Annotated in this window: 49 protein-coding genes (1 of these 49 running past the window's edge); 35 read left to right on the top strand and 14 right to left on the bottom strand. The window is 69.0% G+C overall.

What is annotated here, in order from left to right:
• The 7 genes from IBL26_RS04430 to IBL26_RS04460 form a co-directional block, all read left to right on the top strand.
• Positions 1-544 (top strand): Na+/H+ antiporter subunit E (locus IBL26_RS04430; protein ID WP_187783254.1); only part of this gene is annotated, 544 nt, incomplete at its 5' end.
• Positions 537-800, top strand: a complete 264-nt coding sequence (locus tag IBL26_RS04435) for a monovalent cation/H+ antiporter complex subunit F (RefSeq protein WP_187783255.1) — start codon at positions 537-539, stop codon at positions 798-800. The genes IBL26_RS04430 and IBL26_RS04435, both read left to right, overlap by 8 nt.
• Positions 797-1,090 carry a monovalent cation/H(+) antiporter subunit G gene (locus tag IBL26_RS04440; RefSeq protein ID WP_187783256.1) on the top strand — a complete coding sequence of 98 codons (294 nt, stop codon included), beginning with the start codon at positions 797-799 and terminating at the stop codon, positions 1,088-1,090. Before IBL26_RS04435 ends, IBL26_RS04440 begins: the two co-directional genes overlap by 4 nt.
• Positions 1,087-2,025: a hydrogenase subunit MbhD domain-containing protein gene (locus tag IBL26_RS04445; protein WP_187783257.1), complete on the top strand. Its 939-nt coding sequence runs from the start codon at positions 1,087-1,089 to the stop codon at positions 2,023-2,025. Before IBL26_RS04440 ends, IBL26_RS04445 begins: the two co-directional genes overlap by 4 nt.
• On the top strand, positions 2,022-2,336 hold the full coding sequence (locus IBL26_RS04450; RefSeq protein ID WP_187783258.1) for an NADH-quinone oxidoreductase subunit K: 315 nt from the start codon (positions 2,022-2,024) through the stop codon (positions 2,334-2,336). Before IBL26_RS04445 ends, IBL26_RS04450 begins: the two co-directional genes overlap by 4 nt.
• Positions 2,333-3,808 carry a complex I subunit 5 family protein gene (locus IBL26_RS04455; RefSeq protein ID WP_206684138.1) on the top strand — a complete coding sequence of 492 codons (1,476 nt, stop codon included), beginning with the start codon at positions 2,333-2,335 and terminating at the stop codon, positions 3,806-3,808. The genes IBL26_RS04450 and IBL26_RS04455 overlap by 4 nt, the downstream gene beginning before the upstream one ends.
• Positions 3,805-5,433, top strand: coding sequence for a complex I subunit 5 family protein (locus IBL26_RS04460; RefSeq protein WP_187783259.1), 1,629 nt, complete (start codon positions 3,805-3,807; stop codon positions 5,431-5,433). Before IBL26_RS04455 ends, IBL26_RS04460 begins: the two co-directional genes overlap by 4 nt.
• Positions 5,434-5,453: 20 nt before the next feature.
• Here IBL26_RS04460 and IBL26_RS04465 read toward each other — a convergent pair whose 3' ends face one another.
• A complete protein-coding gene (locus tag IBL26_RS04465) occupies positions 5,454-6,671 on the bottom strand; it encodes a patatin-like phospholipase family protein (RefSeq protein ID WP_187783260.1) in 1,218 nt (405 codons plus the stop codon).
• Positions 6,672-6,875: 204 nt separating this feature from the next.
• On the opposite strand from IBL26_RS04465, the gene IBL26_RS04470 reads away from it, so the two are divergent.
• Positions 6,876-7,964: a patatin-like phospholipase family protein gene (locus IBL26_RS04470; protein ID WP_187783261.1), complete on the top strand. Its 1,089-nt coding sequence runs from the start codon at positions 6,876-6,878 to the stop codon at positions 7,962-7,964.
• Positions 7,965-7,968: 4 nt separating this feature from the next.
• Complete coding sequence (locus tag IBL26_RS04475; protein ID WP_187783262.1) at positions 7,969-9,423, top strand: GntP family permease; 1,455 nt, start codon at positions 7,969-7,971, stop codon at positions 9,421-9,423.
• 63 nt (positions 9,424-9,486) lie between these two features.
• Here IBL26_RS04475 and IBL26_RS04480 read toward each other — a convergent pair whose 3' ends face one another.
• The gene (locus tag IBL26_RS04480) at positions 9,487-9,831 is read right to left on the bottom strand and encodes a hypothetical protein (protein WP_187783263.1); all 345 of its coding nucleotides are present in this window, start codon (positions 9,829-9,831) and stop codon (positions 9,487-9,489) included.
• A 367-nt stretch (positions 9,832-10,198) separates the two neighbouring features.
• On the opposite strand from IBL26_RS04480, the gene IBL26_RS04485 reads away from it, so the two are divergent.
• Together IBL26_RS04485 and IBL26_RS04490 are read left to right on the top strand one after the other, a co-directional pair.
• The gene (locus tag IBL26_RS04485; RefSeq protein WP_187783264.1) at positions 10,199-10,603 is read left to right on the top strand and encodes a Rap1a/Tai family immunity protein; all 405 of its coding nucleotides are present in this window, start codon (positions 10,199-10,201) and stop codon (positions 10,601-10,603) included.
• Between the two features lie 16 nt (positions 10,604-10,619).
• On the top strand, positions 10,620-10,889 hold the full coding sequence (locus IBL26_RS04490) for a glycine zipper domain-containing protein (RefSeq protein WP_187783265.1): 270 nt from the start codon (positions 10,620-10,622) through the stop codon (positions 10,887-10,889).
• 51 nt (positions 10,890-10,940) lie between these two features.
• Here IBL26_RS04490 and IBL26_RS04495 read toward each other — a convergent pair whose 3' ends face one another.
• The gene (locus tag IBL26_RS04495; RefSeq protein WP_187783266.1) at positions 10,941-12,461 is read right to left on the bottom strand and encodes an AbgT family transporter; all 1,521 of its coding nucleotides are present in this window, start codon (positions 12,459-12,461) and stop codon (positions 10,941-10,943) included.
• Positions 12,462-12,766: 305 nt separating this feature from the next.
• Between IBL26_RS04495 and IBL26_RS04500 the strand changes: the two genes are divergently transcribed.
• On the top strand, positions 12,767-13,810 hold the full coding sequence (locus IBL26_RS04500; protein WP_187783267.1) for an AI-2E family transporter: 1,044 nt from the start codon (positions 12,767-12,769) through the stop codon (positions 13,808-13,810).
• Positions 13,800-15,251: an alpha/beta hydrolase gene (locus tag IBL26_RS04505; protein ID WP_187783268.1), complete on the top strand. Its 1,452-nt coding sequence runs from the start codon at positions 13,800-13,802 to the stop codon at positions 15,249-15,251. The genes IBL26_RS04500 and IBL26_RS04505 overlap by 11 nt, the downstream gene beginning before the upstream one ends.
• Positions 15,252-15,716: 465 nt before the next feature.
• On the opposite strand, the gene IBL26_RS04510 is transcribed toward IBL26_RS04505, so the two are convergent.
• Positions 15,717-17,321 (bottom strand): ABC transporter substrate-binding protein, encoded by a 1,605-nt coding sequence (locus IBL26_RS04510; protein WP_187783269.1) that lies wholly within the window; start codon positions 17,319-17,321, stop codon positions 15,717-15,719.
• Positions 17,322-17,813: 492 nt separating this feature from the next.
• Here IBL26_RS04510 and IBL26_RS04515 point away from each other — a divergent pair, with 492 nt between their 5' ends.
• The 3 genes from IBL26_RS04515 (at position 17,814) to IBL26_RS04525 (ending at position 22,160) form a co-directional block, all read left to right on the top strand.
• Entirely contained in the window at positions 17,814-19,430 is a 1,617-nt protein-coding gene (locus IBL26_RS04515) for an ABC transporter substrate-binding protein (protein WP_187783270.1), read from the top strand.
• Positions 19,431-19,504: 74 nt separating this feature from the next.
• Complete coding sequence (locus IBL26_RS04520) at positions 19,505-20,407, top strand: LysR substrate-binding domain-containing protein (protein WP_187783271.1); 903 nt, start codon at positions 19,505-19,507, stop codon at positions 20,405-20,407.
• A gap of 205 nt (positions 20,408-20,612) precedes the next feature.
• Entirely contained in the window at positions 20,613-22,160 is a 1,548-nt protein-coding gene (locus IBL26_RS04525) for an MFS transporter (protein ID WP_187783272.1), read from the top strand.
• Here the strand turns inward: IBL26_RS04525 and IBL26_RS04530 are convergent.
• The 3 genes from IBL26_RS04530 to IBL26_RS04540 are packed head-to-tail and all read right to left on the bottom strand — an operon-like array spanning position 22,118 to position 24,892.
• Complete coding sequence (locus IBL26_RS04530) at positions 22,118-22,441, bottom strand: AtuA-related protein (RefSeq protein ID WP_187783273.1); 324 nt, start codon at positions 22,439-22,441, stop codon at positions 22,118-22,120. The two genes, IBL26_RS04525 and IBL26_RS04530, sit on opposite strands and share 43 nt — an antisense overlap.
• Positions 22,438-23,850, bottom strand: coding sequence for an acyclic terpene utilization AtuA family protein (locus IBL26_RS04535; RefSeq protein WP_187783274.1), 1,413 nt, complete (start codon positions 23,848-23,850; stop codon positions 22,438-22,440). The genes IBL26_RS04530 and IBL26_RS04535 overlap by 4 nt, the downstream gene beginning before the upstream one ends.
• Positions 23,851-23,896: 46 nt before the next feature.
• Positions 23,897-24,892: a Bug family tripartite tricarboxylate transporter substrate binding protein gene (locus IBL26_RS04540; RefSeq protein WP_187783275.1), complete on the bottom strand. Its 996-nt coding sequence runs from the start codon at positions 24,890-24,892 to the stop codon at positions 23,897-23,899.
• Positions 24,893-25,019: 127 nt separating this feature from the next.
• Between IBL26_RS04540 and IBL26_RS04545 the strand changes: the two genes are divergently transcribed.
• A complete protein-coding gene (locus IBL26_RS04545; protein WP_187783276.1) occupies positions 25,020-25,925 on the top strand; it encodes a LysR family transcriptional regulator in 906 nt (301 codons plus the stop codon).
• A 236-nt stretch (positions 25,926-26,161) separates the two neighbouring features.
• On the opposite strand, the gene IBL26_RS04550 is transcribed toward IBL26_RS04545, so the two are convergent.
• Positions 26,162-27,130 (bottom strand): tripartite tricarboxylate transporter substrate-binding protein, encoded by a 969-nt coding sequence (locus IBL26_RS04550; protein WP_187783277.1) that lies wholly within the window; start codon positions 27,128-27,130, stop codon positions 26,162-26,164.
• A gap of 93 nt (positions 27,131-27,223) precedes the next feature.
• Entirely contained in the window at positions 27,224-28,297 is a 1,074-nt protein-coding gene (locus IBL26_RS04555) for a tartrate dehydrogenase (protein WP_187783278.1), read from the bottom strand.
• Positions 28,298-28,436: 139 nt separating this feature from the next.
• Between IBL26_RS04555 and IBL26_RS04560 the strand changes: the two genes are divergently transcribed.
• Positions 28,437-29,357, top strand: coding sequence for a LysR family transcriptional regulator (locus IBL26_RS04560; protein WP_194443499.1), 921 nt, complete (start codon positions 28,437-28,439; stop codon positions 29,355-29,357).
• 44 nt (positions 29,358-29,401) lie between these two features.
• Here IBL26_RS04560 and IBL26_RS04565 read toward each other — a convergent pair whose 3' ends face one another.
• Entirely contained in the window at positions 29,402-31,234 is a 1,833-nt protein-coding gene (locus IBL26_RS04565) for an SLC13 family permease (protein ID WP_187783280.1), read from the bottom strand.
• 230 nt (positions 31,235-31,464) lie between these two features.
• On the opposite strand from IBL26_RS04565, the gene IBL26_RS04570 reads away from it, so the two are divergent.
• The 15 genes from IBL26_RS04570 (at position 31,465) to mnhG (ending at position 47,970) form a co-directional block, all read left to right on the top strand.
• Positions 31,465-32,229 carry a glucose 1-dehydrogenase gene (locus IBL26_RS04570; RefSeq protein WP_187783281.1) on the top strand — a complete coding sequence of 255 codons (765 nt, stop codon included), beginning with the start codon at positions 31,465-31,467 and terminating at the stop codon, positions 32,227-32,229.
• A 118-nt stretch (positions 32,230-32,347) separates the two neighbouring features.
• The gene (locus IBL26_RS04575; protein ID WP_187783282.1) at positions 32,348-33,109 is read left to right on the top strand and encodes a bestrophin-like domain; all 762 of its coding nucleotides are present in this window, start codon (positions 32,348-32,350) and stop codon (positions 33,107-33,109) included.
• A gap of 279 nt (positions 33,110-33,388) precedes the next feature.
• The gene (locus IBL26_RS04580) at positions 33,389-34,453 is read left to right on the top strand and encodes an alcohol dehydrogenase (protein ID WP_187783283.1); all 1,065 of its coding nucleotides are present in this window, start codon (positions 33,389-33,391) and stop codon (positions 34,451-34,453) included.
• 202 nt (positions 34,454-34,655) lie between these two features.
• Positions 34,656-36,266, top strand: a complete 1,611-nt coding sequence (locus tag IBL26_RS04585) for an ABC transporter substrate-binding protein (protein ID WP_187783284.1) — start codon at positions 34,656-34,658, stop codon at positions 36,264-36,266.
• A 147-nt stretch (positions 36,267-36,413) separates the two neighbouring features.
• Entirely contained in the window at positions 36,414-37,487 is a 1,074-nt protein-coding gene (gene rfbB / locus IBL26_RS04590; protein WP_187783285.1) for a dTDP-glucose 4,6-dehydratase, read from the top strand.
• Positions 37,484-38,371, top strand: coding sequence for a glucose-1-phosphate thymidylyltransferase RfbA (rfbA, locus tag IBL26_RS04595; RefSeq protein ID WP_187783286.1), 888 nt, complete (start codon positions 37,484-37,486; stop codon positions 38,369-38,371). Before rfbB ends, rfbA begins: the two co-directional genes overlap by 4 nt.
• A gap of 334 nt (positions 38,372-38,705) precedes the next feature.
• Positions 38,706-39,911, top strand: a complete 1,206-nt coding sequence (locus IBL26_RS04600; protein WP_187783287.1) for an MFS transporter — start codon at positions 38,706-38,708, stop codon at positions 39,909-39,911.
• Positions 39,912-39,982: 71 nt separating this feature from the next.
• Positions 39,983-41,026, top strand: coding sequence for an LLM class flavin-dependent oxidoreductase (locus tag IBL26_RS04605; RefSeq protein WP_187783288.1), 1,044 nt, complete (start codon positions 39,983-39,985; stop codon positions 41,024-41,026).
• A 347-nt stretch (positions 41,027-41,373) separates the two neighbouring features.
• Positions 41,374-41,856, top strand: coding sequence for a PTS sugar transporter subunit IIA (locus IBL26_RS04610; protein WP_187783289.1), 483 nt, complete (start codon positions 41,374-41,376; stop codon positions 41,854-41,856).
• Positions 41,857-42,017: 161 nt separating this feature from the next.
• A complete protein-coding gene (locus tag IBL26_RS04615; RefSeq protein ID WP_187783290.1) occupies positions 42,018-44,894 on the top strand; it encodes a monovalent cation/H+ antiporter subunit A in 2,877 nt (958 codons plus the stop codon).
• Positions 44,894-45,238, top strand: a complete 345-nt coding sequence (locus tag IBL26_RS04620; RefSeq protein ID WP_187783291.1) for a Na+/H+ antiporter subunit C — start codon at positions 44,894-44,896, stop codon at positions 45,236-45,238. Before IBL26_RS04615 ends, IBL26_RS04620 begins: the two co-directional genes overlap by 1 nt.
• 8 nt (positions 45,239-45,246) lie before the next feature.
• Positions 45,247-46,851 (top strand): monovalent cation/H+ antiporter subunit D, encoded by a 1,605-nt coding sequence (locus IBL26_RS04625; RefSeq protein WP_187783292.1) that lies wholly within the window; start codon positions 45,247-45,249, stop codon positions 46,849-46,851.
• On the top strand, positions 46,848-47,333 hold the full coding sequence (locus IBL26_RS04630; RefSeq protein WP_187783293.1) for a Na+/H+ antiporter subunit E: 486 nt from the start codon (positions 46,848-46,850) through the stop codon (positions 47,331-47,333). The genes IBL26_RS04625 and IBL26_RS04630 overlap by 4 nt, the downstream gene beginning before the upstream one ends.
• Positions 47,330-47,611, top strand: coding sequence for a K+/H+ antiporter subunit F (locus tag IBL26_RS04635; protein ID WP_187783294.1), 282 nt, complete (start codon positions 47,330-47,332; stop codon positions 47,609-47,611). Before IBL26_RS04630 ends, IBL26_RS04635 begins: the two co-directional genes overlap by 4 nt.
• The gene (gene mnhG / locus IBL26_RS04640) at positions 47,608-47,970 is read left to right on the top strand and encodes a monovalent cation/H(+) antiporter subunit G (RefSeq protein ID WP_187783295.1); all 363 of its coding nucleotides are present in this window, start codon (positions 47,608-47,610) and stop codon (positions 47,968-47,970) included. Before IBL26_RS04635 ends, mnhG begins: the two co-directional genes overlap by 4 nt.
• Positions 47,971-48,232: 262 nt before the next feature.
• Here the strand turns inward: mnhG and IBL26_RS04645 are convergent, their stop codons facing one another.
• On the bottom strand, positions 48,233-49,261 hold the full coding sequence (locus IBL26_RS04645; protein WP_187783296.1) for an amino acid ABC transporter substrate-binding protein: 1,029 nt from the start codon (positions 49,259-49,261) through the stop codon (positions 48,233-48,235).
• 228 nt (positions 49,262-49,489) lie between these two features.
• On the opposite strand from IBL26_RS04645, the gene IBL26_RS04650 reads away from it, so the two are divergent.
• A complete protein-coding gene (locus tag IBL26_RS04650) occupies positions 49,490-50,872 on the top strand; it encodes an aminotransferase-like domain-containing protein (RefSeq protein ID WP_187783297.1) in 1,383 nt (460 codons plus the stop codon).
• A 300-nt stretch (positions 50,873-51,172) separates the two neighbouring features.
• On the opposite strand, the gene IBL26_RS04655 is transcribed toward IBL26_RS04650, so the two are convergent.
• From IBL26_RS04655 to IBL26_RS04665, 3 genes are all read right to left on the bottom strand, one after another.
• Complete coding sequence (locus IBL26_RS04655; RefSeq protein ID WP_187783298.1) at positions 51,173-52,258, bottom strand: siderophore-interacting protein; 1,086 nt, start codon at positions 52,256-52,258, stop codon at positions 51,173-51,175.
• A 14-nt stretch (positions 52,259-52,272) separates the two neighbouring features.
• Positions 52,273-53,373: an ABC transporter substrate-binding protein gene (locus IBL26_RS04660; RefSeq protein ID WP_187783299.1), complete on the bottom strand. Its 1,101-nt coding sequence runs from the start codon at positions 53,371-53,373 to the stop codon at positions 52,273-52,275.
• Positions 53,374-53,452: 79 nt separating this feature from the next.
• Positions 53,453-55,666 (bottom strand): TonB-dependent siderophore receptor, encoded by a 2,214-nt coding sequence (locus IBL26_RS04665; protein WP_187783300.1) that lies wholly within the window; start codon positions 55,664-55,666, stop codon positions 53,453-53,455.
• A gap of 231 nt (positions 55,667-55,897) precedes the next feature.
• On the opposite strand from IBL26_RS04665, the gene IBL26_RS04670 reads away from it, so the two are divergent.
• On the top strand, positions 55,898-56,468 hold the 5' end (the start) of the coding sequence (locus tag IBL26_RS04670) for an aldehyde dehydrogenase family protein (protein ID WP_187783301.1). It continues 884 nt past the right edge of the window; the window shows 571 of its 1,455 coding nt (coding positions 1-571); the start codon lies at positions 55,898-55,900; its stop codon lies beyond the right edge, outside the window.

A 56,468-nucleotide genomic window follows, 5' to 3' on the forward strand; every position in this document is an offset into this window, starting at 1 on the left:
CTGGCCGGGCCGGCAAGGCCGTGGCCGGGCGGGGCTGATGGCACCGCCGGCGGCGCCGTTGGCCTGGCGCGCCGCCATTGGCCGGGCCGTGGCGCTGATGGGGCTATGGGTCGTCGTCGGCGGCCTTGGCATCGCGCATCTGCTGGTGGGCGTGCCTGCCATCGCGGCGGCCACCATCGCCAGCCTGCGCCTGCTGCCACCCCAGCCGGCGCGGCCGCGCCCGTTGGCGCTCCTGGCGTTGCTGCCGCGCTTCTGCGTGCAATCGGCGCTGGCCGGCTGGCAGGTGGCGCGGCTGGCCTGCCATCCGGCGCTGCCGCTGCGGCCGGGCTTCGCTCCCTTCCGAGGTAGTCTGCCGGAGGGGCTCGGCCGGGATGGCTTCCTCGCCTGGTCCAGCACGATGCCGGGCACCGTGCCGGCGGGTCAGGGCGACGACGGTGCGCTGCTGGTCCATTGCCTCGACGTCCATTCCCCGCCCGCGCCGGCAATGGCGGCGGATGAGGCGCGCTTCGCCCACGCATTGGGGCTGGAAGCAAAACATGGCTGAGTTCCTGCTCTTCATGGCCGCCTGCGTGCTGCTGTCGGTGCTGTGTGGGCTGGCACGGGTGCTGCGCGGGCCGAAGGATGCGGACCGGATGATGGCGGTGCAGCTGGTCGGCAGCGGCAGCATCGCCGCCTTGCTGCTGCTGGCATCGGCTTTGGGCGACGCCGCGGCCGTCGACGTCGCACTGTGCCTGGCGCTGGTCGCGGCCTTCGCCGCGGTCGCCTTCGCGCTCGGCCTGCGGCAGGGGGCGGGGGAATGAGCGCGGTGCTCGACCTGTTCAGCGTTCTCGCGGTGCTGGGCGGCTGCTTCTTCTTCGTCGCCGGCACGCTGGGGCTGTTGCGCTTTCCGGACACGTTGAGCCGGCTGCATGCGCTGACCAAGGCGGATAATCTCGGCCTCGGGTTGATTGTGCTGGGGCTGCTGCCGCGTGCCGGCAGCGTGCTGGGCGGCCTCAAGCTCGTGCTGGCCTGGGCGTTGGTGCTGCTGGCCGGTGCCGCCGTCTCCCAGGTCATCGCCCGGCTGGCGCGGCGGGAAGGTTCGGCGCCATGAGTGGCGCGTGGCTGCTGGATGGCGTGCTGCTGCTGGCGGTGCCGGCCATCGCCCTGGCCTCTCTGTTGTCGCGGCGGATATTGCCGGCGCTGGCCGCCTTCGTCGCCTATGGGTTGCTGCTGGCACTGGTGTGGATGCGCCTTGGCGCCCCCGATGTCGCGTTGACCGAGGCGGCGGTGGGCGGCGGCGTCACCGGCGTGCTGCTGATCGGCGCCGCCGCGCGGTTGCGGATGCCGGAGGCGGAGGCACCGCCCGGCTGGCCGTTGCGCCTGCTGACCGCGCTGCTCTCCCTTGGCATCACCGCCGGGCTGGCCGTGGCGGTGCTGGCCCTGCCGGAACCGGCGCCAAGCCTTGCCCCGCAGGCGGCGGCGCAACTGGCGGCCACGCAGCTCGGCAACCCCGTGGCCGGGGTGCTGCTGGCCTTCCGCGCCATCGATACGCTGCTGGAAGCCGTGGTGCTGGTTATTGCCGTCATCGGCATCTGGGGCATGGCGCCGGATGGGGCGTGGGGTGGCCGGCCGGGGCCGGAACAACTCCGGCTGGCGGAGGGCCCGGTGGTCCTTCTGGCCATGCTGCTGCCGCCCATCGGCATCGTATTCGGCATTTACCTGGCCTGGGTGGGCGCGGATGCGCCTGGCGGCGCCTTCCAGGGCGGTAGCATCCTGGCGGCGATGTGGATTCTGGCCTGGCTGGCCGGGCTGGTGCGGCCGCCCCGCATCGACAGCCTGGCCCTGCGACTGCTGGTGGTGGCCGGGCCGGCACTGTTCATGCTGGTGGGGCTGGCCGGCTTCGTCGTCGCCGACGGCTTCATGGCGTATCCGGCAGCCTGGACCAAGCCGGTGATCCTGCTGGTGGAGGCGGCGCTGACGCTCTCCATCGCCGTGGCGCTATGCCTGCTCGTCGCCGGCTGGCCCATGCGGCGGGCGCGCGCGTGAGCACGGCCAGCGCCTATGGCCTGCTGGGCGCCGTACTCGTCGGGCTCGGCCTGTACGGGGTGGTGCTGCAGGCGGAACCGTTGCGCCGTATCCTGGCGTTCAACCTGCTGGGCGGCGGCATCTTCCTGCTGTTCGGCGTGATGGCGCGGCGGGGCGCCGGTGCCGGCTTCAGCGGCGACCCGGTACCGCAGGCCATCGTCATCACCGGCATCGTCGTCGCCTTCGCCGCGACGGCGCTGGCCGTGCACCTGTTGCTGCGGCTGCAGGTGGCGCGCGACGTGCCGGCGCCGCCGGAGGAGCCGCGGGCATGATGCTGGGCACGACGCCCGGTGGTGGCCTGCTGGCCTTCGCCCTGGCCTTGCCGGTGCTGGCCATGCTGCTGGCCTTCGTCGCCGGTGGGCGGCAGGCTGGCCGCATCGCCCTGGCGGCGCTGCTGGCGGGGCTGGTTCTGTCGCTCGCCGTCGCCACGGGCGTGCTGCGGGGCGGGGAGGCATTGGTCCTCACTCTGGGCGGCTGGGCGCCGCCGCTGGGCGTAGCGCTGCGGGCGGATGGGATCTCCGCCGTCATGCTGCTGACGACCTCGGTGGTCATGGTGGGGACGGCGCTGTTCGCCTTCACCTCGTATTCCGGCGACAGGGGCGAGAGCCGGGCGTCGCTGGTGTTCTGGACGCTGCTGCTGGGCCTGTGGGGTGCGATGAACGCCGTGCTGCTGGGCAACGACCTGTTCAACCTCTACGTGGCGCTGGAATTGCTGACCTTCGCGGCGATGCCGCTGGTCTGCCTGGATGGCCGGGCGGAAACGCTGGCCGCCGCACTGCGCTACCTGTTCTTCGCGCTGCTGGGTTCGCTGCTGTACCTGCTGGGCGTGGCGCTGCTGTACGGCGCCTACGGCACGCTGGATATCGTGCTGCTCTCCCGCCTCACGCGTGCCGATGCGCCCACGCTGGTCGCGGCGGCGCTGATGACGGCGGGGCTGCTGGCGAAGACGGCACTGTTCCCGCTGCATCTGTGGCTGCCGGGCGCCCATGCCGGCGCCCCGGCCGCGGCCAGCGCCGTGCTGTCCGCCCTGGTGGTGAAGGCGCCGTTCTTCCTGGTGCTGCGGCTGTGGTTCGATGTGATGCCGGAGCTGGCGACAGGGCTGGCGCCGCAGATCCTGGCCGGGCTCGGCGCGCTGGCTATCCTGTTTGGCAGCGCGCTGGCGTTGCGGCAGGCGCGGCTGAAGCTGCTGGTGGCGTACTCCACCGTGGCGCAGATCGGCTACCTGTTCCTGATGTTCCCACTGGCCGGCGCGGCTGGGGCCACCCTGGCGGGTGCCTGGACCGGCGGCATGCTGCAGGCCGTTTCCCACGCGCTGGCCAAGGCCGCGATGTTCCTCGGCGCCGGGCTGATCGCGGAAGCGCTGGGACATGACCGGCTGCGCGACCTGGGCGGCGCCGCGCGGCTGCTGCCGATGACGGTGGTGGCTTTCGGGTTGGGCGGATTGTCCCTGATGGGCCTGCCGCCCAGCGGCGGCTTCGTGGCGAAGTGGCTGCTGCTGAATGCCGCGATTGAAACCCAGCAATGGTGGTGGGGGCTGGTGCTGCTCTCTGGCGGGTTGCTCACCGGCGGCTATGTCTTCCGCGTGCTTTCCGCCAGCATGGCCGGGCCAGCGGCTGCGGCGGTGGCCGTGGTGTCGCCGGGCCGGCAGGCGGTGGTGCTGGTGCTGGCCATCCTTTCCGTGGTGCTGGGGCTGCTGCCGCTCGCCTCCTTTGGCCTGGTGCAGATCGGGCGGTTGGCGCCATGACCGGCATGCTGCTGCTGGCGACGCCGTTACTGCCGATGGCGATGGCGATGGCCTGCGTCTCCGCCACGCTGCGGACGCGGATGATGGAGTGGCTGGTGCTGGCGCCCTTGCCGGGCCTGGCTGCCGCGTTGCTGGCCGTCGGCGGCCCACCGCTGGTGCTGGACGCCGATGGCGCCCGCTTCACGCTGGAGCTGAGCCCACCGGCCGCCATGCTGCTGGGCGCCACGGCGCTGCTGTGGAGCCTCGCTGGCGCCTATGCCGCCACCTATCTGCGGGATGATCCCGCCAAGGGGCGCTTCGCGGTGTCCTGGCTGCTGACGCTGGCCGGCAGCCTCGGCGTCTTCCTGGCGGACGACCTCGCCACCTTCTACCTCGCCTTCGCGCTGGTCAGCCTGGCCGCCTATGGGCTGGTGGTGCAGGACGGCACGAAGCGGGCGCACCGGGCCGGGGTCATCTACCTCGTCCTCGCGGTGCTGGGCGAGATCTGCCTGCTGCTGGCCTTCGCGCTGCTGCACGCGGCGACTTCGGGGGACAGCCTGGCCATCCGCGATGCCGTGGCCGCCTTGCCGACGGCGCCCGCGCGGCCGTGGATCGTGACCTTGCTGATCCTGGGCTTCGGCTTGAAGGCCGGGTTGGTGCCGCTGCATGTCTGGCTGCCGCTGGCGCATCCGGCGGCGCCGATGCCGGCCTCGGCCGTGCTCAGCGGCGCCATCGTGAAGGCCGGCATCATTGGCCTGATCCGCTTCCTGCCCTTCGGCGAGAATCTGCCGGGCTGGGGCGAGGTGCTGGCGGCGATGGGCCTGTTCACTGCCTTCTACGGCGTTGCCATCGGCATCACCCAGGCCAATCCGAAGACCGTGTTGGCTTATTCCAGCGTCAGCCAGATGGGCGTCACCGTGGCGTTGTTGGGCCTGGCCTTGGCGGGCGGGCAGGTAGGCTGGGTCCGGCTGGCGGCCTTCTACGCGGTGCACCACGTGCTGGCGAAAGGGGCGATGTTCCTGGCGGTCGGTGTAGTCGCCGGCTGCGGCGGGACGCGGCTGCGTTGGGTGCTGCTGCCGGTGGGGTTGCTGGTGCTGGCCTTCGGCGGCCTGCCGTTGACCGGCGGCGGCGTGGCGAAGTTGGCGGTGAAAGATGTGTTCGCCGGCCCCTGGCTCGGTGCGCTGTCCAGCCTTTCGGCCGTGGGGACCACGGTGCTGATGGTGCATTTCCTGCTGCGGTTGCAGCTCCTGGGGTCGGGACAACCGCAGGAACGACCGGCGCCGGGGCTGGTATGGCCGTTTCTGACGCTGGCGGCGGCGGCGCTGCTGGGGCCATGGGCCCTGTATCTGGGCACCGGTATCGGCAGCCTGGAAAAGGCGCTCGGGGGCGCGGAGCTGTGGGCTGGTGTTTGGCCGGTCCTGCTCGGCCTGGTGCTGGCGCTGGGCCTGCACCGGTGGGGCTGGCGGCTGCCGGCGGTGCCGGAGGGCGATGTGCTGGTGCTCACCCGCCGCGCGCCGGCTTTGCTCTCCGCCTGCGGCGACCGGCTGGAACGTGGGGAAGTTGTGCTGCGCCAGTGGCCCGTGGCGGCCTCCGCCCTGCTCGGGCTGGCGGTGCTGCTGGTGCTGGCGATGTGGCAGGCCGCGTGACCGCACGCGGCCGCCCGATATCAGCGCCGCGACGGCAGCGCGGCTGGGGTGAAGCCCGGCGGCGCATCCACCCACGGGTTGCCCTCCCGCGCCCGCTGGTAGCCGTGGTCGAACAGCGCGCGCATGTATTCAGTGTCGAAGGCTTCTGGGCGGTCCTGGCCGAAGGCGCCATCGATATAGGCCAGCTTGAAGCGCACGCCATCCCGCTGCGACGTCAGGAAGATGCGGACCACGTCGTTCAGCCCGCTGAAATAGATCGAGGTAGCGATCGACCGGCGGGAAATGGCGAAGAGATGCCGGGTGGTGGTGGCCCATTCCGGGTCCATCCGCGCATTGCGGATCAGGTAGGCCGTGCGGTCCCGCCGGATGACGCCGTCCAGCGCGCTGTAGGAGAGATCCAGCGACGCCGGGTAGAGGAACATCTGCGAGGCGGCGCCGCCATCGACATGCATTTCCTGATAACGCTGACCATCGATCTCCACATCGGTGAATACTGGCGGGAAAGCGCCGGGGATGGAGGCCGAGGCCAGCAGGATCTTGCGGAACAGGCCGATCGCTTCCGGATGCCCGCTGGCGGCGATGGCACCGATGTTCCACACCACCGGGCGCTGCATGTCCAGATTGGTGGTGCCGATCAGCAGCAGGCGGCCACGGCGGTACTCGGCCGCGATGGCGTGCATCATATCTTCATTCACGTGACGCTCGATCAGCCGGAACAATGGCCCGGTATCCGCCAGGGAATCGCCGAACAGCAGCGCGCCGGCGAAGCGGCGCAGCAGCAGGATGTCCGGCGGTGCGACCGCGGTGAACACTTCCTTCAGCTGCGCGTCATAGGCCGGGCCGAGAAAGGCGAAGGGCGCGGTCAGCGCCCCGGCGGAGACCCCAGTCACCACCCGGAATTCCGGCCGGCGGCCCGAGGCGGTCCAGCCGACCAGCAGCCCGGCCCCGAAGGCGCCATTGTCGCCGCCGCCGGAGATGGCGAGATAGTTGGCGGGTGGCCGGTTCAGCAACTGCTCCGGCGGCAAGGTCACGGCCTCGCGCGCCGCAGCATCTTGAATTTCGCGCAACAGGCCGCTGGACCCACGATCGATCCAGAACCGGGCATTGGGAATGCCGAGGATTTGCGCCTGTTCGCTCTGCTCCGCCGGCGGCGCGGGGAAGCGCGCCAGCGAGCAGGCGGGCAGTGCCAGTGCCACCAGCAGCAGGCATGCCCGGCGGAAACGGATTCGATGGTTCAACGCACTCTCCTCGGGCCGCGTGGGCGCGCTTGCACGATAGCCGCGCATGCGCTGCCGTGAACCGGCTAAACGCGCGCCGGTCCGCATTACGCCGAAAGATCATGGTGCGCTGCGGGAAGATTTGGTTTTGAATGGATCGCGCGGCATTCCCGCACGGTCAGGACCCAGCGCCCTTCAATCGCTTCATGCAGGAGTATGCATGGCATGACGACACCGCCCCGTTCCCGTCCGAAGCCCGTGCCGGATGCCGCCACCACCAAACCAACGGCGCCAAGAGCAGACGGGCCGCTGCTGATCGACCTCGCCCTGCAAGGTGGTGGCTCGCATGGCGCCTTCACCTGGGGGGTGCTGGACCGCCTGCTGCAGGATAGCCGCTTCCAGATCGAGGCGATCTCCGGCACCTCCGCCGGGGCGATGAACGCGGCGGTGCTGGCGGATGGCTTTGCCGCCGGCGGTGTCGATGGCGCGCGGCAGGCGCTGGAGAATTTCTGGCGCAAGGTTTCCCGCGCGGCGGAGATGAGCCCGCTGAAGCGTGGGCCACTGGACGTACTGCTGGGCACCTGGTCGTTGGACAATTCGCCGGCCTATGTGGCGATGGACATGATGACCCGGCTGTTCTCCCCTTACGACATGCCCTTCGCGCCGCCGAACCCCTTGAAGGAGATCCTGGCGCAGACGGTGGATTTCCAGCGGCTGGCCAGCGCGCCGGTGAAGCTGTTCATCACCGCGACCAATGTGCGGACCGGGCGCGGCCGCGTCTTCCGCAACAACGAGTTGACGCCGGACGTGCTGCTGGCCTCCGCCTGCCTGCCGACCGTGTTCCAGGCCGTCGAGATTGAGGGCGAGGCGTATTGGGATGGCGGCTTCTCCGGCAACCCGACCATGACGCCGCTGGTGCAGGAATGCGTCTCGGACGACACCATCCTGGTCGCCATCAACCCGGTGGAACGGCCGGGCACGCCGCGCAGCGCACGCGACATCATCAACCGGCTGAACGAGGTGTCCTTCAACGCCGTGCTGCTGAAGGAGCTGCGGATGATCGCGCTGCTGCGCCAGGTGGCCGATACCGGCAATACCGAAGGCGCGCTATGGGCGGGCATGCGCATCCACTTGGTGCGCAGCGCCATGATGACGGATCTCAGTGCCTCCTCCAAGCTCAACGCGGAGTGGAGCTTCCTGACCATGCTGCGTGACGAAGGCCGCCGCAGCGCCGACGAGTTCCTCGCCAAGCATGGCGACGCCATCGGCAAGCGCTCCACCCTGCCGATCGAACAATTGCTGGCGATGGTCTGAGGCGATGGGTCTTCTCGGCATTCTCCTCGGGCTGGCGCTGCTGGTCTGGCTGGCCTTCCGTGGCTGGAGCGTCCTGCTGCTGGCGCCGCTCGCCGCGCTGATCGCCGCCGCCTTTGCCGGTGAGCCGCTGCTGGCGCACTGGACGCAGACCTTCATGGGCAGCGCGGCACGCTTCGTGGCGCAGTTCTTTCCGTTATTCCTGCTGGGCGCCGTCTTCGGCAAGCTGATGGACGATACCGGCTCCGTCACCGCCATCGCCGATTTCATGACGGAAAAGCTGGGTCAGAAGCGGGCCGTGCTGGCTGTGGTGCTGGCCGGCGCTTTGGTGACATACGGCGGCGTCAGCCTGTTCGTCGCGTTCTTCGTGTTGGCGCCGATGGCGCAGGCGCTGTTCCGCGCCGCCAACATCCCGCGCCGGCTGATGCCGGCGGCGATCACCCTCGGCACCTCGACCTTCACCATGTCGGCGCTGCCGGGCACGCCGTCCATCCAGAACGCCATTCCCATGCCGTTCTTCGGCACCACGCCGTTCGCGGCGCCAGGGTTGGGCATCCTGGCCTCCGCCATCATGCTGGGCTTTGGCCTGTGGTGGCTGCAGCGGCAGGAGCGGGTGGCGCGCGCGAAGGGGGAGGGCTTCGGCCCGGACAGCCCCGTGGCCGCCGCCGCGCTGGCCGACGATACCGTGCTGCGTGAACGTGCCAGCACCGCGCGGGAATTCGACCCCGCCGAGATCCTGCACGGCCAGCACGCGCCGACGACGCCACCGATTGCCCTCGCGGTGCTGCCGCTGGCCGTGGTGGTGCTGGTGAACCTGGTGATGTCCCTGCTGGTACTGCCGCGCCTGGATGCCGGCTTCCTGGCGGAGCCGCGCTGGGGCCAGACCTCGCTGTCCGCCGTCGGCGGCGTCTGGGCCGTCGCGACAGCGCTGGCGGCGGCCATCGTCGTGCTGATCCTGGTGAATGGCCGCCGGCTGCCCAGCCTGCGGGAGACGATGGATGCCGGTGCCAATGCCTCCGGCCTGCCGGTGCTCAGCGTCGCCAGCCTGGTCGGCTTCGGCGCCGTGGTGGCGGCGCTGCCGGCCTTCGGCCTGGTGCGGGACTGGGTGCTGGGCATCGGCGGCGGGCCGCTGGTTTCGCTGGCCGTCGCCACCAACGTGCTGGCGGCGCTGACCGGCTCGGCCTCCGGCGGCCTGACCATCGCGCTGGAAGCGTTGGGGCCAACCTTCATGGCACTGGCGCGCGACACGGGGCTGGACCCGGCGCTGCTGCACCGCGTCGCCGTGATCGGCGCCGGCACGCTGGATGGGCTACCGCATAACGGCGCGGTGGTCACCATGCTGGCCGTGTGCGGCACCACCCACCGCGAGAGCTACTGGGATATCGTCATGGTGGGGATTGTCGGCGCCCTGGTGGCCCTGGCGGTAGTGATCGTGCTTGGTAGTTCCGTCGGGTCATTCTGACGGGCGTTTGGCAACCCTGGCCGCCGTGTCTCGTGGCGGCCAGGGCTCAAGCGAGCGCCGTGCTCAGTCGTTGACGACGAGGGTGGATTTGTTGAAGGTTGCCACCCGCACGCTGCCATCGGTGACGGCATAGGCCACGGCACCACGGCCGAAATCGAGGGCCACGATGCGGTTGGCCGGGTAGCGCAGCTGCAGGTTGTTCAGCAACATCGTCTCCAGCACCTCACGCACATTGTTGGTGCCGGTCGCACGCTGCTGCACCTCGGCGCGCTTCGCGGCGGAGAGCTCCGCCAGCTCGGCCTGCTGGAATGCCTGGGATGGCTGGGATGGCTGGGCCTGGGCCAGGCTGGCCGTCGCCATGAACAGGCCCATCGCGGCAGTGGCCAGGATTGTCGTGTGCTTGAACATCGTGGTTTCTCCAGGCTTCTTTGATATGAACGGAGATCGTGGGGGTTGTGGCTCTGCGGCCACGTTGCCTCCCAGCTTGCCGCTGGCGCGGCAACCTCCCGTAGCGCTGCAACCATGAAGTGCAATTCTTGCTGTTGGTATCTGCCAGTTGTCTCACCGCATGGCGCGGCGTCCCAGAATCAGATGGGTCCGCCGTGGGCGTGGGACGCTGCGCCTATTGCTGGAACGGCATGCCGATTGTAGCCGCCGGGCACAGCGGGGACGATGCTTGAGCGCGGCGGTAGCCGAACTAGCCGACAGTGCCGCGCGCGCCATAGGGCCATCGAAGCCGTGGCGACGATCCAGCAGGATAGGAGATCCGGTTCCCATGCGGATACCACTCACTCTGTGCACGGCCATGGCCATGGCTGCCGCATGGATGCCAACGGCGCAGGCGCAGCCGGCACCAGGGCAGGTCACGACCGGTGTTCTGGCCGGCTTCTGCGGCAACTCGGCCAGCGAGGCCGAACGTGGCTTCTGCCAGGGCTTCCTGATCGGTGCGGGCCAGTACCATGTCGAGGTCTCGCGCCCCGGAGGGTCGCCGAGCGTGTTCTGCCTGCCCACGCCGGCACCGTCGCTGGAGCAGGCGCAGGCCGACTTCGTCACCTGGTCCCAGGCCCATCCGCAATATGCGGGAGATAAGGCGATCGACGGGCTGATGCGGTGGTCCGCCAACGCCTATCCCTGCCCACCACCGCCGGCGGCGCCAACGCGCCCCCGTGCCCGCCGCTGAACGGGAGATCGCGACAATGCGACGCTTGATGATCCTTCCCGTGCTGCTGCTGGGCCTCAGCGGTTGCGCAGAAACCTCGCCCACGACGCAGCGCGTCGGCGGCGGTGCCGCGGCGGGCGGGCTGGCCGGGGCGGCCATTGGCTCGCTCTCCGGCAATGCCGGCTGGGGCGCGCTGATCGGTGCTGGTGTCGGCGCGGGTGGCGGCTTCCTGTACGATCAGAGCCAGCGCAGCCGCGAGGAAGCCTACCAGCGCGGCGTTCAGTCCGGCCGCCGCTCGGCGCAGTAACCGGCGGCACCCCGCCCGGTGCCATCCGGGCGGGGTGCGTCTGCTGGCCGGTCAGAAGCCCCAGGGCAGGCCCAGCAGGTACCAGGCGGCCAGCAGCAGCGTCCAGACCACCGCCAGTACCAGCACGTAGGGCAGCATCAGCGCGATGACGGTGCCGACGCCGGCATCCTTCTGGTACTTCTGCGCGAACACCACGATCATGGCGAAATAGGCATTCAGCGGCGTGATGGCGTTCATGGGTGAATCGCCGACGCGGTAGGCGGCCAGCACGGCTTCCGGCGCCACGTTCAGCCGCATCAGCAAGGGCACGAAGACCGGGGCGAAGATGGCCCATTTCGGCACGGCGCCGGTGATGACCAGGTCCAACAGGAACACCACGAAGACGAAGCCGAGCAGCAGCCATAGCGCATCCAGCTCCGTGCGCTGCAACAGGCCGGTGAGCGAGGCGGCGGCAAGCGTGGCCAGGTTGGTGTAGTTGAGATAGGCCATGAACTGGCTGATCACCAGCAGCAGGAAGATCAGCCCGCTGAGGCTGGCGATGGCCTTGGTCGCGGCGTTGACGACATCCTGCGTGCCCCTGATGGTGCCCGCGCCCAGGCCGTAGCCGATGCCGCTGCCGAGGAAGAGCAGCGTGATAGTGACGATGAGGCTGTGCATGAATGGGGAGTCGCCCAGCAGCGCCCCGGTTTCCGGGTGCCTCAGTGGCGCGCCCGGCGGCAGCGTCATCAGAGCCAGGAACAGCAGTACCCCCACCAGCCCCAGCAGGGCGAAGCGCAATCCACGCCGTTCCTCGGCCGAGAGCGGGCCTTCGCCGGCGCCGGCCACCGGTTCGCCGTGATAGGGGCCGAGGCGTGGTTCCACCACCCGCTCCGTCACCACCGAGATCAACACGGTCAGCAACGCCACGGAGGCGATGGAGAACCACATATTGGCCGTCAGCCCGATCGAGCGCGTGGGATCCACCAGGTGGATCGCGTCGTTTGTCAGCCCGGTCAGGATACCGTCCGTCGGTACGATGAGGATATTCACCAGGAAGGCGGCAGCGACGGCGGCGAAGGCGGCGGCGAGGCCCGCCAGCGGATGCCGCCCCACGCTGGCCACGGCGGCCGCCGCCAGCGGGATCAGTACCAGGTACCCAGCATCGGCGGCGACGCTGGAGAGGATGCCGACGAAGACCAGCAGGTACATCAGCGCCCCCGGCGGCGCGATGATCACCAGCTTGCGGATCAGCGCACGGACCAGACCGGCTTCCTCGGCGATGCCGACGCCGATCATGGCGACGATGATGACGCCCACCGCCTCGAACGCCATGAAGTTGCGGACGACGCCGGTATACATGAAGCGCATGCCGTCGGCGGTCAGCAGGCTGCGCGCCGCGGTCGTCGCGGTCTCGACCGCATGGGTCTCAGGGTCGATGTAGCGGTAGGACAGGCCGGCACCCGCCATCGCCAGCAGGTGCGACAGCACGATCAGGATGGCGTTGAGCAGGACGAAGATGACCACCGGGTGCGGAACCCGGTTGCCGATCCGTTCGACCATGTCGAGAAGGGTCCGCGTCCTGTCTGCAGCCATGCGGAGTTTCTCAATATCCGGGTCGTGCCGCTCTGCCGGCGGCTCGGCGAAGGCCTTTCCGCGGTGCGCACACCCGGCCGCCATGATGGCAGGCTACGCGCCTCGCCTGTCGCTGGCATGGGCGCAGCGTCCCACCGCATAGGCCATCGGTCCCGCATGTTGGCCGCAGGGGCATGACGGGTGTTTGAAACCCGGCGGAACGGCCGTAAACTCACTGAGGTTTTCATGAACGATATGTGCGCCGGCCGCTTGCCTCCGCGCCGCGCATAGGGGCAGACCGCGATGCATCCTGAACTGTCCCCTCCATGAGGCTCGGCGGCATTTTCCCAGTCCTGCTCAGCCTCGGCGCCGGCGTGCTGGTCCTGGCCGGGCTGCACGTCGCCGCGCCGATCCTGGCGCCCGTCACCTTCGCGCTGTTTACCATCGCCCTGGTGCTGCCACTGCAGCAGGTGCTGGAACGGCGCCTGCCGCGTGCGCTCGCCATGCTGCTCACCATCCTCGCCACGGTGGCCGTGGTGGGGCTGCTGGGTAGCATGGTGGTCTGGGGGCTGACGCGGGTCGGCCACTGGCTGGTGCAGAACAGCAGCAATATCCTCGCCCTGTACGCGGCCACCACCAGCATGCTGGATGCGCGCGGGCTGGATTCCGCCGCGATGCTGGCGCAGCAATTCGATGTCTCGCTGCTGCTGCGGACGGCGCGCAGCCTGGCCGGCTACCTGCAAGGCTTCGTCAGCTTCATCGCCCTGATGGTGGTGTTCATCGTGCTCGGGTTGCTGGAAGTCGATCTCACCGTCCGGAAGCTCGCCGGTATCGGCAAGGCGGGGGAGGGGAAGGCGGTGCTGCAGGTGGCCCGCAACCTGGCCTGGAAGTTCCAGCGCTACATGCTGGTCCGCACCGCCATGAGCGTCGCCACGGGCATCTGCGTCTTCCTGTTCGCCTGGCTGTTCGGGTTGGAGCTGGCGCTGGAATGGGGGGTGCTGGCCTTCGTGCTGAACTACATCCCCTTCATCGGCCCGCTGATCGCCACCGCCTTGCCCACCCTGCTGGCGCTGGTGCAGTTCGGCTCGGTGATGACGGCGCTGTCGGTGCTCGTCGGGCTGAACGTCATCCAGAACATCATCGGCAGCTATGTGGAGCCACGGACGGCGGGTGCCGCGCTTGCGGTCTCGCCGTTCATCGTGCTGCTCTCGGTCTTCTTCTGGAGCTTCCTGTGGGGCGTCGCCGGTGCCTTCATCGGCGTGCCCATCGTCATTGCCCTGTTGACTGGCTTCGATGCGCATCCGCGCACGCGCTGGGTGGCGGTGCTGCTCTCGGGCTCCGTGCGGCCGGAGGCCAGCCATGAGGCGTAGCCTGACCCGCTGGACCAAACGGCTGATCCTCGTCCTCGCCGTCGTCGCCGCCACCCTGTTCGTGGTGCGGGTAGTGGACAGCCAGCGCGGCCCGCCGCTGGAGCTCTGGCATACCTTCGTGCCGGAGGACCTGCAGGCCGACGCCATCGACAAGCTCGACTGGAACGGCTGGATGGCGGCCGAGGCGCGGCTGTTCGACCAGGTGCGACGCGAGGTGACCGACCGGCTGGACGATGAGGAACGCCGCGCGGACAACCGCTACTTCGCCGGCAGCCCGATCAACCCCAGCCATTTCGAGCAGGATTGGAACCGGTCCTACGTCATGGAGCCGGACGGCGCCCCGCGCGGCGCCGTGGTGCTGCTGCATGGCCTGACGGATGCGCCCTACAGCCTGCGCCATGTCGCGCGGCAGTACCGCGCCCAAGGCTTCGTCGCCATCGGCCTGCGGATTCCGGCCCACGGCACCGTGCCGGCCGCGTTGACCGACACGGTGTGGGAAGACTGGCTGGCCGCCACCCGCCTCGCAGTGCGGGAAGCCCGCCGGCGCATCGGCCCGCAGCAGCCACTGCATGTCGTCGGCTTTTCCAATGGCGGGGCGCTGGCGATGAAATACGCGCTGGACGCGATCGAGAACCCGTCGCTGCCACGGCCGGACCGGCTGGTGCTGATCTCGCCGATGATCGGCATCACCGCCTTCGCCCGCTTTGCCGGGCTGGCCGCGCTGCCGGCCATCCTGCCCTCCTTCGCCAAGGCGGCCTGGCTGAGCCGGGTGCCCGAGTTCATCCCGTTCAAGTACAACTCCTTCCCGGTGAATGGCGCGCGCCAGTCCCACAGGCTGACCGTCTCGCTGCAGGCGCAGTTGCAGCGGATGGCGCAGGCGGGACAGCTTGCCACGCTGGCGCCGGTGCAGACGTTCCAGTCGGTGCTGGACTTCACCGTCAGCACCCGCGCGGTGATCAGTGCGCTCTACAACCTCCTCCCCACCAATGGCAGCGAGCTGGTGCTGTTCGACCGCAACCAGAACACCCGTCTCGGCCCCATGCTGCGCCCGGCGACGGACCTGCTGCTGGACCGCATCGTGCCGCCCGCGCCGCGCAACTGGCGCCTCTCCATCATTGCCAATACCGGCCCGGATAGCGCAGACATGGTGGAGCGGGTGACGCCAGCAGGCGAGACGACGGAGAGCGTGAAGCCGCTGCCGGGAATGGCCTACCCCCGCGACGTCTTCTCCCTCTCCCACGTTGCGCTGCCGTTCCCGCCAGGTGATTCCCTCTACGGGATCGAGCCCAACCCGGCCGAGGAATTTGGCGTCAGCCTGGGCGCCGTGGCGGCACGCGGGGAAGTGGGCGTCCTGGTCCTCAGCCCAGCGTCCCTGCTTCGCATCTCCTGGAATCCGTTCTACGGCTTCCTGATGGAGCGGGTGGGCGCGGGCATTCCTTGAGGTTCTTGGCCGTCGCTGGGCCCGTCGATTGCTTCACGATGCGACGGGTGCGCTGAGGAGCGAGGTGGAGGAAGGCCGGGGAAGGAATTCCCCGGACCCCATCTTTCGTTTGTGAGTTTTGCAGGACTGCCAGATTGACAGGTCAGCTCTTAGCGGACTTGTGCCAGCTGCGGGCCGGGTTTGGTTTTAGTGTTCGATAGCGAGCTTGATGTGCCTGGCAGTGGAGATGGGGGCATTGATGCCAACCTATGCTGGACCCCAACGCCGGGCATTGTTGTTCAACAGCCTTACTGAGCATGCAGCCCAGCCGACACGCTGGGTGCCGGTGAATCTTTCATAAGCAACCGTCTACCAGCCTGACCTCCCCCATGTAGGAAACCCCCGAGATGGGTTTCCAAAGGCCCCAGGCCTTTGGCGGGGAGAGCTTGAGAGGGGCGGCGCCCCTCTCAAACCACCAGGAAAGTCTCAGTTCTTCTCAATATTCCAGAACACCATGACCGGGGCGTTCAGCAGGCCATGGACATTGGCGCGACGGGCATAGGGCTGGTCGTACTGCCCCAGCACCCGGTAGGGCTGCACTTCGGCCAGCCGGCGATGCAGCGCTTCGGTGGCCAGCTTGCGGGCGGCCTCGTCCGGTGCATCCACCACGGCGTTGCGCAGCCGCTCGGACTCTTCGTCGCACGGCCAGCCGATCCAGGCGCGGTCGCAGGACATGTTGGTGCCCAAGTTGGTCAGTGGCGACTGCATGGTGGGGCCGGAGGAGGTGGTGATGAAGATGTTCCAGCCGCCCTGCGCCACCGGCTCCCGCTTCCGCACCCGGGCCACCGCGGTGCCCCAGTCGGCGAAGTCGGCTTCCACGTTCATGCCAATCTGCCGCAGGGCGGAGACCGCGACTTCCGCCATCCGGCCGATGGGGGCGATTTCGCTGGTGGTGTTGATCACCACGCGCTCGCCGCGATAGCCGCTTTCAGCCAGCAGGCGGCGGGCGGTGTCCAGGTTGGGGCGGGCATAGCCCTCGGCGCCGGCCTCAGTGCCGTTGGGGCTGCCGCAGATGAAGTAGGACTGGCAGCGCGCCCACCATTGCTCGTCGCCGAAGGCAGCGGCCATGAAGTCGGCCTGGTCGGTCGCATAGGCCAGGGCCAGGCGGGCGCGCGGGTCATTGAAGGGCGGCAGCAGGTGGTTGGGCCGCAGCACCGCCTGGTTGGAAAGGTTGGTCGGCCGCTCCACCCGGATGTCCCGGTTGCGGGCGACGGTGGGGATCAGATCCTGCGCCGGCTGTTCCCAGATGTCGATCTCGCCGGTCTGCAGCGCCGCCGCCGCCGTGGCGGGGTCCGGCATGATGATCCATTCCACCCGGTCCAGCTTCACGACGCGGCCGCCGGCCAGGCCGTCCGCCGGCTCGGCGCGGGGCTGGTAGTCGGGGTTGCGGTCGTAGACGATTCGGGCGCCGCTCTGCCAGTCGGCGCGGTTGAAACGGAAGGGGCCGCTGCCGATGGTCTGCGTCACCGCCGTCGTCGGGTCGGTCCGCGCATCGCTCTCCCGCATGATGGCGGGGATCTGGCCGATGGCGGAGCCCAGCGCGAAGGGCACCAGCGCGAAGGGGCGTTGCAGGCGCAGGGTGAAGCTGCGGTCGTCCGTCACCTCCAGCGCCGCCATGTATTCCTTCAGCTTGCCGCCCACCACGTCCCGCGCCATCCACCGGTGCAGGGAGGCGACGACGTCGCGCGAGGTGACCGGCTGGCCGTCATGGAAGCGCAGGCCCGGCCGCAGCGTGAAGCTCCAGCTCAGGCCATCCGGCGCCGTGGTGTAGTGTTCCACCATCTGCGGCTTGGGCTGCAGGTTGGAATCCCAGGCAAACAGCGTCTCGTAGATCGCCATGCCATGCATGCGGGTGATGACGATCGAGGCGAAGACCGGGTCCAGCGTCTTCAGATCCGCGTGCGGCGCCACCCGCAGCACGCGGGGGGAAGCGGTCTGGGCCTGCGCGCCGGGGCCGCTGAGGGCCAGCGCCAGCACCGGTGCCAGGGACGTCGCGGCGAGACATCGCCGCGCGAGACGGGAAAGGCGCATGGGGCAAACGGTCCTTCGTCCGGGATTCGCGAAGCGCAACGATACGAGGTTGCGGGGGCGTGACTAGGGCGGATCGGTTCTTCGCCTTTATTCCGGGATCAGGCGGCCCTGGCGGCGATTCAGCGAGGTGGAGCCCTCTCAAGCGCTGCCCACCAAGGCCCTGAGGCCTTCAGGAACCGACTTGGGTCGCGGAGACCAGACACGCTTCGCGTTCGAAGGGACTGTTTCGAAAGCAATGATGCACGAAACGCTGCGACGCTAGGGTAGGGAGAGGCGCCGGTGAGGTGGCACCGCGTCGCCCTGGGACGGCGCCCTCCATCCTGAACAGAGGCCGCCAGGTGAGCTGCCCGACTGGCTTTCAGAAACCAGCGCGAGCGGGACCGAGCCATGCACGGAAGCGCCTTGCCCTCTCGATTAGACATGTCAAATTAGTCGCCAGAACAGGCTTTGGCGCAAGCTTGAGCCGCAAAATATCCGGAGGACATTCCGATCATGTCGAAACAGCGTGTGGGCCGCCTGGCCCGCACCGCCGCGCGGGTGGCCTTCGCCGCCATGCTGCTGGGTGCGACCTTCCTCACCACTGCCGCGCCGGCCCAGGCGGAGACCACGCTGCGGATTGTCCTGCGGAACGATCTGGCGACGATCGACCCGGTGGCCTCCACGGCGACCTTCGCCCGCAACCACGGCTTCCTGATCTACGACCAGCTCTATGCGCTGGATTCCAAGGGCGAGCCGCAACGCCAGATGGTGGCGTCGGAAGAGGTCTCGGCTGATGGGCGCCAGTGGCGCTTCACGCTACGCGATGGCCTGCGCTTCCATGACGGCAACCCGGTGCGCGCGGCCGATGCCGTGGCCTCCATCCGCCGCTGGGCGCAGCGGGACGTGGTCGGCCGCGCGCTGGCCGCCGCCATCGGCAAGATGGAAGTGGTAGACGACAAGACTTTCACCATCGAGCTCGCACGCCCCTTCGCCCTGGTGAAGCAGGCCCTGGCCCGCCCGACCGCCAGCGCGCTCTTCATCATGCCGGAATCGGTGGCCCAGACGCCGCCAACCGAGCAACTGACCAACCCGGTCGGCTCCGGCCCCTTCATCTTCCGACGTGACCAGTGGCGGGTGGGGGACCGTGCCGTCTATGCCCGCAACCCCGACTACGTGCCGCGCGCGGAGCCGGCCGATGGCCTGGCCGGCGGCAAGATTGCCGGGGTGGACCGGATCGAGTGGATGTCCATCCCCGACCCGGCGACCGCAATGGGCGCGCTGAGCTCCGGCGAGATCGATTTCTGGGAGCTGCCCCCGGCGGATCTGATCCCGTCGCTGGAGCGGATGCGCAATGTCCGCATGGCGGCGATCGACCCGGTCGGTTCCCAGGTCTGGCTACGCATCAACCAGCAGCAGCCGCCGTTCAATGATCCGCGTGCGCGCCAGGCCCTGCTGCATGCCATCAACCAGCGGGACGTGCTGGATGCCGCCGGCGTCACCGCGGAAGACCGTGTCGAGCGCTGCAACGCCTTCTTCTACTGTGGCACGCCGCTGCAGACGGATGCGGGCGTCGAGCGCATGGAACTGCCGGATCTGCAGGCCGGCCGCAACCTGCTGCGCCAGTCCGGCTATGATGGGCGTCCGGTGGTGTTCCTGGATGCGGCCGATCTCTACACCAACCATGCGGCGACGCTGGTACTGTCCGAAGCCTTCCGCTCCATCGGCGTGAACGTGGACATGGTGACCACCGACTTCGCGACCCTGACCGCACGCCGCAACAAGCGGGAGCCGGTGGCCCAGGGTGGCTGGAACCTGTTCGTCACCGTCGGCAACGTGCTGGATGGCGGCGACCCGCTTTCCAGCCTCTACCTGGCCTCGCCCTGCGAGGGTGGCCTGGCCGGCTGGCCCTGCGATCCGAAGCTGGAGGAGCTGCGCCGCGCCTGGTACCAGGAGCAGGACGCCGCCAAGCGCCGCGCCCTGGTGGATGACATCCAGCGCCAGGCGTACCAGAGCCTGCCCTATATTCCGGCCGGGCAGTTCCGCACCCGCGCGGCCTTCCGCACCAACCTGCAGGGCATCCGCCCGACCACGGTGCCGGTGTTCTGGGGCATCACCAAGCAGGAGAATTGACGCAGCAGCGTTCTCTGTTGCCGAACGCTGAAGGGGACGGCTAGCATCGCGTGGACCGGATGAGTGGCCCACCGATGCACCCCCCTGACCTGCGCAGCCTGACGCTGTTCCTCTCGGTGTTCGAGCTGCGGAACGTCACCAAGGCCGCCGCGCGCCACCATACCGTGCCATCCTCGGTCACCAAGCGGATCCAGGACCTCGAACAGCAATACGGCGTCACGCTGTTCGAGCGGCGGGCGCGGGGCGTACTGCCCACCGACGCCGCCGAGCATCTGGCCCGGCATGCGCGGGAGGTGCTGCTGGCGCTGGACCGCTCGGCGGCGGCGATGAGTGAGTTCGCCCAGGGTGCCCGGGGCCAGGTGCATGTCGCGGCCAGCGCCTCTATCCTGATGGGCAGGCTGGCCAGCCGCATTGCCAGCTTCATTGCCGCACATCCCGCCATCCGCCTCAGCCTGGCGGAGGAGATGACGCATGCCGGTCTCTCCGCCGTGCTGGATGGCCGGGCCGACCTCGCCTTCATCTCCGGTGCTGCCGAGGTGCCGCCAGGGTTGCAGGCCACGCCCTACCCGGGCGACCGGCTGATGGTACTGGTGCCGCCCGGCCATGCCCTGTGGGGCCGTAGCCAGGTCGGGTTCGCCGAGACGCTGGACTTTCCCCATCTCGGCATCGGCACGATGAGCAGCGTGTCCCTGCAACTGGGACGGCAGGCCGAGGCGCTGGGCCGCGCCATCGACACACGGCTGCGGGTCTCCACGGCCGACGTGGCGCGGCAACTGGTGGCGCACGGCCTGGGCATCGCCATCCTGCCGGACGGCATGACCCAGCCGTTCGAGGCGGTGCTGGGCATCCGCGGCATCCCGCTCTCCGACCCCTGGGCCGAGCGGCAGGCCCGCATCTGCTACCGGGAGGCGGCAGGGCTGACCGTGGCCGCGCGCCTGTTCCTGGCCCACGCGACGCAACCCGCAGCCGCCCCCTGACCGGCCAGAGGGTGATGGCGGGAGGCGGGACCGCCGAAAAGCCTGGTCCACGCGATCAGACAGAGACGCGGAGCATGGGCTGCGGAGAACGATAACCCATCATGGTCCAGCGTTTCCGTACCGAGAACGCAGGCCTTCCCACTCTGAAATGGCGCGCCGGCGTCGTCCGCCCGATGACGCATGGAGCGGCAAGGGAACAGGGCGGATGAGCGGGCAGGCGGCAGGGTATTCCGAGGCGCAGATCAGGCTGGCCGTCTGGGGTGTCTCGGTCGGCGTGTTCCTCTCGGCCCTGGACCAGACCATCGTGGTGCCGGCGGTCCCGGCCATCGCGGCGACGCTGGGGCAGGCGGGCGGCGATATCGCCTGGATCATCGCGGCCTACCTGCTGGCGGCGACGGCGGCCACGCCGGTTATCGGCAAGCTCAGCGACCTGCATGGGCGGCGCCGCGTGCTTCTGGCCTCCATCGTGGTCTTCACCATAGCCTCGGTGCTCTGCGCCGTGGCGCAGACGCTGTGGCAGCTGGTCGGGTTCCGCGCCCTTCAGGGCATCGGCGGGGCCGGACTGATGGTGATGGCGCATGCCACGTTGGGGGACATGGTGCCGCCGCGGGAGCGCGGGCGCTACCAGGTCTATCTCAGCGGCATGTGGGGCATTGCCAGCATCGCCGGGCCGCTGGGCGGTGGGCTGCTGACCGAATGGGTGTCCTGGCGTATGATCTTCTGGGTCAATCTGCCGCTCGGCATCCTGGCATTGCTGCTGTGCCAGCGGGCATTGCGGGTGCTGCCGGCGCGGCGTGCGGCCGGTGCGCGCATCGACGCGGCGGGCTGCGTGCTGATGACGCTGGCGGTGCTGGCTTGGCTGATTTGGCTGGGGCGGGCCGGGGCGATGCATCCACTGACTTCGGCGCCGATGCTGGGGCTGGCGGGCGCCGGCGTCCTGCTGCTGGCGGCGCTGGCGTGGCAGGCACGGCGGGCGGCGGACCCGCTGGTGCCACCGCGCCTGTTGTGGGACCGCGTGCTGGCCACCGGCTTCGCCCTCTCCTTCGCCAATGCGGTGCTGACTTTCGCCGCGATGTTCCTGCTGCCGCTGTGGTTCCAGATGGTCCGGCAGGCGGGCGCGACGATGGCGGGCGTGATGCTGGTGCCCTTCCTGCTGGGCTTCGTGATGTTCAGCTTCATCGGCGGCACCGTGGCGCGCTGGCTGGGCCGGGTGCGGCTGCTGATGGTGGTGGCGATGCTGCTCTGCGCGGCGGGGCTGGCCGGGTTGGCGGCGATGGGGGCGGCGACCGGCACGGCGCCGGTGGCCTTGTGCATGGTGCTGCTGGGCGCGGGTATCGGGCTGGTGCAGCCGGCTATCACCGTGGCCATCATGAACGCAGCGGAACCGCGCGATATCGGCGTGGCCAGCAGCACCATGCTGCTCTGCCGCTCGCTCGGCGGCGCCTTCGGGGCGGCCTGCGCCAGCGCGGTGTTGCTGGGCCACTTGCTGGCAACATGGCCGGGCGGGGCGGCGGCGGCCCCGCATGGCGAGGCAGCGCTGTCTGGCCTGGCCGCCTTGTCGCAGGGCGAAGGTGCCGCCGCCCTGGCGATGCGGGACATGCTGACGGGCAATTTCTCCTTCGCCTTCCTTGCCTGCGCCGGGTTGGCGGCGGCGGCGGCGCTGCTGGCCGCGAGCATTCCCGATCGTCCGCTGCGCGCCGCGCTGCCGGCTCAGCCGGCGCCGGTCTCCACCGGCATGCCCAACAACAGGTAGGACAGGGTCTTGCCGTGCCCATCCAGGTTCAGCGCACCGTTGACGCCGCCTTGCAGCACGTCCTCGATGACGAAGTTGAAGGCCCGCAGGCCGGGCAGGTCATGCCGCCGCACGGCAGTGGCCCCGCGATGCGCGAACAGTGCCAGCACCCGGGCTTCCGTCACTTCCCGCGCCAGCAGCGGCCAGTCTTGCTCCCGATGGGCGACGAGGGCCAGGTTCAACCGGTTGCCTTTATCGCCGGCCCGGGCATGCGCCAGGCGGTGCAGCGGGACGGTGCTCATGCCGCATCCTCCAGCGAGAGCAAGGTGACGCGCGGCGCCAGGCGGCCGCGAGGCACGAGGAAGGAGAGAGTGCGGATACGGTCGGTGACGCGGGTGCGGACGCCGCCGCCGCCCGCCGGGCCGCAGCAATAGAGCGATAGCACCTCCCGCGCCGCCCGCTCCGCCGCCGCGCGGCTGTCGCTGGCGAAGGCGAGGCGCAGGCGGATATCCTGCGGCACTTCGGCATCCACGGACGCGAATCCATCGTCCTTGTCGTCGCCGCCAAAGACGCTGACGACGCCGATCAGGTCCAGCCGGGATTTCCCGTCCAGGCCCAGCAGCCGCAGCCGCTCCAGCAACGTGCGGCCGGCCAGTTCGGCACGGGCGCGGGCATTGGGGCCGGCATAGGAGATCTCGCCCTCGCCCAGCCAGCCGCCGGGCAGGCTGACCGTCGCCTTCAGTCGCTCCGGCCGCGCCCGTCCCCGGGCGCCGTGCAGGCGCACGCGATCCGGCGCTTCCTCGGTGATCGTCACGCCAGTGATGTCCATCACCACATCCGGCGTCAGGTAGGCGCCTGGGTCGTGCAGTTCGTACAGCAATTGCTCGGTCACGCTGCGCCGGTCCACCCGGCCGCCGGTGCCGGCGGGCTTGGTGATCAGCACCGCGCCATCCGCACCGATCTCGGCGATAGGAAAGCCCAGCGTCGCCATGCCCAGCGCGTCGTCCGGGATATCCTTGATGCCAGGATCGGCAAAGTAGCCGCCCGTGACCTGGGAGCCGCATTCCAGCAGATGACCTGCCATGGTGCCGGCGGCCAGCCGGTCCCAATCCGCCTCGTCCCAGCCGAAATGCGCCAGCATCGGCCCCAGCGCCAAGGCGGGGTCGGAGCAGCGGCCGGTGATCACCACCTCGGCGCCCTGGCGCAACGCCTCGGCGATCGGCGCGGCGCCGAGATAGACATTGGCGGCGATGACCCGGTCCGGTTCCAGCACCGCGCCGGCATCGCCTTCCCACGGGTCCAGGTCGTCCAGTGCGTCGGTGCCGCGGATGTCGTCGCCTTCCACCACGCCGATGCGCAGGCCGGTCAAGCCCAGCTGCCGCGCCAGGCCCAGCACCGCGTGCGCGGCCGCACGCGGGTTGGCGGCGCCGCCATTGGTGACGATGGGGATACCGGCGGCGACGCAACGCTGCAGGATGGGGCTCAGCAATTCCAGCAGGGCGGGCTCGTAGCCGGCCTCCGGCTTCTGCCGCCGTTCCCGCTGCGCCAGCGCCAGGGTGCGTTCGCCCAGCACTTCCAGCATCAGCGCGGCGGGGCCACCCGCGGCGATCAATGCGTCAGCCACCGGCCCCGGCGCATCCAGCCGGTCGCCGGAAAAGCCGGAGCCGCAGCCGATGCGCAGCAGGGCGGTAGGATCGGAACCTAGCGGCATGGTCACTCCAGAGCTGTGCCAAGGCGGAATAGTCAGTGGCGGTGCGTCAATCCGCCTTGGCGCCGGAGACGCGGACGACCTCGCGCCACTTGGCGATGTCGGATTCCAGCCAGGGGCGGAACTCATCCGGCGGCATGGCGACGGGCAGCAGGCCCTGGTTGCGCAGTTGTTCCTGCAGGTCGGGCGCGAACAGCGCTTCTCTCAAAGCGGTGTAGACGCGGTCGCGGATCGGCGCGGGCAACTTGGCCGGCGCGAACAGACCGTGCCAGGCGGAGACATCGAAATCATCGATACCCTGCTCGATGGCCGTCGGCACGTCCGGCACCATATCCAGCCGCTTGGCCGAAGTGGCGGCCAGCGCCTTTAGCTTGCCGTCCCGCACGAAAGGCAGCACCGCCGTCACCTGATAGATCGTCATCGGTACGGTGCCGGAGATGACGTCCGTCACCGCCTGCGCACCACTGCGATAGGGCACGTGCACCAGCGGCGCGCCGGTCTTCAGCTTCAGCAACTCCCCCGCCAGATGGCTGGACGTACCGTTGCCGGCCGAGGCGTAGCTGACGCCGTTGCGCTGCTGCTTGGCCCAGGCGATAAATTCCGGCAGCGTCTTCGCCGGCACGCTGGGGGAGACGACCAAAAGGTTCGGCGCTTCGGTCACCAGGGTGATGGGCGTGAAGTCGCGCAGCACATCGTAGGGCATCTGCGGCATCAGCGACACGTTCACCGAATGCGAGGCGATGCTGCCGAGGCAAAGATTGTAGCCATCCGGCGCGGATTTCGCGATGGCGTCGCTGCCGACCACGCCGCCGGCACCGGCGCGGTTCTCCACCACGATAGGCTGGCCCAGGCTCTGCGACATGCGCGGCGTCAGCAGCCGGGCGACGATGTCGGTGCTGGTGCCGGCGCCGAAGGGCACGATGATGCGGATGGTACGGTTCGGCCAGCCATCTTGCGCCCGGGCAGGGCGCAGGGCGGGCAGGGCCAGCCCGCTGGCGGCCAGGCCACCGAGCAGGCGGCGGCGTGTGGGCAGGATGCGCGTCATGGGCGGTTTCCTCGGCCTGTTTCCATTCTACGGGCCTGCTTCCGGGCGGCCCTGTTGGCGGTAATGGAGCGCGGGCAGGGGCCATCAGGCAATTGATATATTTATGGGCCAGTCATAGCATTTCCTGATGAGTCTCTCCCTGCGGCAACTGCGCGCCTTCGCCATGGCCATGGAAACCGGCAGCTTCGGCCGCGCGGCCGCCCGCCTGCATCTCTCCCAGCCGGCGCTGACGGTACAGATCCGCACGCTAGAGGAAACGTTGGGGCTGACCTTGTTCGACCGCTCCGCCCGCGGCGTGCGCCCCACCGAAGCCGGGCGGACGCTGGCGCAATCCTTCGCCCGCATCCTGGAGGAACTGGACCAGGTGGTCGCCGGGGCGCGGGAGCAGGCGGCGCGGCGTTCCGGCACCGTGCATCTGGCGGTGCTGCCCTCGGTCGCCGCCACGGTGTTGCCTGTGGCTCTCGCCCGGCTGCGGCAGGCGCACCCCGCCATCCGCGTACTGGTGCGGGATGCGGTGGCCCGGCGCGTCAGCGAGATGCTGAAAGCCGGCGAGGCGGAACTGGGCATCGGCACCTTGCCCGGCCCGGACCCCGAGCTGACCGCCGAAACCCTCTTCGAGGACGAGCTGGTGGCCGTGCTGCCGCCCGGCCATGCACTGGCCCGCCGCAAGAAGCTGACCCCGGCCATCCTGGCGGCGGAGCCCTTGGTGCTGACCGAACCCGGCAGCAGCGTCCGCCAGCTGGCCGAGCGTGCCTTCGCCGAGGCCGGGCTGGTGCTGCGCCCGGCCTACGAGGCCACCTACATGAGCACCGCCGTGGCGCTGGTCCGCGCCGGGCTAGGCGTCGGCGTGCTGCCCGCCACGGCTTTGGACCTGCAACTGGCGCCGCTGCTGGAATTGCGGCCGATCCCGGTTCCCTCCATGCGCCGCCATATCCTGCTGCTGGCGCGCCGCAACAGCAGCCTCTCCCCGGCTGCGGAGGCGCTGGCGGAGGTGTTGCGGGCGACGGTGGTGGTGATGCCGAAGGTGGGGTAGGGCAGAGAAGGAAGGTTGGGGAAGGAATTCCCCAAACCCCTTCTTTTTTTGCGAGTTTGGTCGCGGCAAGCGATCGAGCAGAACACCGATGTGCCACGCATTACGGTCTTCGCGCGCAGCGCAGTCGAAGACCTACAGCAGGGCTACCGGTGCCCCGATCAGCAAGCCAAAACACCGCAAAAGGAAGGAGGGGGTTTGGGGGAATTCACTCCCCCAACCTTTCCTGCGCTCCCCAATCAGTCCGCGTACTGGCCCGCCTCCTGGATGATTGGCCGCCAGCGTGCGACCTCCTCCGCCAGGAAGCGGCGGTGATAGGCGGGGGTGACGCGGTCCTCGGCGGCGGGCTGGGTGACCAGTTCGCCAAAGCGGGCCAGCAGACGTTCCTCCTTCAGTGCGGCGCGGATGGAGGCGGAGAGGCGTTCCTGGATCTCCACCGGCGTGTTGGCGGGGGCATAGAGGCCGTGCCAGGTGCTCATCACCAGCTCGGGCACCCCGGCCTCGGTGGTGGTGGGCAGTTCCAGGCCGCGGACGCGGTCCGGCAGCGTGGCCGCGTAGGCCTTGACGCGGCCGTCGCGTATGAAGGGCGCGGTGTTGGTGGCCTGGTCGCAGAACACATCGATGCGTCCTGCCATCATGTCGGTGATGGCGGGGGCGCTGCCACGGAATACCACCGTGGTCAGGTTCTTGCCCACCGCGCGCTGCAGCAGCATGCCGCAGAGTTGGTTGGCGCCGCCAAGGCCAGAATGGGCCAGGGTCAACTTGTCACCCTGGCGGCGGAGCTCGGCCATGAAGCCGGCGAGGTCGGTGGCCGGGAAGTCGGGCCGTGCCACCAGCGTCATCGCCGCGTCGGAGACGAGGCCGAGCGGCGCGAAGCTGCGCTCCACATCATAGGGCAGGCTGCGGTAGAGGGTGGCGGTGGTGGCGTGGCCGATATGGTGCATCAGCAACGTCGTGCCATCCGGCCGCGCCTGCGCCACCCGTGCGGCGGCGATGGTGCCGCCGGCGCCGGTGACATTCTCGACCACCACGGCGACGCCGAGCTGCTTGGCCATGCCTTCCGCCACCAGGCGGCTAATGACGTCGGTGGGGCCACCCGCCGTGAAGGGCACGGTGATGGTGATGGGGCGGCTGGGGAAATCCTGGGCCAGTGCCGGGGCGGTGAGCAAGGCGGCCCCGGCGGCCAGCAGGCTGCGGCGATGGATCATGGTCTTTCCTCCCTGGATGCGCGGCGGTTTCTCCGCCGTCGCCGTGAGCATGACTGGTCGAAAGCCTCGCGGTCGCCCGCCTGTGCCGCGCGGCTACAGGTTGGCGCTGTGGATGGCGTCGCAGACCGCCTCCGTCACCTCCTTCGTGGTCGCCTTGCCGCCGAGATCGGGCGTCAGCAGGCCGGAGGCGGTGACGCGCTCCACTGCCGCCATCAGCCGCGCGGCGGCCTCGGGCTCGCCCAGATGTTCCAGCATCTGCGCCCCGGTCCAGAAGGTGGCAACGGGGTTGGCAATGCCCTTGCCGGCGATGTCGAAGGCCGAGCCGTGGATCGGCTCGAACATCGAGGGGAAGCGCCGTTCGGGGTCCACGTTGCCGGTCGGCGCCACGCCCAGGCTGCCGGCCAGCGCGGCGGCGAGGTCCGACAGAATATCGGCGTGCAGGTTGGTGGCGACGATGGTGTCCAGACTCTGCGGCTTCAGCACCATCCGCATCGTCATCGCGTCCACCAGCATTTTGTCCCAGGTGACGTCGGGGAATTCCTTCGCGACCTCGGCCGCGATCTCGTCCCACATCACCATGCCGAAGCGCTGGGCGTTGGATTTGGTGACGACGGTGAGGAACTTGCGCGGCCGCGCCTGGGCCAAGCGGAAGGCGTAGCGCATGATGCGGGTGACGCCGACGCGGGTGAAGATGCTGACCTCGGTGGCCACTTCCTCTGGCAGGCCCTTATGGGCGCGGCCGCCATGGCCGGAATACTCGCCCTCGGAATTCTCCCGTACAATCACCCAGTCCAGATCCCCGGGGCCGACGCCGGCCAGGGGCGAGGTCACGCCAGGCAGGATCTTGGTCGGCCGCACATTGGCGTACTGGTCGAACCCCTGGCAGATCGGCAGGCGCAGGCCCCAGAGGGTGATGTGGTCCGGCACGTCCGGCGCGCCGACGGCGCCGAAATAGATAGCGTCGAACGCCTTCAGCCGTTCCAGCCCGTCCTCCGGCATCATGGCGCCGGTCTTCCGGTAATAGTCGGAGCCCCAGGGGAATTCCTCGACATGCAGCTTGAAGCTGCCCATGCGGCGTTCCAGCACCGAAAGCGCCTGCAGGCCGGCGGCAATGACTTCGGGCCCGATGCCGTCGGCCGGAATGGCTGCGATGCTGTATTCGCGCATGGCGAACTCCTCCGTTTCTCGTTGCGGGCCAGCCTAGATCGGTTGGGGCGTCGGGGGTGCATCCAAAAGATTATGCAAAATATTGCTTCAATCCCGGCCGCAGCGCAGGGTGCACGGAGCGCCGGCACGGCGGCGGGAGGTGCTTTTGGAACTGAAGCAGTTGCGCTGTTTCCTGGCCGTGGCCGAGGAGCTGAACTTTGGCCGGGCAGCGCACCGGCTGAATATGCTGCCGACGGCGCTCGGCCGGCAGGTGCGGCTACTGGAGGAGGAACTGGGCGCGCCGTTGTTTGAGCGCACCACAAGGCAGGTTGCCGCTACCTCTGCCGGGCTGGCATTGCTGCCGGAGGCGCGCGGCATCCTGGAGCGTGCGGCCGCTGCCGTACAAAAAGTGCGCGCCCTGGCGCCCGTGGCGGATAACGCATTGCGGATCGGCGCCATCGATAGCGCGGCGGCGGGCCTGTTGCCGGATCTGCTCTATGCCTTCCGCCGCCTTCAGCCGTCGGTGGTGACGCGGCTGGTGGAAGCACGGTCGGTGCAGATCCTGCCGCTGCTGCTCGCCGGCAAGCTGGAACTGGGCTTCATCCGACCGCCGCAGCCGCAGGAGGGGCTGCGCTTCGAGTGGCTGTTGCAGGAGAAGCCCGTGGTGGCCCTACCCAGCGGCCATCCGCTGGCGCGGCACCGCCGGCTGCGGCTGGCTGATCTTGCCGGCCTGCCGCTGGTGCTGCCGCCCCGCGCCACCCGCCCGCACAGCCACGGCGTGGTGACGCGCCTGTTCGCCCTGCTGGGCGAGGCGCCGCTGGTCGCGCAGGAAGCCGAGGAGAAGCAGACCATGATCGGCCTGGTGGCCGCCGGGATCGGCTTGGCACTGTTGCCGGAATGGGCGGCGCGGATGCGCGTGCCCGGCGCCGTGTACCGCCCCTTGGACCTGCCGGATGGCACCCGGCTGCCGGAATGGTCCCTGGGCGCGGCGTGGATGGAGAACCGGCCGAGCGCGGCGCGGGACCAGTTCCTGGAGATCCTCCGCCATCCCTGGCGCGCCGGGGCTGACGCGGTGATGTGAGCCAAATGGGGAAACGTGCCGCACCGGCCTCGCCGCCGGCGCGGTCAGCGCAGGGGCAGCAGCCAGGACACCAGCACGACGCTGACGAGCATCACCAGCACCGTGAAGGGCACGCCGACCCGCACGAAGTCGCCGAACCGGTAGCGCCCCGGGCCCAGCACCAGCGTGTTCACCGGGGAGGAAATCGGCGTCATGAAGGCCGAGGAGGCAGCCAGGGCGACGATCATGGCGAAAGGGTAGGGCGACATGCCCAACTCCCGCGCCGTGGCAATGGCGATCGGCGCCATCAGCACGGCCGTGGCGGTGTTGGAGATGAACAGGCCGATCACTGCCGTCGCGGTGAACAGGCTGGCCAGCAGCACCGCCGGGCCGGCGCCGCCAGCCAGCCGCACCAGCGCTTCCGCCGCCAGGGCGACGCCGCCGGTGCGCTGCAGGGCAACGGCGAAGGGCAGCATGCCGACGATCAGCACGATGCTCTGCCAGTGGATCGAGCGGTAGGCGCCGTCCAGATCGATGCAGCCCAGCGCCACCATCAGGAGGCAGCCGATCAGCGCGGCCTGCACATGCGGGACCAGGCCGGTCACCATCAGCAGCACCACCACGGCCAGGCTGAGCAGGGCCTGCGGTGCCCGGTCCGCGGCCGGCGGCGGTTCCTCCAGGTCGGCCGGCTGGTTCAGCAGCAGGAAGTCGGGCCTGCCTTGCTGGGACCGGCGCAGTTCCTTCCAAGGGCCGACCAGCAGCAGGCTATCACCGGCTTGCAGCCGTTCCTGCAGGAAGTCTCGGTCGAACCGGTGCAGGCCGCGGCGCAGGCCGATGACGGTCAGGCCGCGGCGGGACCGCAAGCCGGCTTCCAGCACCGACTTGCCGCGAAGGCCGGAGCCAGGGGTGACCAGCACCTCCACCAGCCCCACGGCCCTGGGGCGGCTGGCCGGGTCCAGCCCCGCCAGCGGCATCGGCGTCAGCCCAATCGGGGCGCAGAGCGCCTGCAGCGCCGTTTCCCCCGCCTGCAGATCGACCAGCAGGCGGTCCCCTGGCTGCAGCACGAGATCGTCCGAGGGGTCGAGCAGATCGGCCCCGAAGCGCAGGCTGCGTTCCACGGCCATCACGTTCAGCCCGTGCCGGGCGCGCAACCGCAGCGCCTTCAGGCTGCGGCCAGCCAGCGGCGAGCCGGCGGCCAGGCGCAGGCGGTGCGTGCGCCCGTCCAGCCCGTAATCCTCCACCAGTTCCTGGAAGGTCGGGTGGCCCGTGCCGGCCGGGTCCTCGGCCATCGGCGCGGCCAGCCAGTGGCGGACCAGCAGCATGTACAGAATGCCGAGCAGCAGCACCGGCAGCCCGAAGGGCGTGAAGCTGAAGAAACCGAAGCCCGCCAGCCCTTCCCGCTGCAACTCGCTGTGCACGACGAGGTTGGGCGCGGTCGCCACCAGGGTCAGCATGCCGCTGATCAGCGCGGCGAAGCAGAGCGGCATCATCAACTGGCCTGGGGCGATGCGCAGGCGGGCGCAGATGCGCAGCACCACCGGGATGAAAATGGCGACGACGCCGGTGGAACTCATCACCGAACCCAGCGCCGCGACAATAAGCATCAGCATCACCAGCAGCCGGGCGCTGCTGCCGCCCGCCCGGGCCACAAGCCCATCGCCCAGTCGGCGGGCGATGCCGGTGCGGACCAGGCCTTCCCCCAGCACGAACAGCGCGGCGATCATGATGACGCTGGGGTCGCTGAACCCGGCCAGGGCCTCCGGCACCGTCAGGATGCCGGTCAACGGCAATGCCAGCAGCACCAGCATGCCGACGCCGTCGGAGCGGGGCCGGTTCAGCACGAACATCGCGATCGCCAGACCCAGCAGGCCCAGCACGATGGCGAGGTCGGTATTCACACGGGGCGCCAGGGTGAGGGGGCGAAGGGCGCCATGGGAACCTCTGCTCGATGCGCGGCGCCGATGACCGGCACCGCGCGGGATGGCGCGTCACGGGCTGCCGGCAGGCCGACCCGATGTTCATACCACGGCCCGGCAAGGAATCGCCGTGCCGGTTACGGCCATTGTCTGCGCCGCGTCGCGGGGCTTATCTCATGGCTGTTCATAACAAGAATTCCGGGGAACGCGCCATGGCCTCCAACCCGTTCAACCTGTCCGGCCGCCGGGCATTGATCACCGGCGCCGGCCAGGGCATCGGGCTGGCGCTCGCCCGCGCCCTGGCGGAGGCCGGTGCGGCCGTGGTGCTGAACGGGCGGGACGCCGGCAAGCTGGAACGCGCCGCATCCCTGCTGCGCACGGGCGGCTACAGCGCCGAGATCGCCGCCTTCGACGTGACGGACCCGGAGGCGGTCCGCGCCGGTATCGCCGCCGTCACGGCACAGGGGGACATCGATATCCTCATCAACAACGCCGGCATCCAGCGCCGCGCGCCGCTGCAGGATTTCCCCGAGGACACCTGGGACGAGTTGATGCGGACCAACCTCGATGCGGTGTTCTACGTGGCCAAGTCCGTCGCGCGGCACATGATCCCGCGCGGGCGCGGCAAGATCGTCAATATCTGCTCGGTGCAGAGCGAGCTGGGGCGGCCCGGCATCGCACCCTACGCCGCCAGCAAGGGCGCGGTGCGGATGCTGACGCGCGGTATGTGCGCCGACTGGGCGCGGCACGGCCTGCAGGTCAACGGCCTGGCGCCCGGCTACTTCGAGACGGAGATGAACCGTGCGCTGGTCGAGAACCCCGAGTTCTCCGCCTGGCTGTGCAACCGCACCCCGGCTGGTCGCTGGGGCCGGGTGGAGGAACTGGGCGGTGCGGCCGTGTTCCTGGCCTCGGACGCGTCGTCTTTCGTCAACGGGCAGGTCGTCTTCGTCGATGGCGGCATGACGGCGGTGGTCTGACGGACCCTGAATTTTGACTCCGTAACGATTATCCGCGACGCTGCGTGACAGGCATCCAGGCGTGGAAGGGCGGGCGATGACAAGGGGCTTGGGCGTTGCCGCCACGGCAGGGGCCTAGATGGGCGCCCTGCTGGTTGGGCTGCTGGTGACCGCCTGCGTCTTCGCGGGCGGGGTGCTGGGGCTCAACCTGCACCGATTGTTGCCACGGCATCACCTGACGAAGGAGACGCAGGACGTCATCCGCCTGGGCAGCAGCACCATCTCGGTGCTGGCGTCGCTGGTATTCGGCCTGCTGATCGCCACGGCCAAGACGACCTACGACACGGCGGACCGCGAGCTGCGCGCCTATGCGGCCGATCTCAGCCTGCTGGACCGGGCCCTGCGGCATGGCGGCCCGGACGCGGCGGCGCCGAGGGAATTGCTGCGCCAATCCACAGCCAGGACCATCCAGGATCTTTGGCCTGCCAGCGACGCCAGTTCCGCCGGGCTGGACGATGCCTCCGCCAGCGTGATGCTGGAGCAGACGGCCGAGGCCATTCGCGGCCTGACGGCCACCACCACCGAACAACGCTGGGCGCAGGAAGAGGCGATGCAGATCGCGACATCGCTGCTGCGGCAACGGTGGTTGTTGATCGAGCAGGCGGGGCCCAGCGTGCGGCCATTCATCCTGGCCGTGCTGGTGTCCTGGACCGTGGCGATCTTCATCAGCCTGGGGCTCAACGCGCCGCGCAACGGCACGGTCGTGGCCAGCCTGCTGATCTGCGCGTTCATCATCGGCGGCGCGGTGTTCCTGATCCTGGAGATGGACAATCCGTTCGACGGGGTGATGTCGATCTCGGAGCGCTCGATGTTGAATGCGCTGGGCCAGATGGAACGCTAGCGCGGGCTGCGGCAGCTGCTCGCGGCGGTTTGACATGTCTAACAATCTCTCCATACTCGAACCCGAGGCGACGGCGGGACCGGTTGCTACGAAGGGGTGGGGAATGGCCATCGCGGGCTGACGTGGCCAGGTGGCAGGCAGGCGCCGACAGCCACGCGTTTGGGGATAGGCGACCTCGAGCACCATCTGGCAGGATCGGCCTTGATGGCGCCGCGGTTGCCCGGCTGGCCGCCGGCATCGGGGCGCGCATCCCTGAGAAAAATCCGGGAGGAAGCAAGAATGCACGCATGGGCCATGGTCGATTACGGCCAACCGCTGGAGCAGATCGAGAAGCCGACGCCGGTGCCGCAGGGCACCGAGGTTCTGGTGGAAGTCTCCCATTGCGGCGTCTGCCATTCCGACCTCCATGCCTGGGATGGCTACTACCAGCTGGCGGGCGGCAAGCGCCTGCATTCGCGCGACCGCGGCGTGAAGCTGCCATTGGCGCTGGGCCACGAGATCTTCGGCCGCGTCGTCGGCATGGGGCCCGATGCCGAGGGTGTCGCCGTCGGAGACAAACGCATCGTCTATCCCTGGGTCGGTTGCGGACATTGCAATCGCTGCCTGGATGAACGCGACAATATGTGCCTGGACGTACGGCCGCTGGGCATTCGGCAGGATGGCGGCTTCGGCAGCCATGTGCTGGTGCCGCATCCGCGCCATCTGGTCGATCCCGGCAACCTGGACCCGGCCCTGGCCGCGACCTATGCGTGTTCCGGCATCACCGTCTACTCGGCCATCCGCAAGCTGATGCCGTTGCCGCCGACGACGCCGATCGTCGTGGTCGGCGCCGGCGGGCTGGGATTGTCCGCGATCACGGTGCTGCGGGCGTTGGGGCATGAGGCGATCATCGCCGTCGATACCGATGCGCGGAAGCTGGAGGCTGCACGCACCGCCGGCGCCAGCGACGTCGTCGATGCCTCCGCGCCGGATGTGACGCAGCGTCTGGTGGCGGCCGCCGGTGGGCCACTGGAAGCGGTGATCGACCTGGTGAATGCGTCCAGCACCGCGCGCTTCGTCTATGACGCGCTGGGCAAAGGCGGCACCGCCGTGCAGGTCGGCCTGTTCGGCGGCGAGTTGACTATCGACCTGCCGCTGATGGCGATGCGCGAGCTGGCGCTGCGCGGCAGCTATGTCGGGTCGCCCAAGGATCTGCGCGAGCTGGTGGCGCTGGCGCAAGCCAACAAGCTGGCCAGCCTGCCGATTACCGTCATGCCGCAATCCAGCGCCAACGAGGCGTTGCAGCGCCTGAAGGATGGCCAGGTGATCGGCCGCCTGGTGTTGCGCGCGGACGCGGTGGCCTAGAGCCCGATGCGTCCACGCACCACGCTCCATTGTTTGTTCGATCGTGTGACTCGGGCTTCTCGGTGATTCCACCTCAAGCCATCACGCTCTAGCGCGGGCGCGCACCGCCTTCGGTGCGCACAGGCCCGATCATTGCTGCTCCCCGTCCGGTTCGGCCGGGGAGGTTTCCACGCGGCGCAAGACTCAGACAAGGATATGGATGATGGCTATGGGATTGATACCGCGCCGCGAGAGCTTCGCGTCCTTCCTGCGGCGTGGCTGCGCCGTGGCGATCTGTGGCCTGGCGGCGGCCGGTGCCGCCCAGGCGCAGCCCACCCTGACCATCGCTGCGATGACCTCGCCCAGCGCGCTGGACCCGCATTACCACTCGACGAACAACAACAACATGGCGTTGTTCCAGATCTTCGAACCGCTGATCCGGGAGGCCAATGACGGCAGCCTTTCCCCCGCCCTGGCGGAATCGTGGAAGGTCGTCGGCGATACGACGTGGGAGATCAAGCTGCGGAGCGGCGCTCGCTTCCACGACGGTACGCCGTTCGAGGCCGAGGACATCGCCTTCACGCTGAACCGCCTGGCCAATGTGCCGAACAGCCCCGGCCCGTTCACGCCCTATGCCCGCAGCATCCGGGAGGTGGAGATCGTCGATCCCACCACCGTCCGCGTGCACACGCACCAGCCCAACCCTTACCTGGATTACGACCTGACGCGGGTGATGATCCTCTCCCGCAAGATCCACGCGGAGGCCACGACCGCGCTGTTCAACAACGGCAAACTGGCCATCGGCACCGGCCCCTACCGCTATGTCGGCTTTATCCTGAATGAGCGGCTCAGCATCACCGCCAACCCGGAATACTGGGGCGAGAAGCCGGAATGGTCGCGGGTGGAAACGCGCTATGTCAGCAATGCCGGCGCCCGCACCGCCGCCCTGCTCTCCGGCGAGGTCGATCTGATCGACGGCGTGCCGGTGCATGACGTGACGCGCCTGCAGGGCGAGCCGAATGTCCGCATCTTCGGCACCGACAGCTACGGCACCGCCTATCTGTTCCCCGATGCGGGGCGTGACCAGGTGCCCTACATAACCGACAAGCAAGGCAAGCCGCTTCCCACCAACCCGCTGCGTGACCGCCGGGTGCGGGAGGCGCTCTCCCTCTCGGTCAACCGCGCTGGCATCGTCGAGCGGCTGCTGGTGGGGCAGGGGACGCCGGCGGACCAGTTCGCGCCGCCCGCGGTGGCCGACCGTGCGCCAGGCATGCCGCCGCTGGCCTATGACATCGCCGCCGCCCGCAAGCTGCTGGCCGAGGCCGGCTACCCCAACGGGTTCCGCATGACCATCCATGGCCCGAACGGCTTTTTTGCCAGCGACGGCGAGGTGCTGCAGGCCCTGGCCCAGGGCTTCAACCGCATCGGCGTGGACACTCAGGTGGAGATCCTGCCGCCGGCCAACTTCTTCACCCGCGCCACCAACCGCGATTTCGCGCTGTTCATGACCACTTACACCTCCAACCTCGCCTCCAACACGCTGCGGCAGGTGGCGGCGACGCGGGACCCGGCCACCGGTTCGGGCCCCTTCAACCGGCAGCACTATTCCAACCCTGCGCTGGATGCGCCGTTGAGCGAGGCCCTGCGCACCATGGACCCCGGCCGGCGGCAGGAGCTGACCACCCAGGCGATGCAGCAGCTGGTGCAGGACAAGGGCATCATCCCGGTGTTCTACCTGCGGGTGAACTGGGCCGGCCGCAGCGACCGGCTGACCTATGAGCCGAGCCCGAATTGGTACACCCAGGCGCAGTTCGCCCATCCGGTCGCCCGGTAGGGCCGAAGGGCGGCGCGCCGGGGCGGGTCAGTCCTGGGCGCGCCGTCCCGGCACCGTTCGGGCCGCATTCATCGGCGCGCCCCGACCTGCCGCTTGCGGTGGGCGCTGGCTGCTTCTAAGTCCGTGCTGGTTCCTGGGAGAATGGCGATGCGGATCCTCGTCACCGGCGGTGCCGGCTTCATTGGATCCGCCTTGGTACGCCGATTGGTGCTGCAAGAGCGCGCCGAGGCCGTACTGGTGGTGGACAAGCTGACCTATGCCGGGGAGCGGCGCAGCCTCCGGGACTGCGAGGGCCGGCCCGGCTTCGCCTTCCTACAGGCCGACATCGCCGAGGCCGGGCCAATGCGGCAGGTGATGGCGGAGTTCCGCCCGGATGCGGTGATGCACCTGGCGGCCGAGAGCCACGTGGACCGCTCCATTGCCGGGGCCGCGCCGTTCATCCATACGAACGTCGTCGGCACCTTCGCGCTGCTGGAGGCGGCACGGGCCTACTGGACCGGGCTGGCCTCTGCGGCGCGACAGGATTTCCGCTTCCTGCATATCTCGACGGACGAGGTCTTCGGCTCGCTGGGCCCGGAGGGTTATTTCACCGAGACGACGCCCTACGCGCCCCGTTCGCCCTATTCCGCCAGCAAGGCGGGCTCTGACCATCTGGTGGCGGCGTGGCACGAGACCTATGGCCTGCCGACGCTGGTGACCAATTGCTCCAACAATTACGGCCCGTACCACTTCCCCGAGAAGCTGATCCCGCTGGTCATCCTCAACGCGCTGGAGGGCAAGAACCTCCCGGTCTACGGCCAGGGCGAGAATATCCGCGACTGGCTGTTCGTGGAGGACCACGTCACCGCGCTGCTGACCGTGCTGCGTGGCGGCCGGCCGGGCCAGACCTACAATGTCGGCGGCAGAGCAGAGCGACGGAACATCGAGGTGGTGCAGGATATCTGCGACAGCCTGGACCGCCTGCGGCCCGATCCGGCCGGCCCGCGCCGGCGGCTGATCCATTTCGTCGCTGACCGGCCCGGGCACGACCAGCGCTACGCCATCGATGCCTCCAAGCTGCAGGCCGAGTTGGGCTGGCAGCCGGCGGAGAGCTTCGCCACGGGCTTGGAGAAGACCATTGCCTGGTACCTGGACAATGCGTGGTGGTGGCAGCCGCTGCGCAACCGCGTCTATGGCGGTGAGCGGCTGGGCCTGCTGCCCGCGCAGGAGAAGACGCCGTGAAGGGTATCGTCCTCGCCGGTGGGTCCGGCACCCGGTTGCATCCGGCCACCCTGGCAGTGAACAAGCAATTGCTGCCGGTCTACGACAAGCCGATGGTGTACTACCCCATCTCGGTGCTGATGCTGGCCGGCATCCGCGAGATCCTGATCATCACCTCGCCCGAATTCCTCGACATGTACAAGCGGCTGCTGGGTGACGGCAGCGCCTATGGCATCGAGTTCAGCTACGCCGCGCAGCCGAAGCCGGAGGGATTGGCGCAGGCCTTCATCATCGGGCGCGATTTCGTCGGCGGTGATTCCGTGGCCCTGGTGCTGGGCGATAACATCTTCTACGGCGACAGCCTGCCGCAGCTGATGCGCACGGCGGCGGAACGGACAACCGGCGCCACGGTGTTCGCTTACCGCGTCGATGACCCGGAACGCTACGGCGTGGTGGAATTCGACGCCGGCGGCCGCGCCATCTCGATTGTCGAGAAGCCGAAGGAACCGCGGTCCAACTGGTCCGTCACCGGCCTGTATTTCTACGACAACCAGGTCCTCGACATCGCCGAGCAGGTGACGCCCTCAGCGCGCGGGGAGCTGGAGATCACCGACGTCAACCTGCGCTACCTGGAGAAGGGCGAGCTGCATGTCGAGCAGCTTGGCCGTGGTTATGCGTGGCTGGATACCGGCACGCATGAATCGCTGCTGGACGCGGGGGAGTTCGTGCGCACCATCCAGCAGCGCCAGGGCCTGCCGATCGCCTGCCTGGAGGAAATCGCCTTCATCAACGGCTTTATTGATGTCGACCAGCTGCGCGTGCGCGGGGAACTGTTCGGCAAGACATCCTATGGCCGATACCTGCTCTCGATGGTGCGGGATCATGAGGCGGGGCTGCCGCGCTAGGTTTGCTGATGCGGGAAGAAAGCCGGGGAAGGAATTCTCCCGGCCCCTTCTTTTCCTGCGCGTTTTGGTTGTGGCCATTCGCCGCTGGGCGTAACCGCATGTCGAAAAGCGGGTCCGTAGGGGCCAAACTCCGCTTCCAAAGCCTGTGAACTTCATCACGGCGCACCACCCCCCGCCCTGCGGCAGATCCTGGACTCGCAGAAGAAATGAAGGGTCCGGGGAGTTCCTTCCCCGGCCTTTTCCCAGGCCCGCTCGCCTTGGCACCCATGTCCCGATCCGTCACACTGATGACCGCCCGGGGCACCAAGACCCCGCGCTGTGGGATGAGAGAAGAATGCTGCCGCTGTGGGCCAGTGCTTTGGCCGCGACGTTGATCGTTCAGACTGTCAGTTCGTTCTCCAACATGGCGATACCGCTGCTGGGGCCGCTGCTGATGGCGCGGCTGGGCCTGCCGCCGGAAAGCATCGGCTATGTCTCGGCCCTGTCTGCCTTGGGCATCTGCTGGTTCCTGGCGTGCGGCGGGCCGATGCTGCTGCATTTCGGGCCCGTCCGAACCTTGCAACTGGGATTGGTCATCACCGCCCTGGGGCTGCTGACGCTGTCGCAGCCGCTGGGGCTGCTCAGCCTGCTGGGCGCGCTCGCTATTGGCTTCGGCGCGGGGCCGAACACGCCGGCGGGCAGCCAGATCCTCATTCGCGCCGCGCCGCCACGGCATCGCACCCTGATCTTCTCCATCAAACAGGCGGGCGTGCCGCTGGGCGGGGCGCTGGCCGGGCTGGTCATCGCGCCCCTGGTGCTGGCACAGGGTCTCTCGGTCGCATTATGGGCTGTCATTGGCGTGACGCTGGTGACGATCCTGGTGGTTTGGCCATTCCGGCGCCGGCTGGATGGGCAGGGGCATGGCCGCCACCCCGGCTGGCACCGCTCCCTGCTCTCGTGGTCCACCATGGTGCGCTCGGTCGGCACCTTGCGGGCGCATCCGTCGCTACCGTTGCTGGCGGCGCTGGGGGCGTCCTTCTCCGTCATGCAGGCCTGCCTGATGGCTTTCACCGCGACCTATGTGGTGACGCAGCATGGCGCGTCGCTGGCGGAGGCGGGCAGGGTGGTTGCGGCCATGCACACCGCCAGCATGGTCGGCCGCATCAGCATGGGCTGGGCAGCAGACCGCATTGGCGGCGCCATGCGGCACCTGGCCGTCCAGGCCGTCGCATCCGCCCTGGCAGTGTGCCTGCTCATGGGCACCAGCGGGCTTGGCCCTTGGGCGCTGTATGGCAGCGCCGCGCTGGTCGGCTTCGTCGCCATCGGCTGGAACGGCGTGCACATCGCCGAGCTGGCGCGGGTGGCGCCGTTGGAACTGGTCAGTGACGTGACCTCCGCCGCCAGCCTGTTCGGCTTCATGGGCTCCATCCTGGGCCCGCTGGCCTTCGCGCTGCTGGTGGGCTGGTCGGGCAGCTATGCGGTGGCCTTCCTGGCCGTGGCGGCGCAGCTGGCGGGGTTCGGGCTGGCAACCATGCTGTTCCTGCGGCGCAGCCCTGCCTGAACTCGACGAACCGGGTCCGCCGCGCCATGTGTGCCGCGGCCCGGCTCAAGCCGCCGGGCGCAGGAGAGCGCATGGCACGACATCTGGAAATGGGGCTGGATAGTTTTGGCGACGTGACCGCCGGTGCGGACGGGCAGTTGTTGCCGCACGCCCAGGTGCTGCGCAACGTGGTCGAGGAAGCGGTGCTGGCGGACCAGGTGGGCATCGACTTCATCGGCCTCGGCGAACACCACCGCGACGATTTCGCCGTCTCGGCGCCCGAAGTGCTTTTGGCGGCCATCGCCGGGCGCACCAGCCGCATCCGGCTGGGTTCGGCCGTGACGGTATTGAGTTCGGACGACCCGGTGCGGGTGTTCCAACGCTTCTCCACGCTCGATGCGGCCTCCAGCGGCCGGGCGGAAGTCATCCTCGGGCGCGGCTCCTTTACGGAATCCTTCCCGCTGTTCGGCTACGCGCTGGAAGATTATGAGGCGCTGTTCGAGGAGAAGCTGGACCTGTTCGCGGCGCTGCTGGGTCAGGGGAAGGTGACCTGGCAGGGCGGGACCCGCGCGCCGCTGACCGGGCAGGAGGTGTTCCCGCCAGTGGAGCATGCACCGCTGAAGACCTGGGTAGGAGTGGGCGGCAGCCCGAAATCCGTCATCCGCGCCGCGCATTACGGCCTGCCGCTGATGCTGGCGATCATTGGCGGGGAGCCGGCGCGGTTCCGCCCCTTCGTCGACCTGTACCACAAGGCGCTGGCGCAGTTCGGCAAGGCGGAGCAGCCGGTGGGCGTGCATTCCCATGGCCATGTGGCGCCGACCGATGCGCAGGCGCGGGAGGAGTTGTGGCCGCACTACAAGCGCGGCCGGGACCGCATCGGCGCCGAGCGCGGCTGGCCGCCGGCCACCGAGGCGGATTTCGAGCGGGAGATCGCGACCGGCTCGCTCTACCTGGGCGCGCCGGAGACGGTGGCCCGGAAAATCGCCGCGACGGCACGGCTGCTGGATCTGTCGCGCTTCGACATGAAGTACAGCGCCGGCACCCTGCCGCATGCGACGATGATGCGCAGCATCGAACTATATGGGCGCGAGGTGATCCCGCGGGTGCGGGCGCTGCTGGCTGAAGGCCAGGAATAAACGGTGAGTAGAAGGCCAGGAAAATCCGGGTCTTCATACTTGATCCGATGAAATTCTCCCTCGTTCGCGTGAAATAATTTGGCTTGTCGTGACTATTTTAGAGATATTCATACCATGTACTCGGCACTGCGTCTTATCGATCTAAAAAGCCAGCATCATTCCAAATCTGTACTTGCGGTTTTGGCTCAACGTCGTTATGCTCTAACGGAAATTTAATCTGTGCCGGGGGCGGCTTCTTGGCCGACCTCGTTGTTCAGGGGGGGGGTGGCGCGGTCTCCGGGCCTGTGGCCACTCTTCTGCCTGGTCAGTGCCATGCCCGTTTGGGCCGGTGGCTCTTGGAGACGTACATGCCGATTGCCGACCTGTTCCCCGCCGCAGAAGGCATCCTCAGCCTGACGCCCGCCAACAAGACCGAGTTGCTGGAGCTCGTCTCGGCCGCGGCGGCCGCGAGGATGGGACGCAGCAAGGATGAGGTGTTGGACGCATTGCAGGCGCGGGAGAGGTTGGGCTCCACCGCGCTTGGGCGCGGCGTGGCCATGCCGCATACCCGCATGGCGGGCATGGACAAGCCCGTCGCCATCCTGGCCCGCCTGACCCGCGCCATCGAGTTCGATGCCCGGGATGGCGAGCCGGTGGACCTGGTCTTCACCGTGCTGTGGCCGGAAGACGCGTCCGAGGGCTTCCTGCCTGCCCTCTCCAATATCTGCCGGGTGCTGCGGGACAACCAGTTGCCCCGCCAGCTGCGCCAGGCGCGCTCGGCCGACGAGGCGCTGGCCATGTTGCGGGCGGCCGACCACACCGCCCCCGACGCGCGGCCGGAGGAGGACTAGCCACCCACCCGCGCCCGGCAGCGGGGCGCAGTTTGCTGGAGCATGGCCCTGCCGCGGTTGCGGCCGTGCTCCCCGTCTCGGTCTGATCGCATGACGGACGCCGCCCGGTGACGCCACCGCCGGCGAACATGCACTAAGCGACAAGGAGAGCCCGGCGCCCGATGCCTGACGCCCTTTACCTCTCGGCCGCAATCGGCTTGCCGTATCTAGGCGCCCTCGTCGCCGCGCTGCTCCCCGCCAATGCCCGTAACCTCGAAGCCTGGCTGGCGGGCGGCGTCGCGCTGCTCTCCCTCGTCATGGTCTGGGTCGGTTACGCGGAAGTCGCCGCCGGCGGCGTGCCGCGCTTCGAGGTGCCTTGGGCGCCGGAGCTCGGGCTGAACCTGGTGCTGCGGATGGATGGCCTCGCCTCGGTCTTCGCCGCGATGGTCACGGGCATCGGCTTCCTGGTGGTGCTCTACGCCCGCTACTACATGTCGCCAGAAGACCCCATCCCGCGCTTCTTCGCCTTCCTGCTGGCCTTCATGGGCTCGATGATGGGGCTGGTGCTGTCCGGCAACCTGATCCAGATGGTGTTCTTCTGGGAGCTGACGAGCCTCTTCTCCTTCCTGCTGATCGGCTACTGGCAGCATTCCTCGGCAGCCAGGGATGGCGCCCGCATGGCGCTGACAGTCACCGCCAGCGGCGGCCTGGCGCTGTTCGCCGGTGTGCTGCTGCTAGGCCATATCGCCGGCAGCTACGACCTGGACCAGGTGCTGGCGGCGGGCGACATTATCCGCGACCACCCGCTGTATCTGCCGACGCTGATCCTGATCCTGCTCGGCGCCCTGACCAAGAGCGCGCAGTTCCCGTTCCACTTCTGGCTGCCGCATGCGATGGCGGCGCCGACCCCGGTCTCGGCCTACCTTCACTCCGCCACGCTGGTGAAGGCGGGCATCTTCCTGATGGCACGGCTGTGGCCGGTCATGGCCGGCACCGATGCCTGGTTCTGGATCCTCGCCACCTCGGGCATGATTACTTTGCTCGTAGGGGCTTACGTCGCGATCTTCCAGCATGACCTGAAGGGCTTGCTGGCCTATTCGACCATCAGCCATCTCGGCCTGATCACACTGCTGCTGAGCCTGAACAGCCCGCTGGCGATGGTGGCCGCCATCTTTCACACCATGAACCACGCCACCTTCAAGGCGTCCCTGTTCATGGCGACCGGCATCATCGACCATGAGACCGGCACGCGGGATATCCGAAGGCTCTCCGGCCTCAATACCTCGATGCCCTTCACCGCCCGGCTGGCGATGGTGGCCGCCGCCGCCATGGCCGGCGTGCCGCTGCTGAACGGCTTCATCTCCAAGGAGATGTTCTTCACCGAGGCGCTGACCGCCTCCACCTCGCCGACCCTGATGCACAGCCTGCTGCCCCTGGGCGCCACGATCGCGGGCGTGTTCGCCGTCACCTACTCGCTGCGCTTCATCCACGGTGCCTTCTTCGGCCCGGAAGCCAGGGACCTGCCGCGCACGCCGCATGAGCCGCCGCAATGGATGCGCCTGCCGGTGGAAGTGCTGGTCTTCGGCTGCATGATCGTCGGCGTGCTGCCGGCGGCCACCATCGGGCCATTCCTGGACGTCGCCGTGCGCTCCGTGCTGGGCGATGCGACACCGGAATACAGCCTGGCGGTCTGGCACGGCGTCAACCTGCCGCTGGTGATGAGCCTGATCGCGCTGGCCGGCGGCGTGGTGCTGTACCTGCTGCTGCAACGGCACCTGACGGCTGGGGTGGACGGCACCCCGCTGCTGCGCGGCCTGGATGGCCGCCGCATCTTTGACCGGGTGATGGTCTTCCTCTCCTGGCGGCTGGCGCGGACGCTGGAGCGGCTGCTGGGCACCAGCGGGCTGCAGATGCAGCTGCGGCTGATGGTCTGCGTCGCCTTTGCTGCCGCCATCCTGGCCCTGCTGCCCTATGAGCTGGAGCCGGGTAGCGTGACGATGACGGGGGTTGACCCGGTGGTGGCGGTGATGTGGCTGGTCGGTTCGGCCTGCGCCATCGGCGCGGCCTACCAGGCCAAGTACCACCGGCTGGCGGCGCTGATCCTGCTGGGCGGCGCCGGACTGATCACCTGCATGACCTTCATCTGGTTCTCCGCACCCGACCTGGCGTTGACCCAGCTGCTGGTGGAGGTGGTGACGACCGTGCTGCTGCTGCTCGGTCTGCGCTGGTTGCCGAAGCGGATCGAGCAGGCAGGCGCCAGCACCATTCCGGCCCGGCTGCGCCGCTACCGCGACCTTGCCATCGCCATCCTGGCCGGCGCGGGGCTGACGGCGCTGTCCTACGCCACCATGACCCGCGTCTCGCCCGAGGGCATTGCCCGCCACTTCCTGGAGCGCGCCTATACCGAGGGCGGCGGCACCAACGTGGTGAACGTGATTCTGGTCGATTTCCGCGGCTTCGACACACTGGGTGAGATCGTCGTCGTCGGCATCGTGGCGCTGACGGTGTTCGCGCTGTTGCGCCGCTTCCGCCCGGCACCGGAGAGCATTGGCGTGCCGGACCAGCAGCATGGCAAGGGCCAGGACTGGCTGCAGATCCCCGCGGTGATCATGCGGCTGATGTTCCCGGTCATCGGCGTCGTCGCGCTGTATCTGTTGCTGCGCGGACATGACCTGCCGGGCGGTGGCTTCGCGGCGGGGCTGATGGCCTCCATCGCCATCCTGCTGCAATACATGGCCGGCGGCACGCGCTGGGTGGAGGACCATCTGCGCGTGCACCCGCTGCGCTGGATGGGCACCGGGCTACTGCTGGCGGCGGGTACGGGCGTCGGCGCCATTGTGGTCGGCAAGCCGTTCCTGACCTCCTACTTCGCCTATGCCGATCTCGGCTGGCTGGGGAAGCTGCCGGTGGCCAGCGCGCTGCTGTTCGACCTCGGCGTGTTCGGGCTGGTCTTCGGGGCGACGGTGCTGATCCTGATTGCCATCGCGCACCAGTCGGTGCGCAGCCAGCGGGCGGCGCCAACGCCGCCACCCAGTGCCGCCAAGGGGGGATATGACTGATGGAACTGATTCTCGCCCTGGCCATCGGCGTCCTGGGGGGTTCCGGCGTGTGGCTGCTGATGCGGCCGCGCACCTTCCAGCTGATCATCGGCCTCTCGCTGCTCTCCTACGCGGTGAACCTGTTCATCTTCAGCATGGGGCGCTTTCCGGTGGGGGCCCCGCCGGTGCTGGCGCCCGGCACTTCCGGCGACCCGGCCGTGTTCGCCGACCCGCTGCCGCAGGCCTTGGTGCTGACCGCTATCGTCATCGGCTTCGCCACCACGGCGCTGTTCCTCGTCGTCATGCTCGCCGCGCGCGGCCTGACCGGCGGTGACCATGTGGACGGCAAGGGGCGCGGCTCGTGAACGGCTGGATGCAACATCTGGGCATCGCCTCCATCATCCTGCCATTGCTGGTGGGCGCGATCATGATCCCGCTGGAGGACCAGAAGGGCCATTGGCGCGCGGCGCTCGGCATCACTTCCACCGTCCTGCTGTTGGCCATCGCCATCACCCTGGCCTGGCAGGCGCATCTGGGCGGCGGCGGGGAGGGGCTGGTCAGCGTCTATCGCCTGGGCAACTGGCCGGCGATCTTCGGCATCGTTCTGGTGGTGGACCGGCTCTCAGCGCTGATGCTGGTGTTGACGGCGGTGCTGGGGCTTTCGTCCCTGGTGTTCTCGCTGGCACGCTGGCAGCGCATGGGCGCGCATTTCCACGCGTTGTTCCAGTTCCAGCTGATGGGGCTGAACGGCGCCTTCCTGACCGGCGACCTGTTCAACCTGTTCGTGTTCTTCGAGGTGCTGCTGGCGGCCTCCTACGGCCTGGCGCTCCACGGCTCGGGCGTCGCGCGGGTCAAGGCGGGGCTGCACTACATCGCCATCAACCTGGCGGCGTCGCTGCTGTTCCTGATTGGCGTCAGCATGATCTACGGCGTGGCCGGCACGCTGAACATGGCCGACCTCGCCGCCCGCATCCCGGAGATCCCGCTGGAGAACCGACCGTTGCTGGAGGCAGGGGCCGGCATCCTCGGCCTGGCCTTCCTGGTCAAGGCGGGCATGTGGCCGCTGGGCTTCTGGCTGCCGCGCACCTACTCCGCCGTCAGCCCACCGGCGGCCGCCATCTTCTCCATGATGAGCAAGGTCGGCGTCTACGCCATTCTGCGGCTCTCCCTGCTGCTGTTCAGCAACGATGCGGGGGATTCCGTCGGCTTCGGTGGCACCTGGATCCTGGCCGGCGGCATTCTGACCATCGGCTTCGGCGCCGTCAGCGTGCTGGCGACGCAGGATCTGTCCCGGCTGGCCGGGGCGAGCGTGCTGATCTCCTCCGGCACGCTGCTGGCGGCCGTGGGGGCGGAGCAGGTGGCGGTGACCAGCGGGGCGCTGTTCTACCTGGCGACCTCCGCGCTCTCGATCGGCGCGCTGTTCCTGTTGATCGAGTTGCTGGAGCGCGGCCGTGATGTCGGCGCCGACGTGCTGGCGGTGACCCTGGAAGCCTTCGGCGACGGCGATGACGACGACGATGACGAAACCGATGAGATCGGCGTCGCCATCCCGGCCACCATGGCGGTGCTGGGCCTCAGCTTCCTGTGCTGCGCGCTGCTGCTGGCCGGGTTGCCGCCGCTGTCCGGCTTCGTCGCCAAGTTCGCCATGCTGAGCGGCATCCTGAACCCCGAGGGTCTGGGCGGCCGCGTCGCCTCCGTCTCCCCGGGCGGGTGGGCGCTGCTGGTGGCGCTGGTGCTCTCCGGCCTCGCCACGGTGCTGGCGATGACCCGCGCCGGTATCCGCAGCCTCTGGGCCACCTCCAGCCGTTCCGTCCCCCGCGTCGGCGTCATCGAGATCGCGCCGGTGCTGCTGTTGCTGTCGCTCTGCGTCGGCATGACAATCGGGGCCGGGCCGATGCTGCGCTACACCCACGCAGCGGCCGAGGCGCTGCACGCGCCCCGCGACTACATCCGCAACGTGATCGGGCAGAACCCATGAGGCGGCTGTTTCCCCACCCCCTCATGTCGATCGCGCTGTTCGCCATGTGGATGTTGCTGAACGAGACCGTCGCCCCGGGACCGGCGCTGGTCGGGCTGGTGCTGGCCGTGGCGGCCGGCTGGGTGATGACGTCCCTGCGCCCGACCCGCAGCCGCATCCGCCGGCCGGGTGTGATCCTGCGGCTGGCCTTGCATGTCATCGTGGATATCGCCCGTTCCAACCTCGCGGTCGCGCAGGTCATCCTGCGGCCGCGCAAGGACCGGCGGCAGGGCTTCCTGCGCGTGCAACTGGCGCTGCGGGACGAGAACGCGCTGGCGGCGCTGGCCTGCATCCTGACCGCGACGCCGGGCACCGCCTGGGTGGAATACGACACGGAAACAGGCTGGCTGCTGCTGCATGTGCTGGACCTGATCGACGAGGACAGCTGGATCAGCATCATCAAGCAGCGCTACGAGCAACCGCTGATGGAGATCTTCCAATGACCGTCGCGCTGCTGACCTGGTCGCTCCTCGCCGCGCAATTGATGCTGGGCGCTGCCATGCTCTGCGCCACCTACCGCGTGCTGAAGGGGCCGCGGGCGCAGGACCGGGTACTGGGTCTCGATACGCTCTACGTCAACGGCATGCTGATGCTGCTGACCTTCGGCATCCGGTCCGGCACCACGCTGTATTTCGAGGCGGCGCTGGTCATTGCCCTGCTGGGCTTTGTCAGCACGGCGGCGCTCGCCAAGTTCCTGATGCGGGGCGAGGTGATCGAATGAACCACGCCGCCGACCTGCCGCTCTGGGCGGCCATTCCCGTGGCGCTGCTGCTGCTGCTCGGCTCCGGGCTGGCGCTGACCGGTTCCATCGGCCTGCTGCGGCTGAAGAGCTTCTACGAGCGCCTGCATGCGCCGACCATCGGCACTTCCTACGGCATCTTCTGCGTGCTGCTGGCCTCGGTGATCTTTTTCACCGTGATGCAGAGCCGGTTGGTGATGCATGAGGTGCTGATTGGCATCTTTGTCGTCGTCACCACGCCGGTGACGCTGATGCTGCTGGGCCGCGCCGCGCTGCACCGTGACCGGTTGGAGGGGAAGGACCCGACCCATCCGGTGGAGCAGCGCGAGGCTGCGGAGTAAGGACGGCCGGGGGAAGGAATTCCCCCGGACCCCCATCTTTTGTTTGCGAGCTTGGAGTACGACTGAGACGGGTTGACGCTACGGGGCGTGAGCTACGCGACAGAGATTTGGCTGCGTTACTTACGCAATCCCCGCTTATAGACGCGGCATGGTGCCCATCGGCTGGTCCACTCGTCCAAGCCTCATCCGAAGCCGCACTCCAAACACCGCGAAAGGAAGATGGGGGTTTGGGGGAATTCCTTCCCCCAACCTGACTGTCCTCTCAGCGCATCGGCAGTGGGTAGTGCAGGCCTCCCCGCGTCCACAGCTCGTTCGGGCCGCGCGCCAGGCCAATCGGGGTGTTGGGGCCCATATGGCGGTCATAGATCTCGGCGTAGTTGCCGACGGCCTTGACCACATTCACCACCCAGGCCGGGTCCACCTTCAGCGCCTGGCCCAGTTCTGGCGAGACGCCCAGCAGGCGGCGCGTGTCCGGGTTGGTGCTCTCCCGGCGCATCTGGTCGGCATTGGCGGCGGTGACGCCGCGCTCCTCGGCTTCCATCAGCGCGTTGACGTACCAGCGCACCAGGTCGAACCACTCGTCGTCGCCACGGCGCACATAGGGGCCGTAGGGTTCCTTGGAGAAGCGCTCGGACAGGATGGTCCAATCGGCGGGCGCCTGCAGGGAGGAGCGGCCGGCGGCGAGCTGCGAGGCATCGGTGCCGAAGGCATCGCAACGGCCGGACTGCAGCGCGGCGAAGGCCTGGTCGGTGCGCTCGAACAGGATGGGGGTGAAGGTCATGTTGTGCGTGCGGAAGTAATCCGCCGTCACCAGCTCGTTGGTGGTGCCGGAGACGAGGCAGATGGTGGCGCCGCCCATCTCCGACGCCTTGGTGATGCTTGCATTGGCGCGGACCATGAAGCCGTGCCCGTCATAGAAGTACGGCGTGATGGCGCGCAGGCCGAGCGTGACGTCGCGCATCATGGTGTGGGTGCTGGTGCGGAACAGCACGTCGATCTCGCCCGAGCTGAGGGCGGTGAAGCGGGTGGACGAACTCAGCGACTGGAAACGCACCTTGCTGGCGTCGTTGAACAAGGCGACGGCCAGGCCGCGGCAGAGATCGGCATCCAGGCCCTGCCAGACGCCGCGCGCATCGGGGATGGCGAAGCCGGCGATGCCGGTATGGATGCCGCAGACGAGCTGCCCGCGCGCCCGTATGGCGTCCAGCGTTGCACCGGCGCGGGCTGGCGCCGCCAGGGTCAAGAGGGTGGCCATGGCGGCCACGGTCGCCAGCATTGCACGCTTCAGCATGAATTCGCCTTCCCGGATTTTTTCTACCGCCCAGGGTGCGAAGCCGGAACGACGCAAGTCAAGCCGCTTGGCCGCGCCGATGCGTGCCGCCGCACCGGCAGCCGCGCAAAGCCCGGGCATTCGGGGCGCCTTTGCCCAAGATCGGGTCGCCAGCCATGCCGCTGCTTGCGCCACGGTGCCGGATGGCGGAGGTATGGGCGCAGCAATGTCACGGCCGGGAAGCGAGCAATGAGCGACGGCACGGCACCGGGCTGGACCCCGGCGATCGAGCGGGGGCAGGGGCCGCTCTACCTGGCCATCGCCGACCGGATCGACGCCGACATCGCCGCTGGCAGGTTGGCGGCAGGCGCGCGGCTGCCACCGCAGCGGGTGCTGGCGGACCTGCTGGGCATCGACTTTACCACCGTCAGCCGTGCCTATGCCGAGGCCGCGCGGCGCGGGCTGGTGCGCAGCCGGGTGGGGCAGGGCACCTTCGTCCGCCCGCCGCTGGCGACCGCCACGCCCGGCGGCGTCGACCTCAGCATGAACCTGCCGCCGCGCTTCGAGGATGCCGCATTGGAACGGCGCCTGGCGCAGTCCGCTGGGCTGCTGGAGGAATCCGGCGGGCTGGACCTGCTATTGCGCTACCAGGAGCCGGGCGGCGCGCTGGCCGACCGGGAAGCGGGCGTCCAATGGCTGGCCGGGCGCGTCCCTGGCTTGGTGGCGGAGCGGGTGGTGGTGTGCCCGGGCGCGCAGGGGGCGCTGGCCGCCACGCTCGGCCTGCTGGCGGCGCCGGGGGAGACCATCCTGGCCGAGGCGCTGACCTATCCGGGCTTCCGCAGCCTGGCGGCGCAGTTGCGGTTGCGCGTGGCTGGCGTTGCGATGGACGCCGAAGGGATCGTGCCCGATGCCCTCGATGCCGCCTGCCAAGCGGTATCGCCGAAGGCGCTGTATTGCACGCCGGTGTTGCAAAACCCGACCACCGCGACGATGTCGCTGGCCCGGCGGCAGCAGATCGTCGCGATTGCCCGGCGCCATGGGGCGCCGATCATCGAGGATGACGCTTACGGCTTGTTGCCCCGTGCGGCGCCGCCCGCCCTCGCGGCGTTGGCGCCGGAGCTGGTCTACTACATCGGCGGGCTGGCCAAGGTGCTCTCCCCAGCCTTGCGGATCGCCTATCTGGCGGCGCCGGATGCCCGCCAGGCGCAGCGCGTGGCCGCAGGCATCCGCGCCACGGCGGCCATGGCGTCGCCGCTGACGGCCGCGCTGGCCACGCGATGGATTGGCGATGGCACCGCGCTCACGGTGCTGGGCGCCATCCGCGCGGAGACCGCCGCGCGTCGTGCATTGGCCGCGCAGTATCTGCCGGAATTCGCCGCAAGGTCGCAGCCGGACAGTTTCCATCTGTGGCTGGCCCTGCCGCCGGCCTGGACGCGGGCCGACCTGGCCGGAAGGCTGCGCACCATGGGCATCGGCGTGGTGGTCAGCGATGCCTTCGCGGTAACATCGGCACCCGAAGCAGTACGCATCGGCTTGGGCGCCGCGCGCACGCGGCGGGAACTGGCAATCGGGTTGCAGGCCATCGCGGACCTGCTGTCGCAGCCGCCGGCGCTGTCCTCCACCGTGGTGTGACGGCAAGTCTGAGGCCTGTCGACGCTTGGAGAAGGAAAGCCAGGGGAAGGAATTCCCCTGGAACCCCATCTTTCTTCTGCAGGTTTGAGTTTGTGCTGACGGACTGAGAGGGTGGCGCAATCGGGTGTTTCAAAGCCACGCGGACGGAACTGTCAGTTGGAGAAGCCATGATGATTTGCGCTCACGGCCTGGACTGAGCGCAATCCGCGAAAGCCGCCCAGAACCGCAGAAAAAAGAAGGGGCTTGGGGATCTCATTCCCCAACCCTCCGTTTTGCCGCAACGCCTAATGCCGATCCTCCCTACTCGGCGCTTCCCTTGCCGGCACCCTCCTCGACGCCCTGGCGCCAATAGGCGGCGGCGCGGAAATGGCCGCGGGGCAGGCCACGTTCCTGGCCCCAATGGGTGCGCAGGGCGACGGCCGTCTGCGCTTCGCAGGCGGCCCAGGCGGAGAGTTCGGGCTCCTCCGGCCAGGGAGCGTTGCGGACGGCTTCGAGGAGGGCGGCGCCGTAGGGGCGGCCGTCGCGGTGCAGCCAGCGCACCGGCAGGCCGGGCGGGTGGTGCAGCGGCTGTTCCTCCAGCCGGTCTGCCACCTCGATGAAGGCAAGGCCACGGGCGTCGGCAGGCATGGCTTCCAGGGCGCGGGCAATGACCGGCAGGGCGGTCTCGTCGCCTGCGATGAGCGTCCAGCCACGCAGCGGCACCTGGCCGCCGCCGGGGCCGGAGACGCCCAGCCAATCGCCGGGCTTCGCATGGGCGGCGAAGCGAGAGCCGGGGCTGGCATCGCCATGCAGGACGAAATCGATCTCCATCTCGCCCGCCGCCAGGTCGATGCGGCGGATGGTGTAGGTACGGCGGGTCAGGCTGCAGTCGTCGAACACCGGCTGGCCGCTGGGGCTGAGCCGGGGCCAGACGGGTTCCGCATCGCCCTGGCCAGGCGTGGGGATGAGCAGCTTCACATGCATCATCTCGGCATCGAAGCGGCCGAGGTCGTCGCCCCCCAGCGTCACGCGGCGCATGCGCGGGGTGACGTCCGCCACCTGCTTCACGCGGGTGACGCGGAAATTATGCGGGCGGGCATCGGCGGTCGCGGCGCCATCGCCGGCCCAGACGATGCCGAGGTTTTCGCCAGGGACAAAACTGTCTAGATGGCCGGCGACGACGACCTGGGCATCCTCCAGCCGGTCGGCGTCGATGGCCTCGATCCGCATCGCGATGGCACCGGGTTCCAACCGCAGCCGGGCAACGCCGCCTGGGAAGGCGATGCGGCTGTCCTCCACCGGGCCATCTACCTCCAACCCGTGCTCCAGCATGTGCTCGCGGAACCTGGCGATCAAGTGGGCAGGCTCGGCGGTGCTGGCGCGGGCTTCGGCGATCAGGGTGCTCAAGGGGTCGTCCTTCGTCAGAATGCGCCGGCGGGCAGGTCGGCCCAGTGCGGCCCGGCCATCGGAATCGCGAGGAAGCGGTCGTTCAGGCCCGCCAGGGTGGTGCCGGGGTCGAGATCCCCGCAGCGTTCGGGGTGGAACCAGCGTGCCAGCGCCTGCAGCATCACGATATGCGCGGGGGTGTCGTTGAAGCCGTGCCAGATGGTATGGGCACGCCCGGCCTTCACCGCCGGCAGCACGTCCAGCTGGCTGCGCCGGAGCACGGCCACCAGTTCCCGCTGCGCGGCCTCCAGTGTAACGCCGTTGCCGAGCGGAATGCCGCCCCTGCCGGCATAAGGGCCGCCCGTGGCCACGTAGATGGCCGGGTCCTGCGTGATGACGCTTTCCAGCGACACGTCGCCGATGGCGCCCAGGATCAGGTCGGCGCCGATATTATGGCCGCCGGCGAAGCGGATCATCGAATCGAAGGCGCCCTGGCCGGGGGAAGCGCAACAGGCGGTGCCGCCGGCATGGGCGTGGATGAACACCTTGGGCCGTGCCGCGCCGATGCCTTTCAGGCGATCGGCGATGGTATCGCGATGCGCGACGTAAAAGGCGTCGAAGGCAGCGGCCCGGTCCTCCCGCCCCATCACCTTGCCCAGGACGTCCATGCTGCGGCGTGTGTGCTTCATCGGGTCGTAGAAGAAGTCGATGGCGACGACGGGGATGCCCATGTCGGCCAGGCGCTCGGCCAGCCCGTCGCGCAGCACGCCGAGCCCGGCGACGACGATATCCGGTTGGCTGTCCAGCAGCTTCTCCAGCGACAGTCCGTCAGCCTGGCCGCGCAGGACGATGGGGATGGCGTCGGCGCGTGGGAAGCGGGCGCGGACCGTGGCGTAGTCTGGCGGGTTCATCCGCCGCAGGTCGTCGCCCCAGCCAGTGACCAGAGAGACCGGGTCCGGATGCAGCAGGCCCATGGCGAGCACATGCCGCGCCTGGGTCAACACGATGCGCCGGGCCGGGCGGGGGAGCGTGACTTCACGCCCCAGCACATCGACGATGCGGACAGGGGCCTGTGCCGCGGCCAGCCTTGGGGCCGCCAGCAGCGGCAGAGCGCTGAGAAGGCTACGGCGATTCATGCGGCGGCTTCCGGTGGTTGGACGCGGTCCATCCGCGCCGGTCGCGTGGCGCGGATGGGCAGATGACCGCCCGGGATGCTTACCAGCGGGCGCGGACCGAGCCGAGCACGACGCGGCCGGTGCCGTAGTAGCAGGCGGTCAGCGAGGAGCAGCTGGCGATGTAGTCCTTGTCCTCGATGTTCTGCGCATTCACGGCGACTTCCAGACCACGCGCGCTTTCGAAGCGGGCGCCGAGGTCGTAGCGGATGGCGGCATCGAACAGCGTGACGGCATCGACCTTGAAGGTATTGATGTCGTTGCCGTAGGTGGAGCCGACATAGCGCACGCCGCCGCCAAACTGCAGGCCGCGCAGCGGGCCCTCGAGGAAGCGGTAATTGGCCCAGCCGCTGGCCATGTGGTTCGGCACCTGCGGCACGCGGTTGCCGCTGACACCGGCGTTGTTGGAGCTGGTGATCTCCGCATCGATGTAGGAATAGGCGCCGAGCAGGTCGAGCCCGTCGGTCAGGCTGGCGCGGCCTTCCAGCTCGATGCCGCGCGAGCGGATCTCGCCCTGCGGGACGCTGTAGGTGGTGTAGAGCGGGTCCTGCGTCAGCACGTTCTGCTGGCGGATCTGGTAGGCGGCCAGTTGGATGAAGCTGTTCATGCCCTGCGGCTGGTACTTGATGCCGACCTCGAACTGCTCGCCCGTCGTGGGCGAGAAAGTGCCGCTGCCGCGCTGCGGCGCCGCCGTGCCGGTGTTGGGCAGGAACGAGGTGGAGTAGCTGGCATAAGGCGCCAGGCCGTTGTCGAACAGGTACAGCGCGCCGGCGCGCCAGGTGACCTTGTCGTCGAACTGCGAGGATTGCGCGGCGTTGGCGCCGCTGGCCTGGTGGGTGGTGGTGCCGATATCGGCGCGGTCATAGCGGACGCCGACATTGAAGCGGAAGCGATCCAGCGCGATCTGGTCCTGCGCGTAGAAGCCGACCTGGTCGATTTCCTGGTTCGTCAGCCCGGCGGGGGTGGTCGAGATCGTGGGAATGACCTGGTAGTAGCTGGGCGCATAGACATCGAGGCTCGGCGCGGTGCCGAGGCCCTGGCGCGCGCGGGCCGAGGTGCGCTGCCAGTCGACGCCGAACAGCGCGGTGTGCTCCAGCGGGCCGGTCGTGAAGGTAGCCTGCGCCTGATTGTCCAACGCATAGGCGTTGGCGTGGTCCGACACATAGGTGGAGCCACGCGTGCCGGTGCGGCCATTCACGCCGCGGACGGAGATGACGTTCACCTCGGCATCGATATGCGAGTAGCGGAAGTTCTGCCGCACGGTCCAGATGTCGCTCAGCCGGTGCTCGAACTGGTAGCCGATCGAGGCCTGGGTGCGGGTGAAGCGGTTGAAGTTGGGGTCGCCGCCCTGGAAGTTGCGCGGGATGCGGCCGAACTGGCTGGGCAGCACGGTGCCTACCGCCGGCACGAAGTTGTAGAAGCCGCCTTCCGGATCGTACTGGTAGGAGGCGAGGACGGTGAGGCTTGTGTCCTCGTCCGGCCGCCAGGTCAGCGCGGGGGCGATGGCAATCCGCTCCTCCCGCGCGAAGTCGTATTGGGTGTCCGAAGTGCGGGCGATGCCGGTGAGGCGATAGAGGAACTTGCCGTCCTCGGTGGCCGGGCCGGTGAAGTCGAAGGCCGTCTGCAGCAAGGCGTTGGAGCCGGCCTCAATCCGCACCTCGTTGGAGGCAACGGGGCTGGGGCGGCGGCTGACCAGGTTGACGAGGCCGCCGGCGCCGGTCTGGCCGTACAGCACGGAGGCCGGGCCGCGCAGTACCTCGATCCGCTCCATCAGCCAGGGATCGGTGTTGGGCACGCCAAAATACAGGCCGCGGCCCTGGCGCAGGCCATCGAGGAAGTTGACAAAGGCGGCGCTGGTGCCCTGGCCGCCGAAGCCACGGACGAAGACGCTGTCGTAGCGCGCGGAGGGGCGTACCTCGCCCAGCACGCCGGCGGTGTAGCGCAGGGCCTGGGAGACGCTAAGCGCCGCCTGGTCGTCGATCTGGCTGCGGGTGACAACGCCGACGGACTGCGGAGCCTCGATCAGCGGCGTGTCGGTCTTGGAACCGGTGGTGGTGACGGGGGCGACGTAGCCCGGCACGCTCTCCCACGCCCGCCAGGCGGTTGCCTGCACGTTCACCTCGGGCAGCACCACCGCCGCCGGATCCGCGGCGCCAGCCTGCGCCGGAACAGGCGTTTGTGCGCCGGCCGGCAGCGCGAAGGCGAGTGCGGCGGCCGAGGCGAGGAGGAGGTGGCGCGAGGAGAGAGGGCGGTTCATGTCAGGCTTCCGCTGCGGAGATAGCCTGTTGTGCCGTAATTGCGACTAAGTCGCAATACGATCCAGGCAATCTGGCCACAGGTGTGGCAAGAGTGCATCACCTGTCCGATCGCGCCTCGGAGGACCAAGGTGGCCGGGCGGGGGCTGGTGGCGGCCCGGCGAAGCGGATACTGCACCAGCCATGCGCCGGCCCGGCCGGCATGCGTCCAGGGATTCAAAGGAGCACACGCGATGGATGTCGTCACGTTCGACACGCGGCAGAACCTGATCGGTGGGGAGTGGCGCCAGGCTTCGGGGCGGGAGACGATGCCGCTGCTGAACCCGTCCGACGGGCAGCGCCTGGCGGATATCGCCCGTAGCGACGCCGCCGATATCGACCAGGCCGTGGCTGCGGCGCGCGAGGCGCGGCGGGGCCCCTGGGGCCGGATGACGGCGACCGAGCGTGGGCGCCTGCTGACCACCATGGGCCGCCTGGTGCTGGAGCGGGTGGACGAGCTGGCGCGGATGGAAGCGCTGGATGTCGGCAAGCCGCTGAAGCAGGCGCGCGCCGATGCCGTGGCGCTGGCCCGCTACCTGGAATTCTACGGCGGTGCCGCCGACAAGGTGCATGGCGAGACCATTCCGTACCTGGATGGCTACACCGTGCTCTCCATCTACGAGCCGGTGGGCGTGACGGGGCATATCGTGCCCTGGAACTATCCGATGCAGATCATCGGCCGCAGCGTCACCGCCTCCCTCGCCATGGGCAATGCGGTGGTGATCAAGCCGGCTGAGGAAGCCTGCCTGACCGCGCTGGCCTATG

This window comes from Teichococcus aerophilus, from assembly GCF_014490485.1.
Classification (GTDB): Bacteria; Pseudomonadota; Alphaproteobacteria; order Acetobacterales; family Acetobacteraceae; genus Pseudoroseomonas; species Pseudoroseomonas aerophila.

What these genes read in the sequence shown, in the direction of transcription:
- IBL26_RS04635 (WP_187783294.1), top strand. Translation starts at nt 47,330, where the DNA reads ATGACCGTCGCGCTGCTGACCTGGTCGCTCCTCGCCGCGCAATTGATG.
- IBL26_RS04490 (WP_187783265.1), top strand. Translation starts at nt 10,620, where the DNA reads ATGCGACGCTTGATGATCCTTCCCGTGCTGCTGCTGGGCCTCAGCGGT.
- IBL26_RS04630 (WP_187783293.1), top strand. Translation starts at nt 46,848, where the DNA reads ATGAGGCGGCTGTTTCCCCACCCCCTCATGTCGATCGCGCTGTTCGCC.
- IBL26_RS04575 (WP_187783282.1), top strand. Translation starts at nt 32,348, where the DNA reads ATGGGCGCCCTGCTGGTTGGGCTGCTGGTGACCGCCTGCGTCTTCGCG.
- IBL26_RS04615 (WP_187783290.1), top strand. Translation starts at nt 42,018, where the DNA reads ATGCCTGACGCCCTTTACCTCTCGGCCGCAATCGGCTTGCCGTATCTA.
- IBL26_RS04625 (WP_187783292.1), top strand. Translation starts at nt 45,247, where the DNA reads ATGCAACATCTGGGCATCGCCTCCATCATCCTGCCATTGCTGGTGGGC.
- IBL26_RS04585 (WP_187783284.1), top strand. Translation starts at nt 34,656, where the DNA reads ATGGCTATGGGATTGATACCGCGCCGCGAGAGCTTCGCGTCCTTCCTG.
- IBL26_RS04505 (WP_187783268.1), top strand. Translation starts at nt 13,800, where the DNA reads ATGAGGCGTAGCCTGACCCGCTGGACCAAACGGCTGATCCTCGTCCTC.
- IBL26_RS04440 (WP_187783256.1), top strand. Translation starts at nt 797, where the DNA reads ATGAGCGCGGTGCTCGACCTGTTCAGCGTTCTCGCGGTGCTGGGCGGC.
- IBL26_RS04610 (WP_187783289.1), top strand. Translation starts at nt 41,374, where the DNA reads ATGCCGATTGCCGACCTGTTCCCCGCCGCAGAAGGCATCCTCAGCCTG.
- IBL26_RS04545 (WP_187783276.1), top strand. Translation starts at nt 25,020, where the DNA reads ATGAGTCTCTCCCTGCGGCAACTGCGCGCCTTCGCCATGGCCATGGAA.
- IBL26_RS04520 (WP_187783271.1), top strand. Translation starts at nt 19,505, where the DNA reads ATGCACCCCCCTGACCTGCGCAGCCTGACGCTGTTCCTCTCGGTGTTC.
- IBL26_RS04540 (WP_187783275.1), bottom strand. Translation starts at nt 24,892, where the DNA reads ATGACGCGCATCCTGCCCACACGCCGCCGCCTGCTCGGTGGCCTGGCC.
- IBL26_RS04460 (WP_187783259.1), top strand. Translation starts at nt 3,805, where the DNA reads ATGACCGGCATGCTGCTGCTGGCGACGCCGTTACTGCCGATGGCGATG.
- IBL26_RS04555 (WP_187783278.1), bottom strand. Translation starts at nt 28,297, where the DNA reads ATGCGCGAATACAGCATCGCAGCCATTCCGGCCGACGGCATCGGGCCC.
- IBL26_RS04580 (WP_187783283.1), top strand. Translation starts at nt 33,389, where the DNA reads ATGCACGCATGGGCCATGGTCGATTACGGCCAACCGCTGGAGCAGATC.
- IBL26_RS04435 (WP_187783255.1), top strand. Translation starts at nt 537, where the DNA reads ATGGCTGAGTTCCTGCTCTTCATGGCCGCCTGCGTGCTGCTGTCGGTG.
- IBL26_RS04455 (WP_206684138.1), top strand. Translation starts at nt 2,333, where the DNA reads ATGATGCTGGGCACGACGCCCGGTGGTGGCCTGCTGGCCTTCGCCCTG.
- IBL26_RS04645 (WP_187783296.1), bottom strand. Translation starts at nt 49,261, where the DNA reads ATGCTGAAGCGTGCAATGCTGGCGACCGTGGCCGCCATGGCCACCCTC.
- IBL26_RS04495 (WP_187783266.1), bottom strand. Translation starts at nt 12,461, where the DNA reads ATGGCTGCAGACAGGACGCGGACCCTTCTCGACATGGTCGAACGGATC.
- IBL26_RS04570 (WP_187783281.1), top strand. Translation starts at nt 31,465, where the DNA reads ATGGCCTCCAACCCGTTCAACCTGTCCGGCCGCCGGGCATTGATCACC.
- IBL26_RS04530 (WP_187783273.1), bottom strand. Translation starts at nt 22,441, where the DNA reads ATGAGCACCGTCCCGCTGCACCGCCTGGCGCATGCCCGGGCCGGCGAT.
- IBL26_RS04485 (WP_187783264.1), top strand. Translation starts at nt 10,199, where the DNA reads ATGCGGATACCACTCACTCTGTGCACGGCCATGGCCATGGCTGCCGCA.
- IBL26_RS04665 (WP_187783300.1), bottom strand. Translation starts at nt 55,666, where the DNA reads ATGAACCGCCCTCTCTCCTCGCGCCACCTCCTCCTCGCCTCGGCCGCC.
- mnhG (WP_187783295.1), top strand. Translation starts at nt 47,608, where the DNA reads ATGAACCACGCCGCCGACCTGCCGCTCTGGGCGGCCATTCCCGTGGCG.
- IBL26_RS04535 (WP_187783274.1), bottom strand. Translation starts at nt 23,850, where the DNA reads ATGCCGCTAGGTTCCGATCCTACCGCCCTGCTGCGCATCGGCTGCGGC.
- rfbB (WP_187783285.1), top strand. Translation starts at nt 36,414, where the DNA reads ATGCGGATCCTCGTCACCGGCGGTGCCGGCTTCATTGGATCCGCCTTG.
- IBL26_RS04470 (WP_187783261.1), top strand. Translation starts at nt 6,876, where the DNA reads ATGACGACACCGCCCCGTTCCCGTCCGAAGCCCGTGCCGGATGCCGCC.
- IBL26_RS04445 (WP_187783257.1), top strand. Translation starts at nt 1,087, where the DNA reads ATGAGTGGCGCGTGGCTGCTGGATGGCGTGCTGCTGCTGGCGGTGCCG.
- IBL26_RS04500 (WP_187783267.1), top strand. Translation starts at nt 12,767, where the DNA reads ATGAGGCTCGGCGGCATTTTCCCAGTCCTGCTCAGCCTCGGCGCCGGC.
- IBL26_RS04650 (WP_187783297.1), top strand. Translation starts at nt 49,490, where the DNA reads ATGAGCGACGGCACGGCACCGGGCTGGACCCCGGCGATCGAGCGGGGG.
- IBL26_RS04515 (WP_187783270.1), top strand. Translation starts at nt 17,814, where the DNA reads ATGTCGAAACAGCGTGTGGGCCGCCTGGCCCGCACCGCCGCGCGGGTG.
- IBL26_RS04480 (WP_187783263.1), bottom strand. Translation starts at nt 9,831, where the DNA reads ATGTTCAAGCACACGACAATCCTGGCCACTGCCGCGATGGGCCTGTTC.
- IBL26_RS04605 (WP_187783288.1), top strand. Translation starts at nt 39,983, where the DNA reads ATGGCACGACATCTGGAAATGGGGCTGGATAGTTTTGGCGACGTGACC.
- IBL26_RS04475 (WP_187783262.1), top strand. Translation starts at nt 7,969, where the DNA reads ATGGGTCTTCTCGGCATTCTCCTCGGGCTGGCGCTGCTGGTCTGGCTG.
- IBL26_RS04660 (WP_187783299.1), bottom strand. Translation starts at nt 53,373, where the DNA reads ATGAATCGCCGTAGCCTTCTCAGCGCTCTGCCGCTGCTGGCGGCCCCA.
- IBL26_RS04620 (WP_187783291.1), top strand. Translation starts at nt 44,894, where the DNA reads ATGGAACTGATTCTCGCCCTGGCCATCGGCGTCCTGGGGGGTTCCGGC.
- IBL26_RS04510 (WP_187783269.1), bottom strand. Translation starts at nt 17,321, where the DNA reads ATGCGCCTTTCCCGTCTCGCGCGGCGATGTCTCGCCGCGACGTCCCTG.
- IBL26_RS04600 (WP_187783287.1), top strand. Translation starts at nt 38,706, where the DNA reads ATGCTGCCGCTGTGGGCCAGTGCTTTGGCCGCGACGTTGATCGTTCAG.
- IBL26_RS04525 (WP_187783272.1), top strand. Translation starts at nt 20,613, where the DNA reads ATGAGCGGGCAGGCGGCAGGGTATTCCGAGGCGCAGATCAGGCTGGCC.
- IBL26_RS04550 (WP_187783277.1), bottom strand. Translation starts at nt 27,130, where the DNA reads ATGATCCATCGCCGCAGCCTGCTGGCCGCCGGGGCCGCCTTGCTCACC.